We start from the raw sequence: 55,405 nt of genomic DNA on the forward strand, positions 1-55,405 counted from the left end.
GCGGGCAACCTGATCGGTTTGCTTTACGGCGACCACCGCGCGGACCAGCCGATCCGTGTGATGGCCCATATGGACGAGCTGTCGATGCTGGTCAAACGGATCGAGCCCGACGGGACCCTGCACATGACGCCGCTGGGCACGATGTATCCGGGCAACTTCGGTCTCGGGCCGGTCGCGCTGCTCGGCGACCAGCGCACCGTGTGCGGCGTGCTGACCCTCGGCTCCGAGCACACCACCAAGGAGAGTCAGCGGATCTGGGAGACCAAACCGGACCAGGGGGACCTGGCGCTCGACTGGCTCCATGTCTACGTCTTCACCGGCCACACTCCCGAGGAACTGGCCGACGCCGGTGTCAGAGCGGGCACGCGGGCGTGCGTCCACCAAAGCAAGCGCACGCTGATCGACGTCGGCCCGGACTATCTTGGGTGCTACTTCATGGACGACCGCGCGGCGGTCACCGCACTGCTCGACGTGGCGAGCCGGCTGGCTTCCGGCGACGGGCGCCCGGCACGCGACACCTACCTGGTCTTCACGACCGCCGAGGAAGTCGGTGGTGTCGGCGGCTCGTACGCCAGCCGCGCGCTGCCCGGCGACCTGACCATCGCGCTGGAGGTCGGTCCGGCCGAAGCGGAGTACGGGACCTCGTGCAGCGGCGGCCCGATCGTCGCCTACAGCGACGCCGAGACGATCTACGACAAGGCGGTCGCCGATGCGCTCATCGCCGCCGCCACCGAGCTCGGCCTTTCGGCGCAGCCTGCGGTCCTGGGTGCGTTCGAATCCGACGCTTCGCACGCCAAGGCCAGCGGGCTCACTCCGCGGGCCGGGCTGCTGTGCCTGCCCACGCTCAGCACGCACGGCTACGAAGTCATTGCCCGCCAAGCGATTCCGGATATGGCCGCGGTGCTCGTCGAACTTTTGCGTCGCGGCGTCTGAACACCGTCAGCCGTCGAGTTCGCCGGCGATACCGCGCTCGATGGCGACGCGGGCCCGCTCTGGCAGCACCATCAGGCCCTCGAGTTCGCGGCGGGCGAGTTCGTAGCCGCGTTCGCGTTCCTGCGGGGTGGCCGCGGTGTCGGTCGCGACGCGCAACATGCTCTGGGCCCGCGCTATGCGCTGCTGATCCTGCGCCGAGAAGTCGCTGCGCCGACGACGGACCGCCTCGGTCTCGGCGGCCTCGAACGCGGTGACGTAGTCGGTGACGGCGTCGACGTACTCCCGCGCCGCTTCGGCGTCGTCGACCAGATCCTCGGCCTTGTCCGGACGCAACAGGTCCGCACGCAACTTGGTCCGATGGAACCGCTCGGTCAGCGGGTCGCGCATGTCGGTCATCAACGGGTAGTCGAGCAGCTTCGCGACGTCCAGCTCGTACTCGAGCCATCGGGTGTCGGTGCGGTCGTGCGCCTTGACCGCCCGCGCGATCGCCTGCCACTGCATTGCCGTTCCGGACGAGGGCTGCGGTGCGGGGTCGGCGAGTTGCTCGCGGCCGGCGTCCTGGCGTGCGCGCGCCGCCGTCAGCGCCCGCCACCCCCCGTACAGCACGCCGGCGAGCGGAACCAGCACGATCAGCAGCTCGAGCAGACGGATGATCAAGCCCATACCGACACCATGTAGCCAGGATGCCACCGATGCATCAACCTGACGGGGGCCGCCGCGCAGCGGAGCTCGGCTCGGGACCATTGGAGCTAGTGCCCGCCTAGCAGCGAAACATTCGTTGTCAGCGAATTATTCGCTGATAGGTGGGCACTCGCGCATACTCCACCCCGCGAGGCTCAGTCCGCGCCGGGTTCCGGTACGGACGCCATCAGCAGTGCCCGGGGCCGTACGCCCGCGCGATGTCGGGTGAGTCCAGCCAGCCCGAGTACGTCGGCCGCTGCGGCCATCCCTCGGGCGAATCCTGCCACTCCTCCTGGCGGCCCCACGGCAGAAGGTCGATGAGCGCGAACGAGTGGCTGAGCTGTTCGGTGCCGCGGCCGTTGGTGTGCCAGGTCCGGTAAACGGTGTCACCTTCTCGCAGGAACACGTTGACCGCGAAACCTTCGCCGGGTGGCGCGTCGACGTCGGCGCCGAACGAACTCTCCGACGACGAGTACCAATCCATCCGGTTGCCGACCTTGGTGCGGTAGGCCAGCACCTCGTCAATCGGGCCGTTGGTGACGATGACGAAGCGGGCGTCGTAGTTGTCGAGGAACTCCAACCGGGTGAACTGCGAGGTGAACCCGGTGCAGCCGCCACACTGCCACTCTGCGCCGTCGGTCCACATGTGGTTGTAGACGATCAGCTGGGAGCGCCCCTCGAACACGTCGGCCAGTCGGACGGGCCCGTGCTCACCGATCAGCGTGTAGTCGGGCATGCGGACCATGGGCAGGCGTCTGCGCTGGGCGGCGATCGCGTCCAGTTCTCGTGTCGCCGCCTTTTCGCGGCGGCGCAGGTCGTCGAGGGCGGCGCGCCATGTCGCCTGGTCGACGACGGGCGGTAGGGCGGCCGGTTGAGTCGGGACGGACATCGTTCCTCCTGCGGTGGTGTGCTCTCGCAGGATATGACCGACTCAGCGGCCGAAAGTCATCGTCAGCTCTTCTTGGATCCGCCGGATTTCTTCCCGCCGCCGGAACTCTTGCCGCCCTTCTTCGACGCACCGGGCGTGTTGGCGATGGCTGCCGCGCGGGACTTGCTCATGCCCTTCTCGCGCAGACCCTCGTACTGTTTGTCGTTCTTGACGCTGGAACCGTGATCCTTGGCCATCGTGGCCTCCTTCGTCTCGCGGATGAGAGATACCCGTTCTGGGCCGGACAACACTCCTGCCATCGCATGTCCGGTGAGTTGACAGGCGCAGACCCGACCGATAGACGGAGGAGCATGTCGCAGCACACCAACGATGTCTGGGAGACGCTGGCGACCGCGCGGGCGATCCGCCGGTTCACCGACGAGCCCGTCGACGCGGCGATACTTGACCGCTGCCTAGAGGCCGCGACCTGGGCTCCAAACGGCGCCAACGCGCAGTTGTGGCGGTTCGTCGTGCTCGACTCCCCCGAACAGCGGGCCGTCGTCGCGCAAGCCGCACGGGCGGCGCTGCGGTCCATCGAGTCGATCTACGGTATGAGCCGGCCTGCCGACGACGATCACAGCCGGGCGGCCCGAAACAACCGCGCAACCTACGAACTTCACGACCGCGCCGGCGAGCTGACCTCGGTGCTGTTCACCGCGTTCCGCAACGAGTTCTCGTCCGAGTTCCTGCAGGGCGGGTCGATCTTCCCTGCGATGCAGAACTTCTACCTCGCCGCTCGCGCGCAGGGCCTCGGGGCGTGCTTCACCAGCTGGGCGTCCTACGACGGCGAGAAGTTGATCCGCGCGGCGGTCGGCGTGCCCGACGAGTGGGCGCTGGCCGGGCACATCGTCGTGGGCTGGCCCCGCGGCAGGCACGGCCCGGTACGTCGGCGGCCCGTCTCCGAGGTCGTGTTCCGGAACCACTGGGACGCCGGCCGCAGCGACATCATCTACGGCGCCGGCGCCCGCAAGCGCTAAGCGCAGCCCCCGCACGCACCGGGCGCAACCCCCGCGAGCGACCGTGTCTGCACCGCGACACGCCGCGCGCAGCTGACATTCCGAGGTCACTCGTGCTGCCTGAGAGACCTCAGACCGCCACCGCCAACCGGGCCGCGGGATGCAACCACTCTGCGACATTGCGGACATAATCCTTGAACGCATCCAGCCGCGACGGATCGTCCTTGATCTGGGAGCCGGGCCGCTCGGTCACGAACGACGGTGCGCCGCAGTCGATATCCCAGTTGTAGTCGGCGAAGTGATGGAACGTGGACTGGGCGACGGCCCGACCCATCGGACTACCGTCCGGAGCGTGCTCACCGTCGACCAGAACCGCCAGGTTGAACACCCTGCCGGTCGTCGCACTCCGCCCCGTCGCGAGCACTGTGGCGTTCGGCACGCCGTCCGCAGAGACCAGCCCTTCATGCGGATGCGCGGGAAACCACTCGATCCGCCCGCTGGCGGTGCGCTCGGTGCGAAGCAGCTCATGCACCGGTTCGGACGCCAACACCCGCTGGTAGTCCCCGTTGGCGCCCGAGTGGTAGTTGGGCCACGAGATGGCAGGGGTGTCCCGATCGTCGCACATCGTCTCCGGATCTATTGTCGCGTCGTGAAACTCGTTGACGAGTCCCAGTGAGCCGAGCCGGTTGAGACAACAGCCGAGGTCCTGGTGGTCACGCGCGGTCAGCACACCACCGCCTGTGGAACGGAACCGCATGATCGCCGAAGCATCGGCCGCGGTCAGCCCGTTTCCGACGTCGACGGCCATCAACCACAGTTGGTCATAGCCGAGCTGGTCGAGATGGCTGAGCACCGGATCGTCGTCGCCGTCGACCCGGTTGCGTGCGACCACCTCGTGGCCTGCGGCGCGCAGTTCGTCGGCCAGCATCGAGAACCTGGAGATGTCCCAGTCCTGCGGGTGAGCGCAGATCGTCGTCTGCAACAAAATTCTGGACATCGAAAGTCACTCCTTCACAGTGGAATCGGCGGGCACCCGCAGGTGCCTGCGCGCTGCGAGTTCTGCTTCGTCGACCAGCACCAGCATCGGCTGATCGGGAACGCAGAGCATCGTCACGGTGAAGCGACAGCGCATGTCGTCGCGGTTGTTGGCATCCGAGTAGTGGATGACGTCGCCGCCGGGTTCCCAGAACGCCTCACCGGCCCGGATCACCCGCGGCGGTTGGCCTTCCAGCTCGAACAGCATCTCGCCTTCGAGCATGTACCCGAACGCGGGACCTCCAGGGTGGCGATGTGGTGGGGCGCCGGGGCTTCCAGGTGGGTAGTCGACGACGACGGTCATCGCGTGCGCGTCCGCGGGGATGAACGGCGGTTGCGCCTCCTGCACAACGGTCAGAGCGCTCTCCCACGAGTTGTCCTGCTTCTCGGTCATTGTCGTTCTCCTCCAGTCGTTTAGTTCAGGTGGACGAGCCGCCACCGTCGACGTGCAATACCGAGCCGGTGATGAAGCTCGCGCGTGGTGAGGCCAAAAACAGCACCGCCTCGGCGATCTCCCGCGGCTTCGCCGTGCGCCCCAGCGGTAGCGCGCGGCCGAGCTCCTCGTTGGTCTCACCCCATTCGGCCTCGACGCCTTCCGTTTTCGTAGGGCCGGGGGCGACGCTGTTGACACGGACGCCGCCGGGCCCGAATTCGGCGGCCCACGTACGGGTCAGCGACTCGACTGCCGCCTTGGACGCGCTGTACACACCCGCTCCCGGCACACCTTTGGACGCGACCATCGTCGTGACATTGACGATCGAACCGTGTCCGCGCTGCAGCATCCCGGGCACCAGGCCCGCCGCCAGGAAGTACGAACCGCGCACGTTGGTGTCGAACGTCCGCTCGAACGCGCCGAGCTGCTGGTCGACGGTCGCCGCGGCCGGGAAAGCGGCGGCGTTGTTGACCAGGATGTCGACGTCGCCGGCCTGCTCGAGCAGCGACGTGACCGAATCCATATCCGCGAGGTCGGCCTGGACGAAGCGCACGTTGCCCTCGATGCCCGATGCGGCCCGCTTCCCCCGTTCACGGTCTCTGCCGGTGACGATCACCGCGGCTCCCTCGCGCGCGAACAGCCGCGCACACGCGAGCCCGATCCCGGCCGTGCCGCCGGTGATCAACGCGTTCTTGTAAGCCAGTTCCATTGCTGTTCTCCGATCAGGCGATGCAGGCTTCGGGGGTTTCCGCACGGTCGTGCGCGAGGTGGGCCAGCGCGATGCGCATCCGCTGCCTGGCACGCGAGATCCGCGACATCACGGTGCCCATCGGGATGTCGAGAATCTTCGCCGTCTCCGCGTAGGTGTATCCCTCGACGTCGGCGTAGTACAGGACCTCGCGGAAGCCCTCCGGCATCGCGGCCATCGCGGCTTTGACGTCGCCGTGGGGCAGGGCGTCGAGCACCTCGACCTCGGCCGAGCGCAGGCCGCCGGGTTGGTGTGCGGCGCAATCGAACAACTCGCCTTCGGTCATGTTGTCGGCCGGAACTTCGGTCACGCGACGTTGTTTGCAGCGGTGAGCGCTGACCCAGCGGTTGTAGAGGATGCGGAACAGCCACGCCTTGAGGTTGCTGCCCTCCCGGAAGGACTCGAACCCGCTGTACGCGTGCAGGAGCGCGTCCTGCAGCAGATCCTCGGCGTCCGCGTCGTTGCGGGCCAGCCGGCGCGCTCCCCGCCCCAGCACCTCGAACAGGGGTTGGACGTCGCGGGCGAACCGCGCGGCGAGCTCTGGGTCCGGCGCGGTGGGAGGGGACGTGATGGTCATGTTCCGATCTCCTCGAGTCGCGGGTGTCACGACTCACGTTCGTCGCTGCCCAGCTAAAGGGGACCCTTGATAACCCGTAGTCCTCGTCCGTAGTGCGTAGTGCGTAGCGGCGACCGGTGCCGGTCAGTCGCTGACGAAGCTGACCGTCTCCTCGAGCGGAGCGCGCCCCGTGCGGATGTAGCTCTCGCCGGGATCCTGGTAGCCGATCGACATACCGCAGAACAGCATGAGCTCGTCGGGCGGTTGCACGACGTCCGCGACGGTCTCGCGGACCTGGGACCAGGCCATCTGCGGGCAGCTGTGCAGACCCTCGGCCCGCAGCAGCAGCATCACAGTCTGCAGGTACATCCCCACATCCGCCCATTGCGGGCGACCGAGGTCCCGGTCGATGTAGCAGAACAGGGCCGCGGGGGCGCCGAAGCAATCCCAGTTCGCGATCGCAGCCCGCTGCCGAGCCTCCCAGTCCTCACGTTCTATGCCCAGCGCGCTGTAGCGCTCCCTGCCGAACTCCGATCGGCGCTCGACGTACGGCGATTTCAGCTCGCGCGGATACAGCTGGTACTCCCGCTCATCCCACGGTTCTCCCGCGGCCACCCGCTCGGTGGCGAGCTTCTTCAGCCGCTCGAGCGGTTCGCCGGTCACGACGTAGATCCGCCACGGCTGCAGATTGGACCCCGACGGCGCCCACCTGGCGGCGTCGAGCACCCGCTGGAGCACCTCCACGGGGACGGGTTCGTCGGTGAACCCCCGCACTGCCCGTCTGCTCTTGACTGCGTCGTAGACGTCCATATCTCCTCCGCTTTTGGAGACCACGGCTTTCGTGATCACGCCTTTCGGCTGTGCTTTCAGCCTCGTCCGACCCGCCGTCCGGCGAACCCTTGAACGCCCGTGGTCGCCGGGGTCTACGAACTCCGCGGATGAATAGTCGTCGGCCATCCGTTGCTGTTGATATGACCGTTGCAGGGCGACAGATCGCGACCTCAGTCCTGGTGATCGGAACCGGTGGTGCGGGTTTGCGTGCCGCAATCGAGTTGGCGGAGCAAGGTCGAGACGTTCTCCTCGTCGGCAAGCGCCCCGTGGGCGACGCCCACACCACGTTGGCCGCCGGAGGCATCAACGCGGCGTTGGGCACCATGGACCCCGAGGACAGCTGGCAGCAGCACGCGGCAGACACCCTGACCGAGAGCTATCTGCTCGCCGATCCGGCCACCGTGCAGATCGTCACCGAGGGTGCCGCCGAGTCGATTCGGCACCTCGAGCGTTTCGGCATGACGTTCGCCCGCGAGCAGGACGGCCGGATCTCCCAGCGGTTCTTCGGTGCACACACGTTCCGCCGCACCGCGTTCGCCGGTGACTACACTGGGCTGGAACTGCAACGCACACTCGTCAAAAGGGCGACGCAGCTTGCGATTCCGATCCTCGACTCCGCCTACATCACCCGCCTCCTCGTCCGGGACAACACGGTCTTCGGTGCATACGGCTTCGACCTTCGAGACGGCACCCGCTACACCATCCACTGTGACGCGGTCATCCTCGCCGCAGGCGGTCACACCCGGATCTGGCGCCGCACCTCATCGCGGCGGGACGAGAACACGGGGGACTCTTTCCGGTTAGCGCTCGAAGCCGGTGGGCGGATCCGCGACCCCGAACTCGTTCAGTTCCATCCGTCCGGTCTGATCGAACCCGAGGACTCGGCTGGAACACTGGTGTCGGAGGCCGCCCGCGGAGAGGGCGGAATTCTGCGCAACGACATCGGTGAGCGCTTTATGAAGCGCTACGACCCGGACCGCATGGAGCTGTCCACCCGCGACCGGGTCGCGCTCGCCGCCTACACCGAGATCAAGCAGGGACGCGGTACGCCCCGCGGCGGGGTGTGGCTGGATGTCTCACATCTGCCGCGGACACAGATCATGGAGCGACTCCCGCGGGTCTACCAGACTCTGATGGATCTGCAGTTGCTCGACATCACCACCACACCCATCGAAATCGCCCCGACGGCACACTATTCGATGGGCGGAGTGTGGGTTCGCCCCGAAGACCACAGCACCGACGTCGCGGGGTTGTACGCCATCGGTGAGGCCTCGAGCGGCCTGCACGGAGCCAACCGCCTCGGCGGCAACTCGCTGATCGAACTTCTGGTCTACGGCCGGATCGTCGGACGGGCCGCCGCCGCCTACTCTTTGGGGCTGGACGCCCAGATCCGCTCCAAGGCAGCGACTTCCGCGGCTCGTGACGAGGTCGACGAGGTGCTGTACCGCAACGGCAGGGAGAACGTCCGGTCCCTGCAGCGCGCCCTGCGCAACGCGATGACCGAGCATGCCGGCGTGGTGCGCGACGAACCCGGGCTGCGCACAGGTCTGACCGAACTCGACGACATCGAGCGACGGCTATCCGACGTCGGCGTACACCCCGACATCGCGGGATTCCAAGACCTCGCCCACGCCTTCGACCTCAAGGCGAGCGTCATCGCCGCGCGCGCCACGCTCGAGACCGCACTGGAACGCCGCGAGACCCGCGGCTGCCACAACCGCAGCGACTACCCGGATTTGGACGATCGACTCACCGTCAACCTCGTGTGGTCCGGTCCCGGACAGATCGAACACGAAGCGATCGCAGGCATACCCGCCGAGATCGCCAGCAGAATGCGCGCGGTGTCGGCGGACGGCAAGCTGGTCGAGTGATCAGCTCGCCCACGACACGGAGCGAAGCTGCCTGCGCGAAGTGATACCGAGCTTGACGAACACCTTTCGCAGATGCCACTCGACGGTGTGCGTGCTGATGAACAGCTGGGCGCCGATCTCCTGATTCGTCAGACCGTCGGCGGCGAGCCGGGCGATCTGGGCCTCCTGAGCGGTCAGCTCAGCGCCGCCAGGACTCGACTGCTGTTTGCGCACCTTCTCCCCGGTGGCCACCAATTCACGGCGCGCACGTTCGGCGAAGGCCCGCGCACCGATCCGCGTGAATGTCTCGTGGGCTTCGGTGAGTTCGCGGCGCGCGTCGGTCCGCCGGTTGGCCCGGCGCAGCCATTCGCCGTAGAGCAGCCGGGCCCGCGCGACGTGTACGACGATGCCTGCGCGGTCCAGACGTTCGATGGCCTCGGCGAACAGCCGGTCCGCTTCGTCGTCGTCGGCCAAAAGGGCCTGCGCGTTGGCCACCGCGCCCAGTCCCCAGTCGGTGCCGCTGGCGCCCGCCCGCTCCTCGAGCCGGCCAAGCGCCCACCTGGCCGCGTCGTCGGCCCCGGCGCGCGTCGCCGCCTCGACGAGTTCGAATAGACACCACCCGTGGATTCCGAAGTCGTCGTAGTCACATGCCTCCTGCGCCGCTGCGAGCGCCTCCTCGTAGCGGCCAAGGCCGTTGTACAACAACGCGGTCGCATAGCCGGTCAACCCGAGCACACGGCCTTCGCCCCTGGCGATCCCCTCGGCGGCGGCGCCTTCGAGCAGCGGGACCGCCTGCTCGACGTCACCGCGCCATGCCATCAGCAACAGCCAGTGATACCGCACCGCGGAGTTGTGGTCGGTCGCCGCGGTGATCGACTCTGCCTCCTCGAGAAGCTGTTCGGCGGTGCCCAATTCACCGGCCAAGGTATGAACTCCGGCCCGGTAGATGAGGGCTCGCGGCAACCCGGCGAGTGCCCCGGACGAACGCGCGTAGCGCACCGCGGTGGCCGACAACTTGCGCAGGATCTGTTCGTCCCACAGTTCGTGGGCCGAAGACTCCTGCAGGATCGGGAATCCGGGAACCTTCAGCCAGCGCCCGACCGCGGCCTCGTCTGACTCTGCTTGATCGCACATCGCGTCCAACCCCGCCCGCAACGCGGCCCAGCCCTGTCCGACCCCACCGGTGATCCGTTCGGCCACCCCCTTGAGCAGATGGTCGATCGCGCGCGGCAGCTCCGAGACGTCCTGCAGCGCAACTCGTGCATCCTCGGCGGCACGTACCAGCGCACCGGGCTCACCGAGGCGGCCCGCGTACATCAACGCCGCGATCCCTTCGAGATAGCTCTCTCGAGACGAGTAGCCGTCGACACCATGGAGGCGGCGGGCAGCATCGAGAAGTGGTGGCGCGGTTTCCGAGAGTCGCGGTGCACCGGCTTCACCGGCGCGGCTTCGGACGAAGTCCATCTGCGCCCGCAGCCGCGCTACCTGAGCCCGCTGCAGGTCGGTCAGCGGGCCGAGTTCGGCGATCGCCAGGAGTTCGTGCGCCGCTCCCGACGCCGCGGCATCCCGTTTGGCGTAAGCGGCCGCCAGCGCTCTGGCCCCGTGCAGCAGCGGGTCGGAGGTCAACGCGGTGGCCCGCTCCAGAAACGTTGCCGCCGCTGCCATTCCGCCCCTGCTCTGCGCGCGGGCAGCGGAGTCCTCCAACTCGGCGGCAATCGCCTCGTCGGGGCCGGCCGCGGCGTTGGCCGCATGCCACGCCCGACGGTCCGGATCGACCGAAGGGTCGGTGACGTCGGCGAGCGCGCGGTGGACGGCGCGGCGGTCCGCCAGCTCGGCGGCACGGTAGGCGGCCGAGCGGATCAACGGGTGGTGGAACCGCATCCGCGGGCCGAACTCGATGAGACCGTCGGCCTCCGCGGGTGCGAGATCGTCGACCGGGATACCCAATTGCGCTGCGGCGCCGAGAAACAACGCGGCATCGCCGATCGGTTCGGCGGCGGCGATGAGCAATAGCTGCCGGGTAGGCGGCGGCAGCGACTCGATGCGGCGGATGAAGCCCTGTTCGACCGCTGCCGCCGACGAGCGTTTACCCGAGATCCAGAAACCGCCGGACAGTTCGGTCGCCGACACGCTGCGCGGCACCTCGAGGATGGCCAGCGGAATGCCGCGGGTCTCCGCGACGATGCGGTCGCGTACTCGTGGGTCGATACCGCCGAACATGACCGACTCCAACAGTTCTCGCGCATCGGTGTCGGACAGCCCGCGGATCGGCAGCTCGGGCAGGCCGGCCAGCAGCTCAGGCTGGTCCCGCACCGCGAACACCAACGCAACGGGTTCGGCGAGCAGCCGGCGCGCGATGAAGCCGAGCGTCTGCACCGAAACCTGGTCCAGCCATTGCGCATCGTCGACGACGCAGAGCACGGGCTGTTCGTCGGCCGCGGCGGCCAGCACGCTCAACACAGCGAGGCCGACGAGGAACCGGTCCGGTGTCTCCCCGATGCCGCGGCCGAACGCGACGTTGAGGGCTTCGCGCTGCGGTTCGGGAATGGCGTCGAGATGCGTCATCAGCGGAGCGCACAGCTGCTGCAGGCCGGCGAACGCGAGTTCCATATCGGACTCCACGCCGGCGACGTGCACGATCTGGAATTCCGATGCGGTTTGGCAGACGTAGTCGAGCAGGGCCGTCTTACCGACACCCGCCTCGCCGCGCAGGACAAGCACCTGGCAGCTGCCCGATCGCACGGTCGCGACGAGGTTCTTCAGCGTCTCGCATTCGTGGGTACGGCCACGGAGGGCTTGTGCTCCACCCTGGCCAGACATAGACACCACCGCGCTCTGGGTGGACCCGCGACGGTCGCCGGCTTACCCGATCTGATCTTGGATCGTACGAGGCGCGCCCCGACGGGTCCACACCGGCGATTTGTGCACATCCGGGAGCGGTCAGCGCTCCCGTACGTGCACAAACCGCCGCCGGGGTGGGGGTCAGGCGGTGGCGGCGGCCGCCAGAATCCAGTCCTCGAAGCGCGTGCCGAACAACGTCGCGCGCTCACCGGGCACGAGGGTGCGTTCGGCCAGGTCGATACCCCAGTATTTCGCCGAGGGGTCGGCGATGACCTGACGGGTGTCGCCGCGGGCGGTCAGCGCGGTCCGGATCAGATCGGGCAGCAGGAACTCCACCGGTCCACCGATCTCGACGATGCGGTTCACCGGCTCGTTCACCGCGGCGATCGCGAGGCCCTCGGCGACGTCGGCGGCGGCCATCGGCTGGAAGTACACCGGTGGCATCCGCACCGTGTCGCCCTCGGTCGCCGAGTCGGCGAGCGTCTGCAGAAACTCGAAGAACTGCGTGGCGTGCACGATGGTGAACGGGATCGGCCCGTCGCTGATCAGCCGTTCCTGGTCGAGTTTGGCCTGGAAGTAGCCGCTCTGCGGGGCCATCTCCTCGGTGCCCACCACCGACAGCGCGACGTGGTGGCCGACGTCTGCGGCTTCTTCGGCCTCGAGCAGGTTCGTCGTCGCGGTCCGGAAGAACTCTTGGGCCGAGTCATCGAGCTGCGGCGAGTTCGACACGTCGACAACCACGTCGGCGCCTTCGAGCACATCGCGCAGGCCCTCGCCGGTGAACGTGTTGACGCCGGTCGACGGCGCCGCGGCCACCGTGTCGTGGCCCTGCCGGTCCAGTATCTGCACCAGTTTCGAACCGATGAGGCCGGTTCCGCCGATGACGACGATCTTCATGATGAGCCTTCCGTTTGTTCGACAGCTTCCTGTCCGCCAGAACGGATGACGGCTCGCGAACTCATCCCCTGTCCCCGAGACCCGCCCCGCGAGCGACCGCGTCTGTACGCAACACGCCGCGCACATCCGGCATTGCGCGGTCGCTCGCGGCAGTTGAGGGACCCGTTAGGGCAGTTGAGGGGCCCATCAGGGCGGTTGAGGGGCCCATCAGGGCAGTTGAGGGGCCCATCAGGGCGGTTGAGGGGCCCGTCAGAACGCGTAGCGCACCCGGCACGCCGGCAGTTTGGCGGCGATCAGGTCGGTCAGCTCGGTGACCCAGCGGCCCTTCCACGGCGACTTGTACCGCACATTCCACTGCCCGCTCTGGCTGCGCTTGACCTGTTGAAGATCTGGGCGCCACAGCAGGTCCTCCCCTTTGGGATGCCAGCCGAGGTTGACGTCGTGCAGACCCTCGTTGTGGGTCAGGAAGATGATCTCGGCGGCCAACTGCCGCTTGGTGCGATCCGACGTGCCGTCGGCGACCTGTTCGAGTAACTCCGCCCAGTCTGCGAGCCAATTCTCGTGGACGACAACGGGACTGAAGTTCAAGTGGACTTCGTAGCCGGCGTCGACGAAATCGTCGATCGCGGCGATCCGCTCGGCGATCTTCGACGTGCGCACGTCGAGCACCCGCGACGTCTCGGCCGGCATCAAGCTGAACCGCACGCGGGTTCCGCCGCGCGGGTCGTAGTCGAGCAGATCGCGGTTGACGAGTTTGGTCGCGAAGCTGGCTTTGGCGTTGGGAATTCGCGCGAACAATTCGACGAGATCGCGCACGTTGTCGGAGACCATCGCGTCCACCGAACAGTCGCTGTTCTCGCCGATGTCGTAGACCCAGTCGACGGGATCGCATTGGTTCGGTTGCGGCTTCACACCTTGCCGCGCGGCGTGACGTTCGAGGTATCGGGTGATTTTCTCGATGTTGGTGAACACCGTGATCGGGTTGGCGTAGCCCTTACGGCGCGGGACGTAGCAGTACGAGCACGCCATCGCGCAGCCGTTCGCGGTGGACGGTGCGATCCAGTCGCTGGACCGCTCGTTGCGGCGCGCACTCAGGCTCTTCTTCTCGCCCAGCACCAGGACTTCCCGCTTGTTGCGGACCCAGTCCTCGACGTTGCCCTCGTTTCCGTACAGACCCGGTATCGCCTGATGTGACAGCACCTCGATGCGCTCGGCGTCGGGGTAGCGCTCGAGCACCTGACGCGCGCGGGGGAACCGTTCGATGTCGGGCTCGTGGTAGATCCGCTTGATGTCGAGCAGCCGGTCGGCGAGGGCGGCCGGTGTGCGTCGCTGCACGACGTTGGAGTTCACCGTCGAGGTCATGGTTCGTTCAACGAACGACGGACACACTCCGATGCAGTTGATCTTGTTGACGGGCAATGATGTTCGTCACCTCCCGAGAGATGGCCCGCGATGTCGCGCGCAATCGGCGAGGCCTGCATCCGGAAGGACCGAAGCGGCCCGATCAGCGGCTCGTCGTATCCGGCGAACCACAGCCCCGGCGCGGCACACGGAAGCCCGTTGACCTTCGGCCGACCCGCCTCGTCCAGCACGCCGTGGTGGCCGACCAGCGGTTCCAGTCCTCGCCGATAACCGGTCGCGGCGATCACCACGTCGGCAGACAGTGTGCTGCCGTCCGAGAGCACCACGCTGTCGCCATCGAACGAGTCCACTGCTGCGACGATCTCGATGCGCCCGGCTTTGACATGCGGGACGAGCTCGTCGCCGATCGTCGGAATCTGCTCGTCGGTCAACAGCGCCGTGTAGATGCCGCTGCGGGGTGCGGGCAGGCCCTGGCGGTCAAGGTCTCCGAACCACACCCTGCGCATCAATGCGGCCGCCTGATCCAGCACCGGCACCGGCAGGCGCTCGAACGCGGCGCTGAACGCGTCGACCGGAATTCCTGCGGCCGACCGCGGGACGAGATGCGGGGGCGTGCGAACCGCCATCCACACGCGGCGGGCCATCCCGTCGCTGAGCTGCAACGCGATGTCGGTCGCCGAGTTCCCCGCGCCCGCCACCAGGACGTCGCGGCCGGCGTACGGCGTGGCATTGCGGTAGTGCTCGGAGTGCAGCACCTCACCGGTGAACCCCTCGATTCCCGGCCACTCGGGCAGCGCAGGCGTGTGGTAGTTGCCGGTCGCGACGACGACGGCAGCCGAGGTGATCGGCGCACCGTCGGTATCCAGCCGCCAACCGTGCGGCTCGCGGTCGACCCGAACCACGGTGCGGCCCAGAGCCAATCGAATGCGCTGTCGACGTACGTAATCGTCGAAGTAGTCGACCATGTCGTCTCGGGTCGGCCAGCGCCCGTAGCGCAGAGGGATCCGCTGCCCGGGCAGATGCGACCACCACCCGCAGGTGTTGAGCCGGAACCCGTCGTAGCGGTTGCGCCACGCCGATGCGACGGCGTCGGCGCGATCCACCACGAGCGCATCGACATCGCACTCGTGGCGGAGCTGACGTGCGATCGCCAGCCCGCAGGGACCCGCCCCGACGATGACGACGGACTCGTCGTGCTCGGCCATCTAGGGCAGGTGTCTTTTGGTCAGCAAGCCCTTGGTGAGGTCGCGTTGGAACTGTTCGATCAGCGACCGGCGCCGCAGGGGCGGGCTCTCGGCGTGCGCCTCCTGAGCCACTCCGCCGATGACGTCGGCGAGCGCGTCGACCGCATTCCACCGTGGCGCCCACTCCAGTTCGGCCTGGGCGCGCCCGCAGTCCAGCAGCGGAACGCTGAACGCCATGTCGATCCAGCCCCGATCGATGGGCTGCAGCCGCGCCCGCCAGCTGACATCGACCAGAGCCCCGAGCACCCCCGACGGCACGTGGACCGGTTTGGCGTTCAGCACCTCGGCGACCTGCTCGCGGCCCACCGGGGGTTCGGCCGCCAGGTTGAACGGTCCGCTGGCACCACGTCCGACCACCCTGGCCAGCCCGTCGGCGACATCGTCTGCGTGGACCAGCGGGATGCACAAGCGGCGGTCGAGCGGCAGCACGGGAAGGAGCGGAACCGCGAGCATCGGCACGTAGCCGGGCAGCGCGTAACGCATCAGGCCGCTGGCCGCGGCGCGCTGCACGATGAAGCCGGGGCGCATCCGCGCGATCGGGACGCCCGCCTCGCCGTTCTGGCGTTCGTAGTCGTCGAGCAGCGCTTCCACGTCCGACTTGTCGCGGCTGTAGGGCGAAGTCCGGATGCCGGTGGTCGGCCATGACTCGTCGACGTACTGGCCGTAGCGGCCCGGCGCGTACGCGCCCACCGACGACTGGTGCACAAGCCGGCCGACCCGCGCGTCATGGGCGGCCTCGAGGACGGCCGTGGTGCCGCCGACGCCGACGCGGTTCAGGTATTCGGTGTTGCGGGTCGGCTGAAAACCCCACGCGAGGTGGATGACGGCGTCGGCGCCGTCGAAGACCCCGCGCAACTGGGTCGCCGCATCCGGGTCGGCGAGGTCGAGATTGAGCCAGCGAATGCGCCCGTAGACGCCGGTCGGCTCGGGCGGCCTTCGCACCACGCCGACGATGTCGTGTCCGGTGTCGCTCTCTGTCAGCCGCCGCAGCAGCGCGGTCCCGACGTTGCCGGAGGCTCCGGTGATGACGATGCGCATGCCGAAAGACTTCCCGCAACGCGCCCTATCAACACGAGCTATACGGCCGCGGCGGTCTCACCCTCGAGTTGGCGAGCGCGGGCGTCGTTGAGGAACCTGCCGACCTCGACCGCCAGCCGTCGCGCATGAGACGAGTCAACGAGGTCGAATGCGTGACCGGCACGCCGAATCTCGCTGTACTCCACCGGGTTTCGTGACACCGCGCTCAGCTTGTCGGCGAATACGCGGGCCTCACCGACCGGGATGATGGTGTCCTGCTCCCCGTGGATGAGGAAGAACGGCGGCGCGTCCGCGTGGATGCGGGCCAGCGGTGAGGCGGCCTCGAACACGTCGGGGTGCTTGGACTGCGAGCGGCCTACGACAACTCGTTCCAGGAAGTTCTGGAAGTTCTTACGGGTGGGGGTCGACCGGTCCTGCCAGTCGTAGCGCCCGTAGATCCCGACCACCGCGTCGACGGTGGTGTCGGCGTCGTCGGTGAGCTCGCCGCGGAACCTCGGGTCGCCGGGGGTGAGGGCCGCCAGGGAGGCCAGGTGTCCGCCCGCGGAGCAGCCCGCGACCGCGACGAAGTTTCGGTCGCCGCCGTACTTGTCGACGTTGGCCCGGGCCCACGCGATCGCGGCGTTGACGTCGGCGATATGACGGGGCCAGCGGTGCACCGGGGACACCCGGTAGTCCATGGTCAGACAGACCCAGCCCTGCTTGACCAGGTGGTGCAACATCGTGTGGCCCTGCATGACGCGGGAGCCATGCACCCACGCGCCGCCGGGGACGAACAGCAGCACCGGCGCATCGGGCGGCAGGTCGGGCAGCCGCCACACGTCGAGCAGCTGCGCGGGATGGTCGCCGTAGCGCACCGAGCTGCGATAAAGGCACCGCTGGCGCTGAGCGCGGAAACGCAGATAGGGCGGCGTGCGCTTCCCGCGCGAAGGCGTGATGGCCTCACCGGGCACATCGGCGGGCGCGGCCTCTGCGGCGTCGGGGCTCAGTCGGCGCGAGGCCATGCCGCGGAGCGCTGCCGGTGCGTAGTGGTGGCCGTACATCATCATCGCGGTCAGGCCGGCAAACGGCTCGAGGTGCTTGCCGACCACGGGCAGCGACGCGTACATCCGCGTCGAGGCCATGACGAGATCGAACGGATGCAGCGAGCGGTAAAGAGACATGGTCAGCCGGCCATCGCCAGGTCGGGCTCGCCCGCCCGGCCGCTGCAGGGCTTGCAAACGACCTCTTCGAGGCTGAAATGCCCGCACGTGGGGCAGATGAACTCGAGCATGCGTTACGCCTTTCGAGACTTGTGTCATGCCGACTTTCTGCAGCGCGCCTCACATACCCCGGCCTTGGGGCGCCAAAACCCGCCGTTATCGATCTGATGCGTCAGTACTGTGGCCTCCGTGAAGTACTTGGAGGTCGAGGGAGTGGGCCGGGTAAGCCGCATTGGGCTTGGGACCTGGCAGTTCGGGTCTCGGGAGTGGGGCTACGGCGACAGTTACGCCGCCGGTCCGGCGCGAGAAATCGTGCAGCGTTCGCTGGCGCTGGGCGTCACGTTGTTCGACACGGCCGAGATCTATGGTTTCGGCAAGAGCGAACGGATCCTCGGCGAGGCGCTGGGCGACCAGCGCGCCGACGTGGCGGTGGCCAGCAAGGTCTTCCCGGTCGCCCCGTTCCCAGCGGTGGTCAAGCAGCGCGCGCACGCCAGCGCGCGGCGGCTGGGGCTGCAGAAGATCCCGCTGTATCAGATCCACCAGTCCAACCCGGTGGTACCCGATTCGGTGATCATGCCGGGGATGCGCGACCTGATCGACGACGGCGTGATCGGCGCGGCGGGCGTGTCGAACTACTCGCTGTCGCGCTGGCAGCGGGCCGACACCGCGCTCGGACGACCGGTGATCAGCAATCAGGTGCACTTCTCGCTGGCCCATCCCCAGGCGCTCGAACGTCTGGTGCCGTTCGCCGAGCGGGAGAACCGCATCGTGATCGCTTACAGTCCGCTGGCCCAGGGCCTGCTCGGCGGCAAGTACGGCCCCGACAACCGGCCCGGCGGCGTGCGCGCGACGAACCCGCTGTTCGGTACCGAGAACCTGCGGCGGGCCGAACCGCTGCTGCAGACGCTGCGCGACGTCGCCGCCGATGTCGGCGCGAAACCCGCGCAGGTGGCGCTGGCGTGGCTGATCCACCTGCCCAACGTCGTTGCGATCCCCGGCGCGTCCAGCGTCGAACAACTCGAGTTCAACGTGGCAGCCGCCGACATCGAGCTCAGCACCGATGCGCAGGAGGCGCTCACCGCCGCCGCCCGCGCTTTCCGTCCGGTGTCCGCGGCTCGCTCCCTGGCGGACACGGTGCGTGAGAAGCTCGGCGCCCGCTAACCTTTCAGCTTCCCGTCGAGGTACTCGCTGCGGCAGGCACCGCGGGCCAGCTTGCCGCTGGTCGTGCGCGGAATGACACCGGCAGCGACGAACCGGATGTCGGCGACCGGGATCCCGTGCCGCGCAAGCACATCGGCGCGGATCGCGTCGATCTCCGGTGCGGGGTCGTTGCGAGCGGTTCCTGTCGCGCGTTCGGCGACGATCACGAGGCCTGCACCGTGGGGCGCGGGCACGGTGAACGCGGTGACATGTCCGGCTCGTGCCATCGCCGAGGCGCCTTCGGCGGTCGACTCGATGTCCTGCGGATAGTGGTGTCTGCCGTCGATGACGATTAGATCGGCGCGCCGTCCGGTGACGAACAACTCACCGTCGAGGTAGACGCCGAGATCGCCGGTACGCAACCAGTTCGCTTCCTCGGCAACGCCTTCCGCGTGGCTGGTGGGCGTGATCCGGGACCCGAGCCGGGCGCCGAAGGCGTGGCGCGACTCGTCGGGTCGACCCCAGTAGCCGCGCCCGAGGTTGTCGCCGTGCAGCCAGATCTCACCGACACTTCCGTCGGGGAGTTCGGCGCCGGTGTCGGGATCGACGATGACGGCCCACTGGCTGCGCGCCACCTTTCCGCAGGACACGTGGGCCACCGCATGGGGCGAATCGCCGGCGACGGGCACCGCACGGCCCGCCCTGAGCTGCGCGCGGTCGAGGTGCACCGCGGTGGCGCGGGCGTCGGGTTCGATGGTCGCGACGAACAGTGTGGCCTCGGCGATTCCGTAGGACGGCCGGAATGCGTTCGGCGGCAAGCCGTATGGCGTGAACGCGTCGTTGAAGGCGGTGATCGCGTCGATGCTGACGGGCTCCGAGCCGATGATGAGCACCGCCTTGCTCAGGTCCAGGGCGTCACCTTCTGCGGGTTGGCCGCGTTGTGCGGCGTATTCGTAAGCGAAATTCGGTGCCGCCGTGACCACGCGGCCTTCGCGCGACCCGTCCGACAGCGCCCTGAGCCAGCGTTGCGGGCGACGGATGAACGCGGTGGGCGACATCAGCGTCGAATGTCCGCCGTACACGGCGGGAAACCCGATCATCGAAAGGCCCATGTCGTGGAACAGCGGTAACCAGCTGACACCGTGCACTTTTCGGTCGAGGAGGTCGATGGACAGGATCATCTGGATCAGGTTCGTGCCGACCGCGCGGTGCGTGATCTCGACGCCGACCGGGGGTCGCGTCGCACCCGAGGTGTACTGCAGATGGGATACGGCGTCGAGCGGCAGCTCCACCGGCTCGAATTCGACTGTCGCGCTGATTTCGTCGAGAACGACGACGCGCGGAGTCGGGACGCCGTCGAGGCCGGACAGGAAGCTGCGCACGTTCGCGGCCGCGACCGCTGTAGTCACCACGACCGACGGTTCGCAGTCGCGCAGTGCGGTCTCCAGTCGTTGTGCGTGGCCCTGTAGCTCGGGCGCGAACAGCGGGACCGCGATCGCGCCCGCTTTGATCGCACCGAAGAAGGCGACGACGTAGTCGAGTCCCTGCGGCGCAAGTATCGCGACGCGGTCACCCCTCCGGGTCACGCGTTGCAGGCTCGCGGCGACCGCTCGCAGGCGGACGCCGAGTTGTTTCCAGGTGAGCTCGACGACCCGCCCGTCTCCGGTGTGGTCGAGGTAGCGGTAAGCAGGCGCGTCGCCGACATTGGCGATGTTGCGGTCGATCAGCGAGATCAGGTTCACCCCGGCGGGCACCGCGATCTGGCCGTCGGCGTCCAGGCAGTCCTCGATCCGCAGCAACCCGTCGTGCGGTACGGGACGGGACGTCATGGGAGCAGTCTAGGTACCGGCTGCGCTGACTCCTGGTACGGCTGTACCAGAGGGGTTACTGCTCCAACGTCAGCACTGTGATGTCCGGCGGGGCTCCGATACGCACCGGCGGACCCCAGTAGCCGGCGCCGCGGGTCACGTACAACTGGGTGTCCTCGACGGTCGACAGGCCCGCGAGCGCGGGTTGCACGGCGCGCACGACGTAGTGGAACGGCCACATCTGCCCGCCGTGGGTGTGCCCGGACAGCTGCAGGTCGACCCCGCGCGCGGCGGCCTCCTCGACGAGCACCGGCTGGTGCGCAAGCAGCACCGTCGGCCCGGCGGACGAAACCCCCGCGAGGGCGCGGTCGAAATCCGGTCCGTCCGAAACTCTCTCACCGGCAAGGTCGTTGACCCCCGCCAGGTTGAGGACCGCACCGCCACGGCGGATCGGGGTGTTTTCGTTGCGCAGCGGTTGAATGCCCAACCGCTCCATCTCGCGTAGCCATTCCAGTGTGTCGCCGACGAAGTACTCGTGGTTCCCGGTGACGAAGAAAGAACCCTCGCGGGCGGTCAGATCGCCCAATGGCGCTGCGGCCGGGCCGAGTTCGGCGACGGAGCCGTCGACGACGTCACCGACGATCGCGACGAGGTCGGGGGCGGTCTCGTTGATCATCTCGACGATCTGCGCGGTGTGTGCCCTGCCTGCCAGGGGTCCGAGGTGGATGTCGGACACCACCGCAACGCGAAACCCGCGAAACGCCGGGTCCAGGTTGCGCAGCCGCACCGGCACCCGCAGCACGTCGGGCGGCCCCACCGCGGTGGCCGTGCCGACGCCGACCAGGCCCACCGACGCGGCACCCGCGGCCACGGCGCTCGCGCGGGCCAGGAACAACCGGCGGCTCAACCCTTTCGGATCCTCGGGTGTCGCCGCCGGCGCCTCGCGGACCCACCCTCGCAGCACCAGCCGTACGGGTTCGAGCACCAGCAACATCAGCAGCAGGTATGCGGCCAGCCCGAACCACACATAGCCAGGCCAGGCGTACCACCCCGCATCGACCGGACCGGTCAGCCGGGGCAGGAACAGCGCCGCGAGAAGCAGCCCCGCCAACCCGGCGAAGCCGACGCTCAGTATCCAGCGGACCCTGCCCGGCCGGGTGGTGTCCTTGATCAGGCGCTTCCACAAATAGGCGTGCATCAGCGCGAGCACCGTGCCCAGGATGACGATGAACATGGCGCCTTTCAGTGGTTTCGGTGCGCTACCGATCGATTGGCGACTGGTAGCGCACCGAAATCGCAGGTGTTACAGCGAGACCGTTCCGTAGTCGCCGACGTGCTCAATCAGCGTGCGGAGCTGGTCGTCGGTGGTACCGAACGTGTTGTCGATGGCCGTGAGCCGCGCCGCGTAGTGGCCGACGGGATACTCCGCGGTCATCCCGATACCGCCGTGCAGCTGGATCGCCTCCTGCGCGATATGCCGGCCCGAGCGCCCGATCTGGAACTTGGCCCGTGCGGCGATCACCGGGTCGAACCTGCCGTCGGCGATCGTCATCGCGGCGTAGTAGTTCATGCTGCGCGCGAGTTCGAGCGAGACGTACATGTCGGCCGCACGTTGCGTCAGCGTCTGGAACTTGCTCAGCGGAACGCCGAATTGCTTTCGGCTGGTGAGGTACTCGGTGGTGAGCCGCAGCGCCTCCTCCATCGCTCCGACCGCCTCCGAGCACAGTGCCGACTGATAGCGGATGACCGTTCGCGCCACGTGTTCGATCGCATCCCCGCCCCCGCCAAGAGGTTCGGCGGGTGTGGAGTCGAACTCGAGCTGTGCACCACCGCGGCCGTCGAACGTCCGATACGGCGTCCGATTCACCGCCGCGCCATTGACGACGAACAGCCCCACGCCGCCGCCGGGCAGCGCCGCGGTCACGACGATCGTGTCGGCGGTGTCGCCGGCCAGCACCGGATTCTTGCGCCCGGTGAGCGTCCAGGTATCGCCGCTCTGTTCGGCGCGCGTGGCGGGTTCGGCCGACGGCAGCCGCGCGCCGGGCTCCGCATGCGCGAAGGCCAGCAACGTCTCGCCGGTCGCCACGGCTTCGAGAATCCCCTTCTGCTGGTCGCTGCCCACCTCGGCGATCAGGGCGCCGGGGACCATCGCGGCCTGCGCGACCGGTTCGGGCGCGAGCCGCCTGCCGACCTCGGTCAGCACCACCATCACCTCGATCTGGCCGGCCTCCGTCGGGTCGAAACCGAGCCCGAGGATGCCCACCTCGGCCAGTTGGCCCCACACCTCACGGCTCCAGCCGGGTTCGCCTTCGGGCCGGACGCTTTCGCGGCCCGCCAGCACGTCGCGGGTGACGTCGCGCAGTAGTTGCTGTTCCTCGGTCAGATCGAAATCCACGGCAGGCTCACAATCCCAGGATGGTCGAAGCGATGATGTTGCGTTGAACCTCGTTGGTACCGCCGTAGATCGACGTCTTCCGATAGTTCAAGTAGCGGGGCGCGGCGTCCTGCGCCCAGGTCGGCACGTCGATATCACCGGCGTCGAACGGCAGTGCCTCCGGCCCGGCCACCTCGACGAACAGCTCGGTGGCGGCCTGCTGCAGCTGGCTGCCGCGCAGCTTGAGGATCGACGACGCGGGGTTGGGCTTACCGTCGGCCTCGGATCCGCTGACCCGCATCTGCGTGAGCTCCAGCGCGAGCAGCCCGGTTTCGATCTCGGCCACCCGCGCCGCGAACAGCGGGTCCTCGAGCAGCGGTGTGCCGTTGACCTCGAGCTTGGCGGCGTGTTCCTTCACCTGTGCCATCCACAGTTTGGTCAGCCCGATGCGGGCGATGCCGGTGCGCTCGTTGCCGAGCAGGAATTTGGCGTAGGTCCAGCCCTGGTTCTCCTCGCCGACGAGTTGGTCGGCCGGGATTCGCACGTCCTCGAAGAAGACCTCGTTGACCTCGTAGCTGCCGTCGATCAGCTCGATCGGGCGCAGTGTGATGCCCGGCGTCGACATCTCGGCCAACAGGAAGGAGATACCGGCCTGGCGCTTGGGCGCGTTCGGGTCGGTGCGCGCCAGCAGGAAGATCCAGTCGGCGTACTGGCCGAGCGTCGTCCACGTCTTCTGGCCGTTGACGACGTAGGTGTCCCCGTCGCGCACGGCCGTGGTCCGCAGCGACGCGAGGTCGGAGCCGGCCTCCGGTTCGGAGAAGCCCTGACACCACCAGATGTCGATGTTGGCCGTAGGCGGCAGGAACCGTTCCTTCATGGCCTGCGAGCCGAACTGGGCGATCACCGGGCCCACCATCTTGGTGTTGAACGCCAGCGGTTCGGGGACGCCGGCTAGCTGCATCTCGTCGAGCCAGATCTGTCGCTGCAGCGGCGTCCAGTCCTTACCGCCCCACTCGACCGGCCAGTTTGGTACGGCCAGGCCGTTGGCGTGCAGGATCCGCTGGCTGGTGACCATGTCCTCGGGGAACTTCGAGTGCCCGGTCTTGCCCCGCTCGCGGATGTCCTCGGGAATCTCGGAGGTGTAGAACCGTCGCAGCTCCTCGCGGAATGCCGCGTCCTCGTCACTCAACGCCAACTTCACGGTCTACCCCGTTCCTCTCGTGCGGTTGCCGGCCGGGTACCCGCCTTCGGCCCGGCTTGCCCATCTATGTGGCTCCATCCGCATTGTGCTCGTCCTACTTCCATGCGAAGACCGGTTGCTCGAGTTCGTCGACCGGATCGTGACGGCCCTCCAGGCACAGCCAACGCAACTGCAGGAGCACGGCGCCGGTCGGCGCGTGGATCAGGTCGTTGCCCAGCGGGACCTGCACGACGGGTCGTGGGCTCTCCGGAATCTCGATGAACCGCGGGGAGTCGGGGCGCTGCAGCTGATGCAGGCCGACCCGGTACACCGCGACGACCTCCTCTGGCGCAGGCCGCGGGTCGAGCCGTCCCCCGCCCCAGATCACCACCGGGGTGATGACGTATCCCGACCGCGTCGGGTAGTCGTCGAGCAGACCCAACACCGTCGAATCCGGCAGCCTGACACCGACCTCCTCGTCGAGCTCGCGCAACGCCGCGTCGACCACGGTCTCGCCCGGGTCCAGCCGGCCGCCCGGCAACGCCCACTGCGCGGCGTGCGACGTCAACCTGGATGCCCTGCGGCACAGGAAGAAAGCGGCGCCACCGGAGACGTCGACCATCCGGCCGTCGAGCCGGGCATCGGGCATGCCTCGCCCGTCGTTCCAGCCTTCGACGTCGACAGGGTCCACCCTGTCCTCGCCGACCTCGGAGTCGACGAGCACGACGGCGACCGCGGCGTGGCGTTTCGTCGGATCGCTCACGGCGCGACGGTCGTGTCCCGACAGGTTCGCTTCGATCCGCTCGCGCAGCGACTCGTCGTAGGTGATCGTCACCGCTCGACCATAGTTTCGCGGGGTTTCGTCGGCACCGTCCGGGGCAACTCCCTCCAGACCACAGCCCATACGGAAGGGATCGACATGGCACTCGACGATGACGACATGACCACCTCGGGCGCAGGCGGCGAGGGGACCGCTGACGGCGGTTCCAACCCTGAAGGACACGACGGCGGCGCCGACGGCACAGCGGGTGGCGAGGGTGTCGCCGACGGCGGCTCCAACCCCGAAGGACACGACGGCGGCGCCGACGGCACAGCCGGTGGCGAGGGTGTCGCCGACGGCGGCTCCAACCCCGAAGGACACGACGGCGGCGCCGACGGAACCGCGTGACCCCTGACCGATGATGCTTCGGCGCTGCGCTGCGGTTGACGCCCGACGGTTCGCCAACGAGTACTGGGGCCGTCAACCGTTGCTCACCCGGGCCGACGCGTTGCCCCGCGACTTCAGCGATCTGCTCTCGCCCGAGACGGTCGACGAACTGATCGCCGAGCGCGGGGTTCGCGCGCCGTTCATCCGGCTGGCCAAAGAGGGCGACGTCCTGCCCAAGGACTGCTATCTGGGGCCTGCCGGCTTCGGCGCGGAGATTGCCGACCAGATCGACTCGGCCAAGCTGCTGAGCCAGTTCGCCTCGGGCGCAACGATAGTGCTGCAGGGCCTGCACCGGCTGTGGCCTCCGCTCATCGACTTCGTCCGGCAGGCGGTCGACGAGTTCGGCCATCCGGTGCAGGCCAACGCCTACATCACCCCGCCGGTGAACCGGGGCTTTGATCCGCACTACGACGTACACGACGTCTTCGTTCTGCAGGTGTCGGGGCAGAAGCGCTGGATTGTGCACGAGCCGGTGTACGAGCACCCGCTGCCGTCGCAGCCGTGGACGGGGCATCGCGCGGCGATCGATAAACGGGTGGCGCGAGACGCGCCGGTCATCGACACGGTGCTCGAGGAGGGCGACGCCCTCTATCTGCCGCGCGGGTGGGTGCATTCGGCGCAGGCGTTGCAGATGACGTCGATCCACCTCACCATCGGGATCTCCCCGGTGACGGCGGCCGACGTGGCGCGCGCCGTCGTCGACCAGTTGGCCGCCGACGCGGCCTTCCGTGGGTCTCTGCCCATGGGTGCCGCCGATGCGGATGAGACGATGGCGACGGTGTCGAAGGTCATGGCGGAAATGGTCGGGTCGCTGCGAGACGATGCGGCGACCCTGAGCGCGGGCGCTGCCGCGCACTTGGCAAGGCGTCACGCCGACCGGACCCGTCCCGTGGCCGTGCGGCCGCTGGCCGCCCTTGCGGCATCCGAGCGAGCCGCGCAGACGGCCGTCCGGTGGCGACATGGGCTGAGCGCAACCGTCGGCCAGTCCGGTGACCGGATCGTGCTGCGCCTGCCGGACCGGACCATCACGTTCCCGCAGATCTGTGGCGCCGCCGTTCGTGCCCTGCACGAGGGAACCGTCGTCGACGCGGCGAGTACGCCCGGCCTGGACGCCGCCGACGCGGCGGTCCTGATCCGGCGGTTGCTGCGGGAGGGTGTCCTCGTTCCCATGAGCAGCGCCGTTCCCGTGCAACGGAACTCGCCGGCAGACGCCGGATGACGGTCGCCAAGAGGATCCCGTGCAGCGATCAATCGCTGGCCCGCGACGACCCGATGTACGGCACTGCATCGGCGGGCTCGTCGTGGCTGCTGTTCGAGTTGAGCGGCGCCTGGGGCCCATCGGCGTTCCTGCAGTCACCGGCCTGCATTGACCCGCAACTCGGCCGCGCGATCGTGCGTCGGGCCGAGAAGGCGGGTATGCGCATCGCCGCGATCCGCAAGCACGGCCGTCGACCCGACACACCGCGGTGGCGTTGGTTTGTGGCGCACTGCGGCGTCGGCGAGGAGGCACTGCACCACGGAGAGGTCGACGACCCTCGTGACCTTCTCGAGCTCGCGCTGGACGGCAGCGACGGGAGCGTGACGACCGATCCGCTGGTCGCGATCTGCTCGCACGGCAAGCACGACCAATGCTGTGCGGTGCGCGGCCGCAGCGCATGCCGCGCGATCGCTGCGGAGTACCCGGAATTCACCTGGGAGTGTTCTCATCTCGGCGGTGACCGGTTCGCCGCGACCATGCTCATCCTGCCGGAAGGGCTGTGCTACGGCAGGGTGGACTCCGCGGACGCCGCTGGGCTGGTACGCCTGTACCTCGAGGGCCGGTTGGACAACCGGTTCCTGCGCGGACGCACATCGCTTCCACACGCCGTGCAGGCGGCCCAGTACTTCGCCCGCGAGCGCTACGGCGACGACCGTATCGACGCGCTGCACCCGTTGCACGTCGAACGTGGTGAGCACCTCATTCAGGTTTTGCTCGACGGTGAGGCCGGTCCCATCGAGGTGATCCTGCACGAGGAGTTGTCCGAACCCCTTCTGTCGCAATGCCATGCTCGGGTGGAAGGTCAGGTACGCGTATTCACGCTCGGCTCCATGGGACCCCACGAGGTCTAGTCCGCCGCTGGACGGGATGGAATAGTTCGACGGTGCGACCGGGCGGTGAGGTTCAGGCGGCGGCCCGGCCGAAATACAGTTCCTGGGTCGCCAGGCAGACCAGCTGGCCCGCCCGGTTGTACATCGTCGATGTGGTCAGCCCGCGACCGGCGACGCCGCTGGGCGAGAACTGGTCGGACAGCACCCAATCCGACATGTCGACCGGCCGGTGGAACCACAGCGCGTGGTCGATCAGCGCGTTGAACGTCCCGATCGGAGTGGCGCCGCGCATGGCGAGCGCCGTCTCGACCATCGTCGTGCCCGACAGGTAGGCCAGCAGGCAGCTGTGCAGCACCTCGTCGTCGGCCACCGGCTCGCCCGGCCGCCACCACATCCGCATCCGCGGCGATGGTTTGCCGAGCTCGAGCGCCAAGCGGGGTGGCGCATCGATGTAGCGCAGGTCGAACGGCTGCGGGCGCACCCAGAAGCCGTTGTGCTCGTCGGCGAAGGCCGCCAGTTGCTGCTGCACCGGTGCAAGCGAATCCGGTTCCGGCACATCGGGAATCGGCCGGTGATAGTCGAGTGAATCGACGGGCGCGCTCAGCGACACCAGCGCCTCGAGCAGAATCTGGTCGTCCTGGACCGCGGTGACCTGACGCGTCGACAGCGTTCCGCCGTCGCGTGCCACGTCAACGTGCAGGTCGACCGGATAGCGGGCATCGCCTGCGCGCACGTAGTAGACGTGCGCGCTGTGCGGCGTGCGGCCGGGAGCCGTCCTGCTGGCCGCCATCAGGGCCTGGCCGGCGATGTGTCCGCCCACGATGTGGTGTGCCGGGTTGTCGAGTTGCGTCGCGACGAAGTGCCGGTCGCCCCGTCGGTCCACTTCGAGCGTGGTGATGATGTCGGCGAGGGTCGGCGCGCGGTAAGTCACCCCCGGCATCATGCCAGTGCGATTTCGGTGCGGTTCGTTGCGCTCAGCGCGACAAACTGCACCCAAATCACAGCTCGGCGAGGATCACCGCCACGAACTCGTCGACGTCGGCCTCGGTGGTGTCCCACGCCGTCATCCAGCGCACCTCGCCGCGTGAGCGGTCCCAGTCGTAAAACCGCACCCGCTGGCGGACACGGTCGGCCGCATCGGTCGGCAGCGACGCGAAGATCGCGTTCGCCGGGCTCTCCTGGGTGAATACGAGCCCGGTCGGCGGTCCCTCGGCGATGTGGGCCTCGAGGGCAGAGCGCAGCCGCGCCGTCATGGCGTTCGCGTGCGCGGCGCTGCGCAGGCCGAGGTCGTTCTCGAAAAGCGTCAGCAGCTGCACCGAAGTGAAGCGCATTTTGCTGGCCAGCTGCATCGTCAGCTTCCGCAGATACTTCAGCCCGCTCGCACGGGCCTTATCGAGCACGACCACCGCCTCGGCGCCGAGCAGGCCGTTCTTGGTGCCGCCCAAGCTGAGGACGTCGACCCCCGCGTCCGTGGTGAACGCCCGAAACGGCACACCGAGCGCCGCTGCCGCATTCCACAGCCGCGCCCCGTCCATGTGCACCGCCATCCCATTGGCGTGCGCGAAGTCCACCACCGCCCGAACCTCGTCTGGCGTGTACACGGTCCCCATCTCGGTCGTCTGGGTGATGCTCACCGCAAGCGGCTGGGCCCGATGCTCGTCACCCCAACCCCAGGCCTCGCGGGCGACGAGTTCGGGGGTCAGCTTGCCGTCGGTGGTGGGCACCGTCAGCAGCTTGATCCCGGTCATGCGCTCGGGTGCGCCGGCTTCGTCGGTGTGGATGTGAGCGGTCGACGCGGTGACAACGGCGCCCCAGCGCGGCAGAACACTGGTCAGCGCAACCACATTCGCGCCGGTGCCGTTGAAGACCGGATAAATCTCGGCGCCCGCGCCGAAGTGCTCGCCGATCACCTCCTGCAACCGCGCGGTATACGCGTCCTGCCCATATGCGGGTTGGTGGCCGCCGTTGGCGGCGGCCAGCGCGGCGAGCACCTCCGGATGCACGCCGGCGTTGTTGTCGCTGGCGAAGCCTCGCCGATGGAGGTCGTGAAGTGTCCCGACGGTCACGCGCTCATCCTTCCATCGGGCGGTCGGGTGCGGCGGCCTCGATTTCGTCGCGAATACATGTATGTGCTATGCATACTTAGTGGCGCCGTCACGATACGACCAACTCGACGACCTGCTGACCCGCATCGCGGTCGCGCGGCAGCGGCCGGGTTGGCGGGATCGTCTTCTCGACGGCGCAGGCCCCGTGACCACCGCGTCGACCCTGCGGGTGCTGCGCGCGGTCGAGCAGTGCCAGCAGCTTTCCGGCGGCGCCTCCATCCGCGACATCGCCGATTTCCTTGCCGTCGACCACTCCACCGCGAGCCGGTCGGTGGCCGCCGTCGTCGCCGCAGGCCTGGTGGCCAAGACGTTCGCCGCCGACGATCAGCGCCGCTGCATGCTCGTGCTGACCGAAGCCGGGCACGAGGCCTCGCAGACGGTGACCGACCGCAGGCGCGAACTGGTCGCCGAGATGATCGAGGACTGGCCCGACGCCAGCGTCGACACCCTGGTCGATCTTCTCGACCGGTTGGCCGAACGGTTCGAAGGGGCGTCGGCCCGATGACCGCCGAAGCCACGGCCCCACCGCAGGAACGCGGTGCGCTCGGGTTGATGTTCGATCCGGTGTTCGGTGCGTTGTTCTGGGGAAAGATCTTCTCGGTCGTGGCGGTCTGGACGCACGGCATCGTCGCCGCGATCGTGATGTTCGACGCGACGCGATCGGCCCTCATGGTGGGGTTGGTCGGCGTCGTCCAGTTCGCGCCCCAGCTGATCCTCAGCCCCATGAGCGGCAAGTGGGCCGACACCGGCAACCCCGCGCGGCAGATCCTGCTCGGCCGGGTGTTGTGTGTGGCCGGTTCCGGATTCACGGCGGTGTGGTTGTTCGCCGACCCCGCAGGAGACGACATCTCCGATGCCGTTCCCGTGCTCCTGGGCACGCTCCTGGTCGGGTTCGGCTTCGTGGTGGGCGGGCCCGCGATGCAGTCGATCGTGCCGAACCTCATCCGCGACGGTGAACTGTCGACGGCCATGGCGCTCAACAGCTTCCCCATGACCATCGGGCGCATCGTCGGCCCCGCGGCGGGCGCGTACATCGCCGCGCATCTAGGGGCCGGAGCCGCGTTCGCGGTCAGCGCGGTTCTGCATCTCGTGTTCGCGTTCTTCCTGCTCGCCGTGCGGTTCCCCGCACCGCCGATGCGGCTCGCCGACACCGATTACCGCGTGCGCGTGGCGCTGCGATACGTGTGGCGGGATCGCCCGCTGTTTCTGGCGCTGCTCGCGGTGACCACCGTCGGGCTGGCGTCCGACTCGTCGATCACGCTGACCCCCTCGTTGGCCGACGAACTGGGCGGCGGCGCCAGCCTGGTCGGAACGCTGTCCGCGGTGTTCGGCGTCGGCGCGGCGGTCGGCATGGCGACCTTGGCGTTGCTGCGCGGCCGGATCGCGTCGCAGAACGTGTCGGCGATCGGGCTGGCAGGGCTCGGGTTCGGGTGTGCGGTGCTCGCAGCCGCGCCGGTGACCGCGGTGGCCATCGCGGGGTTCGTCCTTGCCGGACTGGGTTTCGGTTGGGCGATGACCGGGCTGAGTACCGTCGTGCAGGAGCGGGCGCCCGAGCCGTTGCGGGGGCGCATCATGGCGCTCTGGCTGGTCGGCTTCCTCGGTTCACGTCCCATCGCCGCGGCCGTGCTCGGCGGCGCGGCCGACGTGTTCAACGTGCAGGTGGCCTTCGCGGTGGCGATGGTGTTCTGCGCGACGGCCGCCCTGTGGTGCCGCCCGGCCAAACTGGCCGGCCCGCTGCCATCACACGTTTAGCGTTGCGCCTCAGGAACTTTCGGCGGCCTTGCGCGCCCGTTCCGTCATGGAGGCCACCACTCCACCGTCGTTGAGGATGTCGGTGCCGGTGAGGTAGCCCGCCTTGGGACTGACGCAGAACGCGAACAGCTCGGCCATCTCCTGCGGTGTGCCCCACCGCGGGACGGCGGCGTCGGTGACCATCGCGCCAGCGCCTGCCTGCTCCTCCAGCCTGCCCATCTCGGTGTCGACGGATCCCGGGGAGACCGAGACGATGCGCAGGCCCTTGCCGTTGAACCGTTCGGCCTGTGACGAGCTGTACCAGCGGACGAAACTCTTGCTGATCGCGTAGGCGATGCCCGAACGCCCTTCCGGCCCGGCGATGTCGCATGCGGCCAGCATGTCGGCCATGAACGCGTCCTGATCGGCCATCGCCTGCGGGAACTTGTCTTTGGGGATCATCTCCTCGGGCAGCATGTGCGCGGCCATGGATGCGACGTTCACGATCGCGGCGCCCTCGGAGGCCGCCTCGAAGAACACCTCGTTGACGTTGACCGTGCCGATCGCGTTGGTGCGCATCACATATTCGGCGTCACCCATGCTGGGGCTCACGCCCGCGGTGTGAACCACCGAGGCGATGGTTCCCACGCCGGTCGCCGTCTCGAAGAGCCGATCGACCGCCGCCCGGTCGGTGACATCACAGTGCACGGCGGTGACGGTGATGCCCGCGTCGGCCAACTCCGCGGCCGCGGTGTCGAGCCGGTCCTTCCTGACGTCGCACAGGACCAGGGCATCGTCATGTCCGAGGATGCGGGCCGTCGACTGGCCCATGCCACCGGCGCCACCGGTGATGATCGACACTCGACTCATAGCGGGAACGCTATACCGAAAGCGCGACGGGATGCCCGACGGGTGGCGCGTCCGTTAGACGCCTACCGCGCGCTCCAGATCCTTCAGCGACGTCTCGAGGTGGCCGAGCAGCCGCTGAAGCGACGGCACGCTCCCCCGGTCGCCGACCAACCCGAAGTCGAGGTTGTCGGCGTTGTTGGCCAACGTGATGTTGAGCGCCTGCCCGTCGAGCGGAATCGAGAACGGGTAGTTGCCGTCGAGTCGGGCGCCGTTCCAGTACATCGGCTGCCTGGCGCCGGGCACGTTGGAGATCACGATGTTGAACGGCGGTGGCGACGTGGAGACGAAGCCCGGCAGCAATCCGAGCGCCAGCCCGCCCACCAACAACGCCGACAAAGCCAACTGCTGAACCCGCGGCAGTTCGGAGAAGACTTTCTTGTTGTCGCGCATCGACGTGGCGATCGCTTCCAGCCGGTGCACGGGATCCTCGAGATCGGTGGCGAGATTGCAAAGGATTGCGCCCACCAGGTTCCCACCGCCCTCGGCGTCCTTCTCGGTGCGCAGATTCACCGGAACCATCGCGACCAGCGGCGTGTCCGGCAACGCGCGTTCGTCGGCCAGATACTCCCGCAGCGCCCCCGCACACATGGCCAGCACGACGTCGTTGACGGTCACGCCCGCAGCGCTTTTGACCTTCTGGATGCGCTCCAACGCCCACGACTGGGCCGCGACGCGCCGGGCCCCGCCGATGCGGACGTTGAGCATCGTCTTCGGTGCGCGGAACGGAAGGGTGAGCTCCTGCTCGATGAGGGCGGCTCGCGCCAGCGACAGCGTGGTCGGTGCGAGACCGGCGACCGAGCTCGCGGCCTCGCTCACCGTCTGCAGCAGTGACGGACCGGATTTCGGGCCCGACCGGCGCCGTGGCGGCAAGCTCCACGGTGCCTGAATCGACGTGTCACCCGGATCGGTGGAAAGCGTCCGCTGCACCAGCTTCATTGCCGATACGCCGTCGATAAGCGAGTGGTGAAACTTCGTGTAAACCGCGAAGCGTCCGTCGGCCAGCCCCTCGATCAGGTGCGCCTCCCACAACGGGCGGTGGCGGTCGAGCAGCGTGCCGTGCAATCTCGAGACCAGCTCGAGTAGCTCACGCACCCGGCCCGGCGCCGGGAGCGCCGAGCGGCGCAGATGGTATTCGAGATCGATGTCCTTGTCGGAGGACCACACCAGGTTCGTGAGCCCGCCGAAGAACGCCGGATGTTTGCGGAAGGTCGGCTGCACATCGGTCTGCTCCACAAGGGTGTCGTAAAGGTCCCGCAGGAAGTCGGGGCCGGCCCCGTCCGGTGGCACGTACAGCGTCAGACCGCCGACATGCATTGGGTGTTCCCGGGATTCGCCGAGCAGAAAGATCAGGTCCGTGGGTGATATCGGTTGCATACGGCCTCCGGCTTCGATGCTTGAGAATGCTCAAGGCTTGTCTGTACATCCCCCACGCGGTCATCGCACAAACGTGTATTGCGGCCGGTGACCAGGACGCTGCTTCAGCCTCCCACTCACGGGACGACCGCGCCAGGTCATCCGACGGCGGACGACGAAGGTGGCGCGGAATGCCCCTCGGGCCCGACGTGCGTCATCAACCGGACGATCTCTTTGCGGTCGGCTTCCGACGGCATACCCATGTCCGGTGTGTAGCCGTACACCTCGTGCAGCGGCGTGGAATCGGTGCGGGTGTCGAGGATGTCGACGTCTTCGGTGGTGATCAATCCGGGATGTTCGACGCCGCACGCCTCGGCCACCTTGACCAGGTCGCGGCGCAGCGTCCTGACGTAGTTGGCGACCCGCTCGGCCTTGACGTCGGGCACCAGGCCACGGGCCAACCATGCGTTCTGGGTCGCGACTCCGGTCGGACAGGTGTCGGTGTGGCATTTCAGCGCCTGGATGCACCCGATCGCGAGCATCGCCTCGCGCGCGACGTAGACCAGATCGCAGCCGAGCGCGAAGCCGACGATGGCGTTGTCCGGCAGGCCGAGCTTGCCCGCGCCGATGAAGACCACATCCTCGTGCAGGCCCCGCTCGGCGAAGATCCGGTACGTCCGCGCGAAGCCGAGTTGGAAGGGCAGCGACACGGTGTCGGTGAAGATCAGCGGTGCCGCGCCGGTGCCACCCTCGCCGCCATCGATGGATATGAAGTCGACGCCGCGGCCGGTGTCTCGCATGAGATCGGCCAGATCGCACCAGAACTCGAGATCACCGACGGCCGACTTGATCCCCACCGGCAGGCCCGTCTCGGCGGCCAGCAGTTCCACCCAGTCCAGAAGGCTGTCGACGTCGGAGAACTCTGCGTGCCGCGATGGGCTCACGCAGTCGCGACCCTCGGGGATTCCACGAGCGGCGGCGATCTCGGCGGAGACCTTCGGTGCGGGCAGCAGCCCTCCCAGAGTCGGCTTGGCCCCTTGGCTGAGTTTGATCTCCAGCGCCCGCACCGGCGCACGCGCCACCACGTCTTTGAGCTTGGCCAGATCGAAGCGACCGTCGCCGTCCCGGCACCCGAAGTAGGCGGTGCCGATCTGGAAGATCAGTTCCCCGCCGTGGCGGTGGTAGCGCGAGATGCCGCCCTCGCCGGTGTTGTGGAGACAGTCGGCCAGTGCGGCCCCCTTGTTGAGCGCCTCGACGGCATTGGCCGACAGCGATCCGAAGCTCATCGCGGAGATGTTGACCACCGAGTTCGGCCGGAACGCGCCGGGTCGGTCGCGGGCCGCCCCGATCACCTTGGCGCACGGCACCTGTATCTCGCGGCTGGTGCCCGGTGACGACGGTGGGACGGTCTTGGCGAACGTGCGATGTTTGATCACCGGATAGCCGGAGGTGTACTCCAGGTCGTTGTCGGTGCCGAAGCCGAAGTAGTTGTTCTGTTTCTTGGCCGACGCGTACACCCACCGTCGCTGGTCCCGGGTGAAGGGCCGTTCCTCGTCGTTGGCCGCGACGATGTACTGCCGCAACTCCGGGCCGATGGCTTCGAGTAAGTACCTCGCATGCCCGACGACGGGAAAGTTTCGCAGGAGTGCGTGCCTGCGCTGAAACAGATCACGCACGGCCACGGCGCCCATCGTCGAGGCGGCCGCGGCGGCGAGACCACGTACGGTGCGGCCCATGAGGTCAGGGTTTCCGGACAGCCACGGACCGAAACCCGCCCGTCACCGCGCGTGACGCAGGATCAGGAGTTCGCCGGTCAGCGTTCCGTTTTCGAGTAGCCGCCCGATGTCGCCGCTCTGCTCTTCGGCCAGCCGCCACGCCCGCTTGCGGCCGTGCCGTTCGGACAGCGTGGTCTCCACCTTCTCGGCGCGTTCGGTCCACACCGCTGGAATGTCGGGCAGATCGGCGGTGCACAGCCGTTCCTCCACGACGAAGGACGCTTGGCCGATGAGCTCGTCGAGACGCTCCGGTGTGGGGAAGTGATTGTCCGGAAGTCGATCGCCAGGGATTGCGCGATGCGCCACGAACGCCAGCAGCCCGACGCTCCCGCCGGGTCGCACCGTGCGGCGTAACTCGTTGAGAAGCGTGAGCTGATCCGGTGTGGTGCACAGGACGCCCAGCGACCACGCCGCGTCGAATCGCGAGTCGGCGATCGGCAGCGCAGAGCCGAGCCCACAGAGCACCGGGTGGTCGAACAACCTGCTCGCCGCCCGGCATGCCCCGGTTTCGGGCTCGACGAGCACCGGTCGCACCGAGCGCGCCTGCGCCGCGTACGCGGCCGGGCCGCCGACACCCGCGCCGCAGTCCAGCAGCGTGTCGCCCGCCGCCAGCCCCATCCGCTCGATCAGCCAATCCAGTGCGGCCGGGCTTCCGCTTCCCCGGCACGCCGCGGGGATGTGGTAATCCGGTCCCAGATCCGCGGCCACCTGCGCCGTCCATTCTGCGACCGTGTCGAACTCGGCCTCCATCGCCTCACTCACGCTGCCACCTCCTGGATGCGGCGCCCCACCTCGGCCTTGATCTCGGCGCCGACGCGGGCACCGGATGCCGACGCCAGCCCGGAGACGTTCACGCCTTCGACGCCGTCGATCGACAGCAACGCTTCCGCCTCGGCGACCGCCGCCTCGATTCCCGCCGCCACCGGGTCTGCGGCGCCCAGGACGTATTCGGTCACCGACGGGTCTAGCTCGAGCCCGGGCAGCCCCTGCAGGACGGCCGCGGACACGCTGTCGGTGAACACCGCGACCGCCGCGATCACCGGGATGGACAGGCCCGCGGCGCGGGCGGACTGCATGAAGTCGGCGATCATGGCCGGGAACGGCACGTGGTTGAGAACCGCCAAACTGGCTCCGGCGCGCTGCTTTTCCACGAGACGGGCGGGCCGTCCATGTACCGGCGGCGCCGTCGGCGTCTCGGGTACCGCGGCGACCATGCCGATCGACGCCGCAAGCTCGACCAGGCGCGGCCCGTCCAGGTCGAAGGTCTGCGTCACGTCGGGGCGGACGTCATAGCCCCGACCGTCACCCGTCACGCACAACGCAGTGTCGACGCCGATACTGAGTAACCCCCGCAGTTCCTGCTCGAGAACCACCCGGTTGCGGTCGCGGCACGACAGCGTGATCCACGGCGCCACACCGGCGTCGAGCAGCAGGCTGCCCATCAGCGTGGGCGGGAAGTCCGGTTTGTTCTGATGCTCACCGACCAGAACGGCGTCACACGACGGTGCAAGAAGACCGGCGGTTGCCGCGACGTCCTGCGCATCGAATGCGGCGTTGCTGAAGTCGGTGAGCACGGGGTGGATTGACCGGCCGGGGTTGGTGTCGCGGCCCCGACCACGGCACCACGTCGGCGAATGTGCACGGACCCGCGCGCATCTCGCACTGGCCGTCGGGGCGCACACCACCACACGGACCGAACTCCATCCGTTTGGGACAGCCCAGCTCTGGTGGCGATGTCACGTGTCTCCCCTTCGACGCTGAGCTCAGATACCCACCGCGTGCCCGTGGCAATCGCCACGGTGGTGCGCGCCGGTTTGAGAACCGACAGGTCGGGGCATCAACCCGCCGTGCTGACCGCAGTGTGGTACGGCCTGGCCGCATCCAGCTCCCTCGTCATCGGCTCGCTGGTGGGAGCGAGATGGAGCCCGCCGAAACGGGTGACGGGTGTGCTGCTCGCCTTCGCGAGCGGGGCGCTGATCTCGGCATTGGCGTTCGAACTGTTCGAAGAGGCCTACCACATGGGCGGTGCGGTGCGTTCGGGCCTCGGCCTGCTCGCAGGTGCGGCCACGTTCGTCGCCGTCGACACCGCGTTGGACAGATACATCAGCGGGAAATCCGGGCCCGACACCCGGGAAGTCGCCACCTCGGGAGCGCGCGGCGGGGTCGGGTTCGCGTTGTTGGCCGCGGTGACGTTGGACGGTGTGCCGGAGAACCTCGCGCTCGGTGTCTCGCTCGTGGGCGGTGTGTCGCTGTCGCTGCTGGTGGCGATCTTCTTCTCGAACCTGCCGGAGTCCCTCGTCGGCGCGGTCGCGATGCGCGAGTCGGGAACCAGCGCCCGCGCCGTCGTTCTGACGTGGTCGCTGTGCGCGTTGTTGCTGGCCGTCGCCGTGGTGCTGGGTCGTACGGTCGCGTCGGGATTGGACGACACCCTGCTGGCGGTCGCGTTGTCCTTCGCAGGCGGCGCGGTCCTGGCGTCACTCGCCGACACCCTCATGCCGGAGGCGTTCGAACACGGCCGCCCGCTCAACGCGTTTGCAACCGCCGGCGGGTTCTTCCTGTCGTTCGTGCTCGCCGGCTGACGTGCCCCTCACACCGCCCGCAACCCGTACAGGTACGTGGTGAGGTACTCGTCGATGACTGGACGACGGATCTTCTGAGCCTCGGGCATCGTGATGAGCAATGCGTAGAGGCCGACCAGGAACGAGATTCCGTTCAGCATCACATCGACGTCGCCGGGAATCTCACCGCGGTCTTGTGCGCGGCGCAGTTCCTCGACGACGGCGACGATGACCGGATGTACGGTCCATTCCTCGGACGGGGCTCGAGTGGTGGAGAAGTGCAGCGCCAGAAAGTCTTTGAACAAGCGTGCGCCTAACCTGCGTTCGAGCGCCTCGAGCACGGTGACCGCTTTCGCCAGGGTCGCCCGCACATCGTGAGGCCGTCGGTAGTACCGCGCCAGCTCCGCGGCCATGCGCTCCTGTTCGCGTCGTTCCAACTCGAGGAGGACGTGTTCCTTGGTCGGGAAGTGGAAGAAAAAGGTGCCGTGAGCGACGCCGGCCGCCGAGACGATGGCACCGATGTCAGCAGCCGCGATACCCCCGCGCTTGAACTCGGCGATCGCTGCACCGAGCAGCCGCTCACGCGTCTGGAGCCCCTTCCTGCCGCGCTCGGTCTTCTCCGGTTTGAGCACTGACATCCGTTCCGTTCCCTTGGGCTCCGCTTGTGAAGACTCTACAAGCGCCGCCGGAAGTAAGCTGACTCAAATCAGATTTCAGGGTTCCAATCCGGATCGGGAACCGATACGGTCCTGCAAGAACAACGGCTGAAGAACAACGCTTTTGGCTGGCAACTCGCGACGGGCAGTGGTGTACCCCGCCTCATCCGAGCTGCAAAAAGTTGACTCGAGTCACGTGGAGGGTGCGGTGCAGATCCTCGAAGAGGTGCAGGACCTGCCGAAGGCGGGCAATATCAGAGCTCAGTGGGTGAGCCTGTGGACCGGGCCGGCGGTCGGGGCCGTACTGATGCTGGCGCTGCTGGCGTTTCCCGGTTTCTGGCCACCACTGTCACCGCTGCTGTCCGCCGACCAGGTGGCGACGTTCTACGCCGACAACACCGCGTGGATCCGCTTCAGCCAGGTCACGTTCAACCTGTGCGGGATCATGATCCTGCCGTTCTTCATGGTGATCGTCGTGCAGATGAAACGGATGAAGACGCAGAGCCACGTCTTCGCCTACTGCTATCTCACCGCGGTCGTCAGCGGCGCAACGATTTTCGCCTTGTCGAACATTTTCTTCCTGGTCGCGGCGTTCCGCCCCGACCGCAACCCCGATGTCGTACTGGTGCTCAACGATCTCGCATGGATTGTGTTCATCGCCCCGGTCGGCATGGTCGTCACGCAGTTCGTGCTGCTGGCCGTAGCCGTCTACTTCGACGACGGGCCCGACCCCGTCTTTCCACGCTGGGTCGGGCATTACTCATTGGCGACCGGCGTAGCGATGGTGCCCGCGGCCGGTGCGGCCGTGTTCCACACCGGCCCACTGGCCTGGGACGGGCTGCTGTCCTTCTGGGTTCGCAACGGGGCCTTCGCGTTGTTCGTCGTCGTGATGTTCTTCGTACTGCGTCGTGCAGTGCTCAGACAAGCGCACGACGAAGGTGTCGCGCGGTGAGCACGCTGCTCACGCGCCGGTTCACCCAGGAATCCGATGGACCTCCCGGCGGGAAACCCGATGTGCGGCTGGTCTGTTGGTTCTTCCCGGCCTGGTATGCGGTCTTCGGCGTCATCATCTGCGTACTGGCCAGGGTGACGCCGCCGCCGCGTCCCGACGTCACCGCCGCCGACAAGGTCGCGTTCTTCGCCGAGAACGGTCTGACAATCCGGGTCGGCTTCTGCGTACTGCTGATCCTGCTCGGCGGGGCGGCCGTCACCAACGGCCTGGTGGCGTACTTCATCCTGCGCATGTCCGTCGGCTCCGTGTTCGCGTACGGCTACATCGGCGGCATGGGTGTCGGGGCACTACCGGGGTTTCTTCTCGTCGCGGTGTGCTTTCTCACCGCCACCTTCCGAGTCGACCGCGACCCGGAGCTCGTCAGCATGCTCTACGACCTGGGCATGTTGTCCTACAACGGCTCGCTGGGGTGTTTCTCTGCGGCCTACCTGGTGTTCGCGCTGGCGATCCTCTACGACAAGCACGACATCTTCCCGAAATGGTTTGCCTACGTGACCATCTGGCAGATCGTCACCGAGGTCATCGCCACCCAGATGTTCGTGGCCTACTCGGGTCCGTTCGCCTGGAACGGTTCACTAGCGTTCTGGTGGTCGGTCGTCGTCTTCAGTCTCTGGCTGGGGGCGCTGATCGTCCTGCTCAAGCGGGCCACCAACCGCGAGCCGGTCGACGCTCCTGCCCTGGATTGAGGATTGCACTGTGACACAGTCTGATTCGAGGGAGCTGACAACTCCGGCCGGCGACGCGCCGACGACCACCGCGCCCCCGTCAGCCGGCCATCTGTCCGGAGACATTCACATGTGGGTGATGGTGCTCGGCGACCTGGTCATCTTCGCGGGATACTTCGTCATCTTCATGGTCTACCGAGCCATGAACCCCGACGAGTTTCTCGCCGCCCAGCAGCACCTCGACATCAACATCGGGGTGCTCAACACCGTGATCCTGTTGACCAGTTCGTGGTTCATCGCCCGAAGCGTGCTGGCCGCCCGAGGCGGTTCCCACCGCCGGGCGATCAGGTTGGTCTACGCGGGCGGCTTCTGCGGTCTGCTGTTCATCGGTTTCAAGGGCTACGAATGGGCCAGCAAGATCGCGGCGGGCCACACCAACTCCGAGATGTTCTATTCCTTTTACTACGTGCTGACCGGTGTGCACCTGGTGCATGTGCTGATCGGCCTGATCGTGCTCGGGGTCATCGTGCGCGAACTGAACAACCCCGGCAGGCGCAGGACGTCGATGGTCGAGTCGGGCGCCGTCTACTGGCACATGGTCGACCTGCTCTGGGTGATCATCTTCGGACTGCTCTACGTGATGAGGTGACGGTGACCAGCACATCGAAGACTCGACGCCACCACACCGCCACCAGCACCATGGCGTGGACCTGGGTGGTCCTCACCGCGATCACGGTCGGCGCATGGTGGCTGGCGCCGGCCCACTTCACCGACACCGTGTACGCCAGCACCTCGATCACCGCGCTGGTCCTGGCACTCACCTTCGTCAAGGCACGGTTGATCATTCGCAACTTCATGGAGGTCAAGACCGGACCGCGCTGGCTCAAACGGTCCACCGACGCCTGGCTGGGCCTGCTTCTGGTGACGGTGTTCGTGATCTACCTCATCTGACTTGGAGCCTTTGCGCACCGGGTACGTTCGTTGTGGTGGATGACGCAGAGGACCAGAAAGCCGACGACATCGCCCTCACCGGGGTCTCGGAGACCGCGCTGCTGACGCTGAACGGAAGGGCGCACCAGGCCCGTCATCCGAACGCGATCATCGACGATCCGATGGCGATCCGCCTCGTCGACGCGATCGACTTCGACTTCGACAAGTTCGGCCGCAAAGGCCAGGAGATGGGCCTGCGCTCGCTGGCGTTCGACCGGGCGGCGAGCCACTACCTCTCGGAGCATCCGCGCGCCACCGTCGTCGCGCTGGCCGAGGGCCTGCAGACCAGCTTCTGGCGTCTGAACACCCTCCTGCCGCACGCCGAATTTCGTTGGCTGACAGTCGATTTACCACCGGTCATCGACTTGCGCGAGCACCTGCTACCCGCATCGCCGCGGATCACCACGCTGGCGCAGTCGGCGCTCGACTACTCGTGGATGGACAAGGTCGACGACAGCAACGGCGTCTTCATCACCGCGGAGGGGTTGCTGATGTACCTGCAACCCGACGAGGCCATGGGGCTGATCGCCGCGTGTGCGGCCCGCTTCCCGGGCGGCCAGATGGTCTTCGACCTTCCGCCGGTCCTGGTGAAGAAGCTCGCCCCGAAGGGGATGCGGTCATCGCGCCGGTACCGCGTTCCGCCGATGCCCTTCAGCCTGTCGGCGGCGCAGTTGGCCGCGCTCCCGGACACCATCCCGGGGATCCGCGCCGTGCACGATCTGCCGATGCCGTCGGGGCGGGGCTGGTTCTTCGAGAAGGCGTTTCCGGCCTTCTGGCGGTTCAAGCCGACCCGTAACTTCCGTGGCGCGTACACCTTGCTCGAGTTCGGCTGACCGCGATCTCGCGCTGCCGAACAATCTCTTGACGTCGAAAACGGCCTCTGACGTGTGGTTCAGCGCATTTTCGATGTGATTTGATTGTTACCGAGGTTTGTCACTTTCGTCACTCGGGTAACTTTGATAACAGACCGGTCACATGGCCGGCGATCACACCGAAGAAAGAGACGAATGGGAATCCACCATGAACACCGTCCTGTACTTCAGCACCAGCGGCACCGTTTATGAGACCCGCGCGTACACCACCGCGGATATCGACCAGCTCGTAGAGGATCAGGGGCTGCAATCCCTGACCAGCGCCGACCGGCAGTTCGACTTCTGGTTCAGCCCTTCGACGCAGCGCTGCCAGCGACGCCCCAACCGAAAGGCCACCGAGCTGCTGCTGGCGACCAGCACGTTCACCGCAAAGACCGTTCCCCTGCTGCGGGGAGGCGTCGTCGTGGCCACCCATGACGAGGACGGCGAGCTCGACGGGCTCAGCTGGCAGCAACTCGACCTCCTGGTTCACCGCAGGCGCGCGCTGACGAAGCGCGACGAGCGAGCGCTGCTCAGGCGGATCGCGCGCGACGAGCGCAAGCAGCAACCGAAAGTTCCCAACCTGGCGCCCGTCTCCGTCGGGTGCGCCAGGCCACGCTCGGCCGTGCACTGACCCGTCGGGCTCAGCCGCTCCGCTGCGGAGACGCGTACCCCCACAACCAGTCGGTGTACTTGTGATCCGATGCGTCGCGGGTCCGAAACAACTCGTTGCGGGCGATGCGGCCGACCCCGTCGAGATGCCACAGCTCACCCCACATCCGGCACGTCTCGACGATCCTGTTGCAGCGCGGTACCCGTTCGGTGTTGACGCTCTTGAGGATCTGTGGCCAAGCCGCATTTCCCCCGCCCGATGCGAAGTCGGCGGCGGCGAAGTCCGCGATGCACTTGGCGTCCTCGATCGCCATCACCGCACCAGACGCGAGGTACTGCAGCGGTGGATGCGCGGCATCGCCGAGCAACATCATCCGGCCGTTTACCCAGTTCTCGATCGGATCGCGGTCGTACATCGGCCACCACCGGTCGGTCCACATGTATTCGAGTCGGCTGCGCACCTTCTCGTGGCAGTGCGCATAGGCGGGGACGAGTTCGACTGGGCCACCCCAGTTCTCGACGCCTTTGGAAAAGCCCGGCGACTTGAAGACGGCCACTTGGTTGAGCATCGTGCCTCGACGAAGTGGGTATTGGATGAAGTGGCAGTCCGGGCCGATGTATCCGATGACGTCCTCGATGTCCTCGTCGAGTCCGGCATCCTCGTACGGGATCGCGCCCCGGTATGCCGCGTATCCGGACGACACCGGCTCGTCGTCGACGATCTTGCGGCGCAGCCGGGACTTGATGCCGTCGAGCGCCAGCGCGACATCGGCCTCATGCGTGCGACCGTCGTCGGTCATGACGTACGCCCGGTCGACCTCGGTCACCACGTCGGTCACTGTGATCCCGGTGTGCAGGTCGGCACCGGCGGCCGTCGCCGCGCGAATCAGGCTGGCGTGCAGATCGCTTCGATGGGTGACGAAATACGGGCCGCCATACCGGGCCCGGAATTCGTCGCCGAGCTCGAGCCGCGTGAGCTCCTCGGCGGTGACCGCATCGCGGAACACGATGTTGCGCGGCAACACACCGTCGGCCAGCACCTCGTCGAGCAGACCCCACGATGCCAGGATCCTCGCACCGTGCGGCCCGACCTGCAGGCCGGCGCCCACCTCGCCGAATTCGCGGGCCCGCTCGAACAGCGTGACCTGCGCGCCTTGCCGCGCGAGCGCGAGCGCGGTTGCGGCACCGCCGATTCCACCGCCGGCGATGACGACATGGGTTCCGTCGAGCTTGGACATGGGTTCTCCTCAACTCCTCGTGTGGTTTCGAGTGGCGATCAACAGCAGCGCCGCGACCAGCGCGCTCGCGCCGAACAGGATGAAGTTCGAACCCGCACCCAGCCCGGCGGCCAGCAGCCAACCCCCGAGCTGCGGCGCGGCGACGGCGCCGACCCGACCGACGCCCAACGTCCAACCGAGCGCGGTGCCGCGTAGTTGATCCGGGTAGTGGGAGGCGACGGCGGCGATGATCAGGCACTGTGTGCCGTGAGTTCCGACCCCCGCCAGCACGAAGATCGCATACATCGCGGGCAGGGGCGGCCCGGCGAGAAGCCCCAGCAACGCCACACCCGCCAAGAGGGCCGCCGCGATACTCGTGGGCATCGTGCCGAACCGCACACCGCCCCAGGCGGTGATGAACGATCCCGCGACCGCGCCGAGATTGAGGGCGAGCGCGAACGTCAGCGCGCCGCCCAGTTGCGTGCCTCCGCTGGCCATCAGCTTCGGCAGCCAGGTGCCCAACCCGTACCACGCCAACAGTGTGGCGACGGTGGCCAAGGCGAACAGCACGCTGATCGTGCGGAACTGTGGGCCGAGCACCGCGCCGAAACCCTGCCCTCGGTTGTGTGCCGGATGCCCGAGCGGGCGGTCGGGCAGCGTCTTGGCCGCGACCGGCACCAGCACGAGAAGGGGCAGCAGCGCGAAGGCGAACATCGGCTCCCAGCCCCAGTTGGGGATCACGGGTATCCCGACCACCGCGGCGATCGACCCGCCGATCGGAACGCCCGACATCATCATCGTGGCGATCGCGGCGCGCCATTTCGGCGCCGTCAGGTCGGCTGCGAGGGCGTTGGCCGTGGGGACCAGACCTCCGAGACCGAGGCCCGCGATCAGGCGCAGGACCCCGAAGGTCACCGGCCCGGGAGCCAGCGCGCACAGCGCGGTGAAGACTGAAAGCACCACCGCGCAACCGATTACGGCGCGCTTGTGGCCGATTGCGTCGGAGACCCGACCGGCCAGCACAGCGCCGATCATCATGCCGAGGAACGCCAAGCTGCCGAGCGTGCCCGCCGCCGCGGCGCTGATACCCCAGTCGGCCTGCAGGCTGGGGATCACGTTGCCGTAGACGATCAGGTCGTAGCCGTCGAACACGACGAACAGCCAGCACACCGCGACTGCGATGACCGAGGTGCGGTTCAGCCGAACCACCGGTGTCGGTGCGGTGCCGATAACAGCCATGCGTCAACAGTGATGGCGGCCACAGCCGCCCAGCAATATAGTTCTTCTGTGCAGAAAAAGCCGGGTCCGGCGCTCGAACCGCCGAGCTACCTACTGGAGTCGGTGGACAACGCTCTGCGCCTAGTGCAGATGCTGCGCGACGTGGGGGCGATCCGGCTGAAGGAGGCCGCACAGGAATTGGCGATCGCGCCGTCAACCGCCCATCGACTGCTGGCGATGCTGGTCTACCGCGGCTTCGCGGTTCAGGACGAACGACGGTTGTACCACCCGGGGCCGGCCATGGGCGCCGGGCCTGCGCAGCGCGGCTGGACCCGGGAGTTCACCGATGTCTGCACGCCGCACCTGGAGACGCTGTCGCTGGTCTGCGGCGAGACGGTCAACCTGGTGATCCGGGTTGGCACGCAGGTCCGGTTCCTGACGTCGGCGGAATCCACGGCGATGCTGCGTGTCGGCGACCGCAAGGGCCAGGTGTTGCCGGCCGAACGCACGGCGGGTGGACGGGCGCTGCTCGCCGAACTCGACGATGCGCTCATCGCCCGCCTCTACACCGGCCTCGCGCCCGACGAACTCGCAAAGTTCGCGACCGAGCTGGCAGGTATCCGCGCGGCGGGCTTCGCACTCAACGTCGAGCAGACCGAAGAGGGCGTCGCCGCCTTCGGCGCCGCGGTGCACAACCGGTCGGGCCGGGCCATCGGCGCGATCAGCGTCGCGGTGCCCATCATCCGCTACAAGCGGCACACCCACGGAGGCCTGGTGAAGCAGTTGCGCCGAGCCGTTCATGAGATCGAAGTGGACCTCGGCGACCGTTTCGACGGGGTCGACGCCTGACGCGTAAGCCGGCCCGGGATTCTGCACAACAGAATTAGGTGTCGGTTGTGGCGTGGACCGCCTTAGCGTCGCAGCATGACCACCATCACACCCCTCCGTGAAGTCGATGAGTTGGCCCGGCTGTACACGGAATTCGATCGAGCCAACCTCAACCCGCTGTGGACCCAACTGGACTCGCTGATGCCGGTCGCGCCCACCTCGCGCGCCGTTCCGTTCGTCTGGAGATGGTCGACGCTGTATCCGCTGGCCCAGCGCGCCGGTCAGCTGATCCCCGTGGGCCGCGGCGGCGAACGGCGCGCCATCGCACTGGCCAACCCCGGCCTGGGCGGCGTCCCCTACGCGACCCCGACGCTGTGGGCGGCGATCCAGTATCTCGGCGCGAGAGAAACCGCTCCCGAGCACAGGCACAGCCAGAATGCATTCCGGTTCGTGATCGAGGGCGAAGGCGTGTGGACCGTCGTCAACGGCGACCCCGTGGCGATGCGGCGCGGTGACTTCCTGCTCACCCCGGGCTGGGCGTTCCACGGCCACCACAACGAAACCGACGAGCCGATGGCGTGGATCGACGGCTTGGACATCCCATTCGTGCACTACACCGACACCGGATTCTTCGAATTCGGCGCCGACGGGGTCACCGACGAATCCACCCCCGATATCTCCCGTTCCGAACGGCTGTGGGCCCACCCGGGGCTGCGACCGCTGGTCGGGCTCGACGCGCGGACCAGCTCGCCAATCGCCGCGTATCGGTGGGAGCACACCGACGCCGCGTTGTGCGAGCAGCTGGCGCTCGAAGACGAAGGTTTCGCCGCCACAGTCGAACCCGGCCACGCCGCGGTGCGCTACACGAACCCCACCACCGGCGGCGATGTGCTACCCACGATCCGCGCCGAGTTCCACCGACTACGTGCCGACGCGCTGACCCGGACGCGACGTGAGGTCAGGTCGACGGTGTACCAGGTGTTCGACGGGGAAGGGAAGTTCCGGCTCGGCGACTCCGTTCACCCCGTCGCCAAGGGCGATCTGATCGTCGTGCCCTCATGGGTCGACTGGTCGGTGTGCGCCGAGACCCAACTCGACCTGTTCAGCTTCTCCGACGCTCCGATCATGGAGCGGCTCGGATTCAACCGCACCCTCACTCACCAAGGAGCCTGACATGAGACTCGCCACCCTGCGCATGGCCGGCGGCACCGCCGCCGTCCGCGTCGACAGCGTCGACACCGCCACCGTGATCCCCGGCTACACCGACCTTTCCGCACTACTCGCCGACACCGACTGGCGGCTCATCGCCGAGCGCGCAGCCGGTGACGAGGTCGACCTGGCGGGCGCCGACTATGCACCGGTGGTTCCGCGGCCCGGCAAAATCGTCTGTGTCGGACTGAACTACGCCACTCACATCAAGGAGATGGGCCGCGAACTGCCGCAGCATCCGACGCTGTTCGCAAAGTTCGCCGACGCGCTCACCGGACCCTACGACGACGTGATCGTTCCCGAATATGCCGCAGGACAGTTGGATTGGGAAGCCGAGCTCGCATTCGTCATCGGCAAGCCGGCCTACCAGGTGCCCGAAGCGCAGGCAGCCGACTACATCGCCGGTTACTCGGTGATCAACGACTACACCATGCGCGACTTCCAGTACCGCACACTGCAGTGGGACCAAGGCAAGAACTTCGAGAAGACCAGTGGATTCGGACCGCACCTGGTGACCGACTACACGCTCGGCACCACCATCGAGGCCCGCCTCGACGGCGAAGTCGTGCAGCACGCCAGCACCGACGACCTGGTGTTCACACCCGAGGCACTCGTCGACTACATCAGCCACATCGTCACCCTGCAGCCCGGTGACGTCGTGATCACCGGAACCACCGGCGGTGTCGGGCACGCACGCAAGCCGGCCCGCTACATCGGCAACGGGCAAACCGTCGAGATCAACATCGAGGGCATCGGTTCGGTCAAGAACAAGACGATCGTGAAGTGACACATGAGCTTTCACGACCTCGCATTGCCGGATCGACTGCTGATCGCGCGGCGTGGGACATCGTACTTCGCTCGGCATCTCGCTGATCTGAGCGACGCAGCGCTTGACGGCGACACCCTGTTGGACGGCTGGACCCGCCGTCACCTGGTGGCACACGTCGGCTACAACGCCGCCGCACTGTGTCGTCTGCTGGATTGGGCGGTCACGGGCATCGAGACTCCGATGTACGAATCCAGCGAGCAGCGCAGCCGGGAAATCAAGGAAGGCGCCACACTCAGCGCCGCGGCACTGCGAAACCTGTTCGATCACACCGTCGCCCGGCTCGACAAGCAATGGCGGACGCTGCCGTCCGCCGCGTGGTTGGCCCAGGTCCGAACCGCACAGGGCCGTACCGTCCCGGTGTCCGAAACCGCCTGGATGCGCACGCGCGAGGTCTGGATTCACGCCGTCGACATGGACAACGGTGGGCGTTTCGGCGACCTGCCCGATGTCGTGCTGGAATCGTTGTTGTCCGACATCGTGGCGATGTGGCGGAAGAAGAATCTCGGCGGCGGTCTGGTGCTCGAGGTGACCGGCAGCGTGCCCGTCGTCATCGGCGATGGTCTGCCTCGGCACACGATCAGCGGCCCGCTGGCGTCGGTGGTCCGGTGGGCGGCCGGACGTGGCGCGGTCGGACTCGACGGTGACGCACCCGACCCCCCGCCCTGGCTCTGACACGGGGTGGTTCACCGTATCGGCGCCGTGCGACATACGGTCAGACCGTGAACTTCGAGGAATACCGCCGTCACGACGCCACCGGGTTGGCCAGGCTCGTCGCCGACAAAGAGGTGACCGCCGCGGAGTTGCTGGACCTGGCCAGGAACCGTGCGGCCGCGGTGAACCCGCGGATCAACGCGATCGTGCGTGACGTCCCGGCCTCGCCTGCGGATGCGTCGTCAGGCCCGTTCTCGGGAGTTCCGTTCCTGATCAAGGACCTCGCCCAGGACTACGCCGGGCTGCCGACGTCGCGGGGATCGCGCGCCCTGATGTCGAAACCGGTGGCCGAGCACTCAGAGATCGTGCGGCGGTGGCAGGACGCCGGATTGGTCATCTTCGGTAAGACCAACACCCCCGAGTTCGGGGCGAAGGGGATCACCGAACCGGACGCGTGGGGCCCTGCGCGCAATCCGTGGGACCTGACCCGGACGCCGGGCGGCTCGTCGGGCGGCTCGGCTGCCGCGGTCGCGGCAGGGATCGTGCCGTGCGCCGGGGCGAACGACGGCGGCGGTTCTATTCGGATACCCGCGGCGTGCTGTGGACTGGTCGGCCTCAAACCGGGCCGCGGGCTGACGCCGTCGGGACCGGCGACGGGTGAGTCCATGCACGGCGCGGCCGTACAGGGCGTGGTGTCGCGGACCGTGCGGGACACGGCGGCGATGCTCGACGTCATTCGGGGGGGCGAACCGTGGGGCCCGTACGTGCCCGGTGTTCCGTCCTCGACATTCGCGTCCTGTGTGGGAGCCGATCCCGGCACCCTTCGTATCGGCGTGCGGGTCCCGTCGGCGATCAACCCGTCCCCGCATCCGGAAGCCGCCGCCGCGGTCGAGGCGACCGTACGCTCGCTGACCGAGCTCGGCCATCACGTCGAGGAACTTCCTAGCGCCCCCTTCGACGACGCGGCCCTGGCGCGCGACTTCCTGCTCACGTGGTTCGTCTACACGGCGTGGGAACTCGATGAGGCCAAACGCATCTCGGGTGCCGGCGACGATTCGTTCGAACGCGACACCCTCATCCTCGCCGCGCTCGGCAGGACCACGAGCGGCGTCGACTACGTGGACGCCGTGCAGCGGCGTCACGAACACACCCGCAGGCTCACCACGTTCTTCGAGTCGTACGACCTGTTGTTGACACCCGGGCTGGCGACCCCGCCGCCGACTATCGGCGAGTTCGACCTGCCGGTCGTGCTGCAGCGCGCCGCCGACGTGCTGATCAAGACGCGCACGGCAAAGGTGTTGCGCTTCACCAAGATCGTCGACGACATGGTGGACAAGAATCTCGGCTGGGTGCCCTACACCCAGCTCGCCAATCTGACGGGCCGCCCGGCGATTTCGCTACCGCTGCACTGGACGGCGAACGGGCTGCCCCTGGGGGTCCAGTTCGTCGCACCGCTGGCGGGCGAGTCGCTGCTGATCCGGTTGGCCGCCCAGCTGGAGCAGGCGAAGCCCTGGTCCGATCGCGCGGCCCCGATCTAGCGGCCCGAGCGCCGTTGGCGCAGCTTCGCCGCTTGCATGATGAGGTGGTTGCGCTCCGCGAGATTCTGTGCTTTTGCCGCGGCCTCGGCGTAAAGCTCTGCAGCCGTGGCAAATTCCCCGGCCCGCTCGTGGAGGTATGCGGCCGAGGCGGTGTAGCGCGGAAGCGCCGGATCGAGCTCGGACAGCGCCGCAAGCCCCGCTTGTGCTCCGCCGGCCTCGCCGACCGCGACGGCACGATTGAGTCGCACCACCGGGCTGTCCGTGAGGCCTACCAACTCGTCGTACCACTCGACGATCTGCACCCAGTCGGTTTCCTCGGCGGTCTGCGCGTCGGCGTGCAGTGCGGCGATCGCGGCCTGCGCCTGGTACTCCCCCAGGCGGTCCCTGACCAACGCGGCCTGCAGCAGGCCCACGCCCTCGGTGATCAGGTCGCGCCGCCACAGCCGCCGGTCCTGTTCGGCGAGCGGCACGAGGCTGCCGTCGGCGCGTGTGCGGGCCGGGCGCCGCGCATGGTGCAGCAGGAACAGCGCGAGCAGGCCCGCGACCTCGGGATCGTCGGTGGCGGAAGCGAGTTGGCGGGCGAGCCGGATCGACTCGGCGGCGAGGTCGACTTCACCGGTGTAGCCCTCGTTGAACACCAGGTACAGCACGCGCAGAACGGTGTGGAGGTCGCCGGGACGGTCGAGGCGGACGTCGCTGACGGTGCGTTTGGCCCTGCTGATCCGTTGTGCCATGGTCGATTCCGGCACGAGGTAGGCCCTGGCGATCTGGCGGGTCGTGAGGCCACCCACAGCCCTCAGAGTCAGCGCGACGGCCGACGCGGTGGTGAGGCTGGGATGCGCGCACAGGAAATACAGCTGCAGCGTGTCGTCGACCGGCGCGGCCGGACCCGGCGCCGGTTCGCCGGCAACCTGCCGCTCGCGGCGGTGCCTGGCGACGTCGGATCGGGTGAGGTCGACGAACCGGCGCCAAGCGGTGGTGATCAGCCACCCCTTCGGGTCGTCCGGGCGCCGGCCCGGCCAGGTGTCGAGCGCGCGCAGAAGCGCCTCCTGAACGGCGTCCTCGGCGGTCGCGAAATCCGCCCCACGGCGGACGAGTGTTGCCAGCACCGCGGGGATCAGGTCCCGCAGCTGGGCCTCGTCCACCGCGTCGGGCATCACTCGGTGACCGTCGGCGGTGCGGTCAGAAAAGGCTGGACCTCCAGCCATTCGTGGATCGGGCGACCGCCCGCGCCCGGCGCCGCCGACAGTTCTCCGGCCAGTTCGACGGCGCGTTCGTAGGAGTCGACGTCGATGACCATCCATCCGGCGACCAGATCCTTGGTTTCGGCGAACGGGCCGTCGACCACGGGCGGTTTGCCCTCACCGTCGGAGCGCACCCATGCCCCCTCCGGGGCCAGGGCCGCATGGGTGACGAACTCGCCGGTGTCCTCCAGGCGTGCCGCGAAGTCGTTCATATACCGAATGTGCGCCTCGATCTCCTCGGGCGTCCACCGGTCCATAGGCAGGTCGTTGACGCTGGCCGGCGCGCCCCGGTAGTGCTTGAGCAGCAGATACTTGGCCATGACTTCGTCCTCCGTTCTTCGGGTCGCGACCCTAGTTGGTCGCTCACCTGTGGGACGGATCCGTCGGGCATTTCTCGACATCGTCATCCATCCGCACTACGTCACCTGGCTATCGTGCAGCCATGAGCCTCGTGACCTACGAGTTGGACGATCACATCGCCACCATCACCTTCAACCGTCCCGAAGCGCGCAACGCGATCAACGGCGAGATGCGGCGCGACCTGAACGCGGCCTGGGAGCGGTTCCGCGACGACGAGGACGCGTGGGTCGGGATCCTCACCGCGAACGGCGACGTGTTCTGTGCCGGCGGTGACCTCAAGGACGGCGAGGGTTCGGTCGGCACCTTCGGGGGCACGTTCTGGGAGAAGCCGACGATCAACTCGTTCGAGAGCGGCATGGAACTGTTCAAGCCGACGATCGCGGCGGTCAACGGCCCGTGCATCGGCTACGGTCTGACCGGCGTCCTGTTCTGTGACTTCGTGATCGCCTCCACCACAGCGACTTTCGCGTTCCCTGAGGTGTCCCTCGGGGTGCCGACGATCGTCGGCGCGATCCGGCTGCCCGAACGCGTCCGGTGGGCCGACGCCATGGAGTTGTTGTTGACCGGTAAGCCGATCGACGCCCAGCGTGCCAAGGAGACCGGCCTGGTGTGGCGACTGGTCGAACCCGGCGACCTGCGGGCCGCTGCGCGGTCGTGGGCGCGCACGCTCACCGAGGCGGCGCCGCTGGCGCAGCGCGCCACCAAGGAGGTGGCCTGGCGCACGGCCAACATGGGCTGGATCGAGTCGGTCCGGTTCGGCGAGACGATGCGCAAGGTGGCCGCGGCAACCGAGGATGTGCACGAGGGCATCAAGGCGTGGCGGGAGAAGCGCCCACCGCGTTGGCGCGGTCGCTGACGGGCTTTCCGGTCACGCCGTCGTGGGTTCTGACTCCGCCTCCTGTCGCTCATCCTGTAGACGGTCCTTGCTGCGCAGCAGACGAAGCAGCGTCACGAGCAGCAGACCGCCCACCACGTTGCCGACGACCGTGTAGGCGAACCACGTCGCCCAGTCGCCGTAGCCGAACGGGGCGCCGGCGATGAGCGCACCGAAGATCAGCAACGAGTCCAGGATCGAATGGAACATCTGCAGCCCGGCCAACAGGAAGCCGCCTGCGACCGCCGCGGCGATCTTGCCGAACGTCGACTCGGTGCCGTGCTGCATGCGCGTCATCAGCGTGATGACCATGCCGCCCAGCAGTGACAGTGCGACCGTCTCCGCTGAGATCGGGGCGGTGGCGAAGTGGGTGCCCGACTCGATCGTCTGCGCATGAAGTTTCGGGAAGCCCGTCATGATCAGCCACATGATCGCCCAGCCCCCAACGAGATTGGCGATCAGCGTTCCGATCCACAATTTCAGCAGCTGCCCGACGCTGGCGCGTTTGGCCACGACCGTGGTAACGGGCACCAGGAACCCCTCGGTGAACAGCTCGCTGCGGCCGAGCAGCAGGGCGAGGAATCCGATCGAGAACGCGATGCCGGCGAGCAGGTGGTTGTGGGTGGCGGCCAACACCGACAGGTAGGCCAGGACGCCCACCGCGACCTCGGTCCCGCCGAAGAAGCCGGTGACCAGCACTTCGCGCCATGCCCGGTGCAGGCGTTGGGTGCCCTCGTCGACCATCCGCTGAAAGGCGCCCTCTAACTCGTCCTCGATCGGACTGTCCGAATCGCCCACCTGCCGTCGCTGCGTCTCATTCTCACCCATGTGCGGGTCCTTCCCGATTCGATGACGGTCAGGGGTACCCGTCCCCCGCCGCCCCGAAGCCTCCGCGGATTACCCGGGCCTCGGCGCATCGTTGTCGGCCGGCCACAACGGAGGACGCCAGTATTGTCGTTTCTCGGCAAAGCTCGCAGGTCAGATGGGGTGCACGATGGGGGTAGGACGCAGCCCCCATAGTGAGAGGAGATGACGGTGCGCAGCCCGCATGGCGACGATCACCCCCGGCCGGCTGTCCGGTTGGGTGACGACCAAGAGTGGGCCACCTTCACCCTCCGCATGCCCCGGTGGTCGACGCTGGCGCGGTTGAGGGGCGACAATCCGCTGGTCCGCTCCGTGGATCGGATCGAGGCGCTGATCATGACCTTGGTCGTCGCCCTGTCCGTTCTCGCCGTGCCGATCGCCGGCGCCGTCGGAACCGCGCTGTTCGACTCCAAGCGCGCGGCTCCCCATGCCGCGATGGAAGCGGTCACGGCCGGCGCACTCGTCCTGCTCGCGGTCCTCGGAACGGCCGCAGCCGTTCTCCTGATCACCCGCGCGGTGTGCAACCGCGCCCGCTCCGCCAGGTGGCAGCGCGGCCTCGACAGCCTGATCGACGGTCGGGGCCAGGCTCGTATGCAGTAGCTGACCGGGAGTGTGGCGACCGCCCTCGCATGTCCCAACGGGAAACCCGCCGGTGTCGCGATTCGTGATTTACACCGGGCCTTTCGGGCCCAACCATGGACCCAGCTAGCCACGAGAGGCGGTTGGGATGACGATCAGTGTGGCCGAGCGCGCGGAACTGCGTTCGGCGGTCCGCGAGCTGCTGGGTGACAGGTGCACCGAGGACCACGTGCGCGGGGTGATGGCCTCTGACGACGGCTTCGACCGCGACCTGTGGCGCCAGCTCGCCGAGCAGGGCTTGCTCGGCATGCTCGTCGACGACGAACTCGGCGGTCTGGGCTTCGGCCCACTCGAGCTCGAGGCCGTCGCCGAGGAGACGGGCGCCGCACTTCTGCCCGCACCGTTCATCTCCAGCGCGGTGTTGACGGTCGCGCTCATCTCGGCCGCAGGCTCTGACGAGGACAAGCGCCGACTCCTGCCCGGACTCGCCGCCGGCGCGGCGATCGGCACGGTCGCGGTCACCGGGCAGTCCGGCACTTGGACCGCCGAGGGCGTCGACGTCGAAGCCGGCGCCGACGGCACCCTCACCGGCGCCGCGCACTACGTCACCTGGGGTCAGGCGGCCGATGTCCTGCTCGTGGTCGCGCGCACCAGCGACGGCGTCGGCGTCTTCGAGGTGGCCCCGGACGCCACCGGTTTCACCCGCACCGCGGTGACGGTTTTCGACCCGACCGTGCGGCTGTCGACGTTCACCTTCGCGGCTACACCCGCGCGGCGGCTCGGTACCGCGGGATGGGACGCCGTACAGGAGGCCCTGGATTACGCCGTGATCGCGTCGGCCGGTGAGCAGGTGGGCGGCTCCCGCCGGCTCTTTGACATCACCGTCGACTACCTCAAGACGCGCGTCCAGTTCGGCCGCCAGATCGGCAGCTTCCAGGCGCTCAAGCACATGGCCGCCGACCTCCTCATCGAGGTCGAGAACGCGACGTCGGCCGCCCAGCACGCCGCCGCCGAGAAGGCCGCGCGACGTGAAACCTCCGACGGTGCAGTCGCATTGGCGGGTTTCGCCTGCGCGGAGGCCTACGAGACCGTCGCCATGAACGCGATCCAGATGCACGGAGGCATCGGTTTCACCTGGGAGCACCCCGCCCACCTGTTCCTGCGCAGGGCGCGCACCGGCCTGCAGTTGTTCGGCGGCCCGCGCCTGCATCGCGAGCGCTACCTCGTCTCGAAAGGTGCCTGACATGACCAGCCCCCTGCCCACCGCCGACGAGCTGCGCGCCGAGGTCCGGGAGTGGTTGCGCGACAACTGGACTCCACTTCCCAAATCCGACGACCCGTGGGCGTCGTCACCCGAGCGGATCGCCTGGCTGGAGAAGGTGCTCGACGCCGGTTACGCCGTGCCCACCTATCCCACCGAGTGGTTCGGCCGCGCATATCCGAGTGAC

56 protein-coding genes and 1 pseudogene (2 of these 57 running past the window's edge) are annotated in these 55,405 nt (G+C 67.9%); 25 read left to right on the plus strand and 32 right to left on the minus strand.

What is annotated here, in order from left to right:
* A protein-coding gene (locus CEX87_RS17270) for a M42 family metallopeptidase (RefSeq protein WP_064395889.1) crosses the window boundary here: on the plus strand, nt 1-933 show its 3' portion. Its footprint begins 138 nt before the window's first position; only the last 933 of its 1,071 coding nucleotides appear in the window; its start codon lies beyond the left edge, outside the window; it ends in the stop codon at nt 931-933.
* A 6-nt stretch (nt 934-939) separates the two neighbouring features.
* On the opposite strand, the gene CEX87_RS17275 is transcribed toward CEX87_RS17270, so the two are convergent.
* The 3 genes from CEX87_RS17275 to CEX87_RS27395 all read right to left on the minus strand — a co-directional run bounded on the left by CEX87_RS17275 (nt 940) and on the right by CEX87_RS27395 (nt 2,739).
* Nucleotides 940-1,596 (minus strand): hypothetical protein, encoded by a 657-nt coding sequence (locus CEX87_RS17275; RefSeq protein ID WP_094288239.1) that lies wholly within the window; start codon nt 1,594-1,596, stop codon nt 940-942.
* 205 nt (nt 1,597-1,801) lie between these two features.
* Nucleotides 1,802-2,503 carry a DUF899 domain-containing protein gene (locus tag CEX87_RS17280; RefSeq protein ID WP_064395885.1) on the minus strand — a complete coding sequence of 234 codons (702 nt, stop codon included), beginning with the start codon at nt 2,501-2,503 and terminating at the stop codon, nt 1,802-1,804.
* Nucleotides 2,504-2,565: 62 nt separating this feature from the next.
* Nucleotides 2,566-2,739 (minus strand): DUF7218 family protein, encoded by a 174-nt coding sequence (locus CEX87_RS27395; protein WP_198957246.1) that lies wholly within the window; start codon nt 2,737-2,739, stop codon nt 2,566-2,568.
* Between the two features lie 114 nt (nt 2,740-2,853).
* Here CEX87_RS27395 and CEX87_RS17290 point away from each other — a divergent pair, with 114 nt between their 5' ends.
* Nucleotides 2,854-3,519 (plus strand): nitroreductase family protein, encoded by a 666-nt coding sequence (locus CEX87_RS17290; protein WP_094288243.1) that lies wholly within the window; start codon nt 2,854-2,856, stop codon nt 3,517-3,519.
* 109 nt (nt 3,520-3,628) lie between these two features.
* Here CEX87_RS17290 and CEX87_RS17295 read toward each other — a convergent pair whose 3' ends face one another.
* The 5 genes from CEX87_RS17295 to CEX87_RS17315 form a co-directional block, all read right to left on the minus strand.
* The gene (locus CEX87_RS17295) at nt 3,629-4,495 is read right to left on the minus strand and encodes a hypothetical protein (protein ID WP_064417824.1); all 867 of its coding nucleotides are present in this window, start codon (nt 4,493-4,495) and stop codon (nt 3,629-3,631) included.
* Nucleotides 4,496-4,501: 6 nt separating this feature from the next.
* A complete protein-coding gene (locus CEX87_RS17300; protein ID WP_064396129.1) occupies nt 4,502-4,927 on the minus strand; it encodes a cupin domain-containing protein in 426 nt (141 codons plus the stop codon).
* 25 nt (nt 4,928-4,952) lie between these two features.
* The gene (locus CEX87_RS17305) at nt 4,953-5,675 is read right to left on the minus strand and encodes an SDR family NAD(P)-dependent oxidoreductase (RefSeq protein ID WP_064396131.1); all 723 of its coding nucleotides are present in this window, start codon (nt 5,673-5,675) and stop codon (nt 4,953-4,955) included.
* Between the two features lie 13 nt (nt 5,676-5,688).
* Nucleotides 5,689-6,291: a sigma-70 family RNA polymerase sigma factor gene (locus tag CEX87_RS17310; RefSeq protein ID WP_064396133.1), complete on the minus strand. Its 603-nt coding sequence runs from the start codon at nt 6,289-6,291 to the stop codon at nt 5,689-5,691.
* Between the two features lie 123 nt (nt 6,292-6,414).
* Nucleotides 6,415-7,080: a nitroreductase gene (locus CEX87_RS17315; protein WP_064417823.1), complete on the minus strand. Its 666-nt coding sequence runs from the start codon at nt 7,078-7,080 to the stop codon at nt 6,415-6,417.
* Nucleotides 7,081-7,241: 161 nt separating this feature from the next.
* On the opposite strand from CEX87_RS17315, the gene CEX87_RS17320 reads away from it, so the two are divergent.
* The gene (locus CEX87_RS17320) at nt 7,242-8,972 is read left to right on the plus strand and encodes an FAD-dependent oxidoreductase (protein ID WP_064417822.1); all 1,731 of its coding nucleotides are present in this window, start codon (nt 7,242-7,244) and stop codon (nt 8,970-8,972) included.
* Here the strand turns inward: CEX87_RS17320 and CEX87_RS17325 are convergent, their stop codons facing one another.
* From CEX87_RS17325 to CEX87_RS17350, 6 genes are all read right to left on the minus strand, one after another.
* The gene (locus tag CEX87_RS17325; protein ID WP_094288245.1) at nt 8,973-11,771 is read right to left on the minus strand and encodes a helix-turn-helix transcriptional regulator; all 2,799 of its coding nucleotides are present in this window, start codon (nt 11,769-11,771) and stop codon (nt 8,973-8,975) included.
* Between the two features lie 162 nt (nt 11,772-11,933).
* The gene (locus CEX87_RS17330) at nt 11,934-12,689 is read right to left on the minus strand and encodes an SDR family oxidoreductase (protein WP_094288247.1); all 756 of its coding nucleotides are present in this window, start codon (nt 12,687-12,689) and stop codon (nt 11,934-11,936) included.
* A 249-nt stretch (nt 12,690-12,938) separates the two neighbouring features.
* Nucleotides 12,939-14,051: a spore photoproduct lyase family protein gene (locus tag CEX87_RS17335; RefSeq protein ID WP_094288249.1), complete on the minus strand. Its 1,113-nt coding sequence runs from the start codon at nt 14,049-14,051 to the stop codon at nt 12,939-12,941.
* Nucleotides 14,048-15,256 carry a flavin-containing monooxygenase gene (locus CEX87_RS17340; protein WP_094288251.1) on the minus strand — a complete coding sequence of 403 codons (1,209 nt, stop codon included), beginning with the start codon at nt 15,254-15,256 and terminating at the stop codon, nt 14,048-14,050. The genes CEX87_RS17335 and CEX87_RS17340 overlap by 4 nt, the downstream gene beginning before the upstream one ends.
* Nucleotides 15,257-16,333 carry an NAD-dependent epimerase/dehydratase family protein gene (locus tag CEX87_RS17345; protein WP_094288253.1) on the minus strand — a complete coding sequence of 359 codons (1,077 nt, stop codon included), beginning with the start codon at nt 16,331-16,333 and terminating at the stop codon, nt 15,257-15,259.
* A gap of 38 nt (nt 16,334-16,371) precedes the next feature.
* On the minus strand, nt 16,372-17,493 hold the full coding sequence (locus tag CEX87_RS17350; protein ID WP_094288255.1) for an alpha/beta hydrolase: 1,122 nt from the start codon (nt 17,491-17,493) through the stop codon (nt 16,372-16,374).
* A gap of 228 nt (nt 17,494-17,721) precedes the next feature.
* Between CEX87_RS17350 and CEX87_RS17355 the strand changes: the two genes are divergently transcribed.
* Nucleotides 17,722-18,693, plus strand: coding sequence for an aldo/keto reductase (locus CEX87_RS17355; RefSeq protein ID WP_064396229.1), 972 nt, complete (start codon nt 17,722-17,724; stop codon nt 18,691-18,693).
* Here CEX87_RS17355 and CEX87_RS17360 read toward each other — a convergent pair.
* From CEX87_RS17360 to CEX87_RS17380, 5 genes are all read right to left on the minus strand, one after another.
* Nucleotides 18,690-20,501 (minus strand): fatty acyl-AMP ligase, encoded by a 1,812-nt coding sequence (locus CEX87_RS17360; protein ID WP_094288257.1) that lies wholly within the window; start codon nt 20,499-20,501, stop codon nt 18,690-18,692. The genes CEX87_RS17355 and CEX87_RS17360 overlap by 4 nt on opposite strands.
* A 55-nt stretch (nt 20,502-20,556) precedes the next feature.
* Nucleotides 20,557-21,714 carry a metallophosphoesterase gene (locus tag CEX87_RS17365; RefSeq protein WP_094288259.1) on the minus strand — a complete coding sequence of 386 codons (1,158 nt, stop codon included), beginning with the start codon at nt 21,712-21,714 and terminating at the stop codon, nt 20,557-20,559.
* 69 nt (nt 21,715-21,783) lie between these two features.
* Nucleotides 21,784-22,875 (minus strand): acyl-CoA dehydrogenase family protein, encoded by a 1,092-nt coding sequence (locus CEX87_RS17370; RefSeq protein WP_064428033.1) that lies wholly within the window; start codon nt 22,873-22,875, stop codon nt 21,784-21,786.
* A 7-nt stretch (nt 22,876-22,882) separates the two neighbouring features.
* Nucleotides 22,883-24,055, minus strand: coding sequence for an acyl-CoA dehydrogenase family protein (locus CEX87_RS17375; protein WP_094288261.1), 1,173 nt, complete (start codon nt 24,053-24,055; stop codon nt 22,883-22,885).
* A 94-nt stretch (nt 24,056-24,149) separates the two neighbouring features.
* Entirely contained in the window at nt 24,150-24,869 is a 720-nt protein-coding gene (locus tag CEX87_RS17380; protein WP_064417815.1) for an NUDIX hydrolase, read from the minus strand.
* Nucleotides 24,870-24,953: 84 nt separating this feature from the next.
* On the opposite strand from CEX87_RS17380, the gene CEX87_RS17385 reads away from it, so the two are divergent.
* The 3 genes from CEX87_RS17385 to CEX87_RS17395 are packed head-to-tail and all read left to right on the plus strand — an operon-like array spanning nt 24,954 to nt 27,350.
* The gene (locus CEX87_RS17385; protein WP_064396157.1) at nt 24,954-25,202 is read left to right on the plus strand and encodes a hypothetical protein; all 249 of its coding nucleotides are present in this window, start codon (nt 24,954-24,956) and stop codon (nt 25,200-25,202) included.
* Between the two features lie 13 nt (nt 25,203-25,215).
* Complete coding sequence (locus CEX87_RS17390; protein ID WP_094288311.1) at nt 25,216-26,460, plus strand: cupin domain-containing protein; 1,245 nt, start codon at nt 25,216-25,218, stop codon at nt 26,458-26,460.
* Nucleotides 26,457-27,350, plus strand: coding sequence for a sucrase ferredoxin (locus tag CEX87_RS17395; RefSeq protein ID WP_064428031.1), 894 nt, complete (start codon nt 26,457-26,459; stop codon nt 27,348-27,350). The genes CEX87_RS17390 and CEX87_RS17395 overlap by 4 nt, the downstream gene beginning before the upstream one ends.
* 52 nt (nt 27,351-27,402) lie before the next feature.
* On the opposite strand, the gene CEX87_RS17400 is transcribed toward CEX87_RS17395, so the two are convergent.
* A complete protein-coding gene (locus tag CEX87_RS17400; protein WP_233151423.1) occupies nt 27,403-28,269 on the minus strand; it encodes an acyl-CoA thioesterase in 867 nt (288 codons plus the stop codon).
* 58 nt (nt 28,270-28,327) lie between these two features.
* On the minus strand, nt 28,328-29,395 hold the full coding sequence (locus tag CEX87_RS17405) for a threonine aldolase family protein (RefSeq protein WP_094288263.1): 1,068 nt from the start codon (nt 29,393-29,395) through the stop codon (nt 28,328-28,330).
* 61 nt (nt 29,396-29,456) lie between these two features.
* On the opposite strand from CEX87_RS17405, the gene CEX87_RS17410 reads away from it, so the two are divergent.
* Both CEX87_RS17410 and CEX87_RS17415 read left to right on the plus strand, forming a co-directional pair.
* A complete protein-coding gene (locus CEX87_RS17410) occupies nt 29,457-29,939 on the plus strand; it encodes a MarR family winged helix-turn-helix transcriptional regulator (RefSeq protein WP_064417810.1) in 483 nt (160 codons plus the stop codon).
* On the plus strand, nt 29,936-31,186 hold the full coding sequence (locus CEX87_RS17415; RefSeq protein WP_064424821.1) for an MFS transporter: 1,251 nt from the start codon (nt 29,936-29,938) through the stop codon (nt 31,184-31,186). The genes CEX87_RS17410 and CEX87_RS17415 overlap by 4 nt, the downstream gene beginning before the upstream one ends.
* Before the next feature lie 9 nt (nt 31,187-31,195).
* On the opposite strand, the gene CEX87_RS17420 is transcribed toward CEX87_RS17415, so the two are convergent.
* The 5 genes and pseudogenes from CEX87_RS17420 to CEX87_RS17440 all read right to left on the minus strand — a co-directional run bounded on the left by CEX87_RS17420 (nt 31,196) and on the right by CEX87_RS17440 (nt 36,906).
* Nucleotides 31,196-32,035, minus strand: coding sequence for an SDR family oxidoreductase (locus CEX87_RS17420; RefSeq protein WP_094288265.1), 840 nt, complete (start codon nt 32,033-32,035; stop codon nt 31,196-31,198).
* Between the two features lie 54 nt (nt 32,036-32,089).
* Nucleotides 32,090-33,448: a WS/DGAT/MGAT family O-acyltransferase gene (locus tag CEX87_RS17425; protein ID WP_094288267.1), complete on the minus strand. Its 1,359-nt coding sequence runs from the start codon at nt 33,446-33,448 to the stop codon at nt 32,090-32,092.
* A gap of 137 nt (nt 33,449-33,585) precedes the next feature.
* Complete coding sequence (locus CEX87_RS17430; protein ID WP_094288269.1) at nt 33,586-35,163, minus strand: FMN-binding glutamate synthase family protein; 1,578 nt, start codon at nt 35,161-35,163, stop codon at nt 33,586-33,588.
* A 42-nt stretch (nt 35,164-35,205) separates the two neighbouring features.
* A complete protein-coding gene (locus CEX87_RS17435; protein WP_233151424.1) occupies nt 35,206-35,964 on the minus strand; it encodes a class I SAM-dependent methyltransferase in 759 nt (252 codons plus the stop codon).
* Nucleotides 35,961-36,906 (minus strand): annotated as a pseudogene (locus CEX87_RS17440) (methylenetetrahydrofolate reductase). The gene CEX87_RS17435 and the pseudogene CEX87_RS17440 overlap by 4 nt, the downstream one beginning before the upstream one ends.
* An 80-nt stretch (nt 36,907-36,986) precedes the next feature.
* Between CEX87_RS17440 and CEX87_RS17450 the strand changes: the two are divergent.
* The gene (locus CEX87_RS17450) at nt 36,987-37,781 is read left to right on the plus strand and encodes a ZIP family metal transporter (protein ID WP_233151425.1); all 795 of its coding nucleotides are present in this window, start codon (nt 36,987-36,989) and stop codon (nt 37,779-37,781) included.
* Nucleotides 37,782-37,789: 8 nt separating this feature from the next.
* Here the strand turns inward: CEX87_RS17450 and CEX87_RS17455 are convergent, their stop codons facing one another.
* Nucleotides 37,790-38,398 carry a TetR/AcrR family transcriptional regulator gene (locus CEX87_RS17455; RefSeq protein ID WP_094288275.1) on the minus strand — a complete coding sequence of 203 codons (609 nt, stop codon included), beginning with the start codon at nt 38,396-38,398 and terminating at the stop codon, nt 37,790-37,792.
* 226 nt (nt 38,399-38,624) lie between these two features.
* On the opposite strand from CEX87_RS17455, the gene CEX87_RS17460 reads away from it, so the two are divergent.
* The 6 genes from CEX87_RS17460 to CEX87_RS17485 all read left to right on the plus strand — a co-directional run bounded on the left by CEX87_RS17460 (nt 38,625) and on the right by CEX87_RS17485 (nt 42,568).
* Nucleotides 38,625-39,368, plus strand: a complete 744-nt coding sequence (locus CEX87_RS17460) for a hypothetical protein (RefSeq protein ID WP_064396239.1) — start codon at nt 38,625-38,627, stop codon at nt 39,366-39,368.
* Nucleotides 39,365-40,114 carry a hypothetical protein gene (locus tag CEX87_RS17465; RefSeq protein WP_064396179.1) on the plus strand — a complete coding sequence of 250 codons (750 nt, stop codon included), beginning with the start codon at nt 39,365-39,367 and terminating at the stop codon, nt 40,112-40,114. Before CEX87_RS17460 ends, CEX87_RS17465 begins: the two co-directional genes overlap by 4 nt.
* Before the next feature lie 109 nt (nt 40,115-40,223).
* Entirely contained in the window at nt 40,224-40,742 is a 519-nt protein-coding gene (locus CEX87_RS17470) for a cytochrome c oxidase subunit 3 (RefSeq protein WP_082693633.1), read from the plus strand.
* A gap of 50 nt (nt 40,743-40,792) precedes the next feature.
* Nucleotides 40,793-41,044, plus strand: a complete 252-nt coding sequence (locus tag CEX87_RS17475; protein ID WP_064396243.1) for a cytochrome C oxidase subunit IV family protein — start codon at nt 40,793-40,795, stop codon at nt 41,042-41,044.
* A gap of 32 nt (nt 41,045-41,076) precedes the next feature.
* The gene (locus CEX87_RS17480; protein WP_082694205.1) at nt 41,077-41,916 is read left to right on the plus strand and encodes a class I SAM-dependent methyltransferase; all 840 of its coding nucleotides are present in this window, start codon (nt 41,077-41,079) and stop codon (nt 41,914-41,916) included.
* 187 nt (nt 41,917-42,103) lie between these two features.
* Nucleotides 42,104-42,568: a hypothetical protein gene (locus CEX87_RS17485; RefSeq protein WP_094288315.1), complete on the plus strand. Its 465-nt coding sequence runs from the start codon at nt 42,104-42,106 to the stop codon at nt 42,566-42,568.
* Nucleotides 42,569-42,578: 10 nt separating this feature from the next.
* Here the strand turns inward: CEX87_RS17485 and CEX87_RS17490 are convergent, their stop codons facing one another.
* Both CEX87_RS17490 and CEX87_RS17495 read right to left on the minus strand, forming a co-directional pair.
* A complete protein-coding gene (locus CEX87_RS17490; protein ID WP_094288277.1) occupies nt 42,579-43,784 on the minus strand; it encodes an FAD-dependent oxidoreductase in 1,206 nt (401 codons plus the stop codon).
* Between the two features lie 9 nt (nt 43,785-43,793).
* Nucleotides 43,794-45,002 carry an MFS transporter gene (locus CEX87_RS17495; protein ID WP_094288279.1) on the minus strand — a complete coding sequence of 403 codons (1,209 nt, stop codon included), beginning with the start codon at nt 45,000-45,002 and terminating at the stop codon, nt 43,794-43,796.
* Nucleotides 45,003-45,050: 48 nt separating this feature from the next.
* Between CEX87_RS17495 and CEX87_RS17500 the strand changes: the two genes are divergently transcribed.
* The 5 genes from CEX87_RS17500 to CEX87_RS17520 all read left to right on the plus strand — a co-directional run bounded on the left by CEX87_RS17500 (nt 45,051) and on the right by CEX87_RS17520 (nt 50,036).
* Nucleotides 45,051-45,830: an IclR family transcriptional regulator gene (locus CEX87_RS17500; RefSeq protein WP_064417801.1), complete on the plus strand. Its 780-nt coding sequence runs from the start codon at nt 45,051-45,053 to the stop codon at nt 45,828-45,830.
* 75 nt (nt 45,831-45,905) lie between these two features.
* Nucleotides 45,906-46,982, plus strand: a complete 1,077-nt coding sequence (locus CEX87_RS17505) for a cupin domain-containing protein (RefSeq protein WP_064396187.1) — start codon at nt 45,906-45,908, stop codon at nt 46,980-46,982.
* 1 nt (nt 46,983) lies between these two features.
* Complete coding sequence (locus CEX87_RS17510; protein WP_064417800.1) at nt 46,984-47,805, plus strand: fumarylacetoacetate hydrolase family protein; 822 nt, start codon at nt 46,984-46,986, stop codon at nt 47,803-47,805.
* 3 nt (nt 47,806-47,808) lie between these two features.
* Nucleotides 47,809-48,519 carry a maleylpyruvate isomerase family mycothiol-dependent enzyme gene (locus tag CEX87_RS17515; RefSeq protein ID WP_064396192.1) on the plus strand — a complete coding sequence of 237 codons (711 nt, stop codon included), beginning with the start codon at nt 47,809-47,811 and terminating at the stop codon, nt 48,517-48,519.
* Between the two features lie 47 nt (nt 48,520-48,566).
* Nucleotides 48,567-50,036 (plus strand): amidase, encoded by a 1,470-nt coding sequence (locus CEX87_RS17520; RefSeq protein ID WP_094288281.1) that lies wholly within the window; start codon nt 48,567-48,569, stop codon nt 50,034-50,036.
* Here the strand turns inward: CEX87_RS17520 and CEX87_RS17525 are convergent.
* The gene (locus CEX87_RS17525; RefSeq protein WP_198957247.1) at nt 50,033-51,193 is read right to left on the minus strand and encodes an RNA polymerase sigma factor; all 1,161 of its coding nucleotides are present in this window, start codon (nt 51,191-51,193) and stop codon (nt 50,033-50,035) included. The genes CEX87_RS17520 and CEX87_RS17525 overlap by 4 nt on opposite strands.
* Entirely contained in the window at nt 51,193-51,600 is a 408-nt protein-coding gene (locus tag CEX87_RS17530) for a YciI family protein (RefSeq protein ID WP_064417796.1), read from the minus strand. The genes CEX87_RS17525 and CEX87_RS17530 overlap by 1 nt, the downstream gene beginning before the upstream one ends.
* Before the next feature lie 122 nt (nt 51,601-51,722).
* Between CEX87_RS17530 and CEX87_RS17535 the strand changes: the two genes are divergently transcribed.
* Entirely contained in the window at nt 51,723-52,496 is a 774-nt protein-coding gene (locus tag CEX87_RS17535; protein WP_064417795.1) for an enoyl-CoA hydratase/isomerase family protein, read from the plus strand.
* A gap of 12 nt (nt 52,497-52,508) precedes the next feature.
* Here the strand turns inward: CEX87_RS17535 and CEX87_RS17540 are convergent, their stop codons facing one another.
* The gene (locus tag CEX87_RS17540; protein WP_064417794.1) at nt 52,509-53,342 is read right to left on the minus strand and encodes a formate/nitrite transporter family protein; all 834 of its coding nucleotides are present in this window, start codon (nt 53,340-53,342) and stop codon (nt 52,509-52,511) included.
* Between the two features lie 207 nt (nt 53,343-53,549).
* Between CEX87_RS17540 and CEX87_RS17545 the strand changes: the two genes are divergently transcribed.
* From CEX87_RS17545 to CEX87_RS17555, 3 genes are all read left to right on the plus strand, one after another.
* A complete protein-coding gene (locus CEX87_RS17545; RefSeq protein WP_233151426.1) occupies nt 53,550-53,978 on the plus strand; it encodes a hypothetical protein in 429 nt (142 codons plus the stop codon).
* A 127-nt stretch (nt 53,979-54,105) separates the two neighbouring features.
* A complete protein-coding gene (locus CEX87_RS17550) occupies nt 54,106-55,200 on the plus strand; it encodes an acyl-CoA dehydrogenase family protein (RefSeq protein WP_066810945.1) in 1,095 nt (364 codons plus the stop codon).
* Between the two features lies 1 nt (nt 55,201).
* Nucleotides 55,202-55,405: the 5' end (the start) of an acyl-CoA dehydrogenase family protein gene (locus tag CEX87_RS17555; RefSeq protein WP_064417791.1), read on the plus strand. It continues 987 nt past the right edge of the window; the window shows 204 of its 1,191 coding nt (coding positions 1-204); its start codon is at nt 55,202-55,204; its stop codon lies off the right edge, out of view.

It is taken from the genome of Mycobacterium lehmannii (assembly GCF_002245535.1).
GTDB lineage: Bacteria > Actinomycetota > Actinomycetes > Mycobacteriales > Mycobacteriaceae > Mycobacterium > Mycobacterium lehmannii.

What these genes read in the sequence shown, in the direction of transcription:
- CEX87_RS17275 (WP_094288239.1), bottom strand. Translation starts at nt 1,596, where the DNA reads ATGGGCTTGATCATCCGTCTGCTCGAGCTGCTGATCGTGCTGGTTCCG.
- CEX87_RS17280 (WP_064395885.1), bottom strand. Translation starts at nt 2,503, where the DNA reads ATGTCCGTCCCGACTCAACCGGCCGCCCTACCGCCCGTCGTCGACCAG.
- CEX87_RS27395 (WP_198957246.1), bottom strand. Translation starts at nt 2,739, where the DNA reads ATGGCCAAGGATCACGGTTCCAGCGTCAAGAACGACAAACAGTACGAG.
- CEX87_RS17290 (WP_094288243.1), top strand. Translation starts at nt 2,854, where the DNA reads ATGTCGCAGCACACCAACGATGTCTGGGAGACGCTGGCGACCGCGCGG.
- CEX87_RS17295 (WP_064417824.1), bottom strand. Translation starts at nt 4,495, where the DNA reads ATGTCCAGAATTTTGTTGCAGACGACGATCTGCGCTCACCCGCAGGAC.
- CEX87_RS17300 (WP_064396129.1), bottom strand. Translation starts at nt 4,927, where the DNA reads ATGACCGAGAAGCAGGACAACTCGTGGGAGAGCGCTCTGACCGTTGTG.
- CEX87_RS17305 (WP_064396131.1), bottom strand. Translation starts at nt 5,675, where the DNA reads ATGGAACTGGCTTACAAGAACGCGTTGATCACCGGCGGCACGGCCGGG.
- CEX87_RS17310 (WP_064396133.1), bottom strand. Translation starts at nt 6,291, where the DNA reads ATGACCATCACGTCCCCTCCCACCGCGCCGGACCCAGAGCTCGCCGCG.
- CEX87_RS17315 (WP_064417823.1), bottom strand. Translation starts at nt 7,080, where the DNA reads ATGGACGTCTACGACGCAGTCAAGAGCAGACGGGCAGTGCGGGGGTTC.
- CEX87_RS17320 (WP_064417822.1), top strand. Translation starts at nt 7,242, where the DNA reads ATGACCGTTGCAGGGCGACAGATCGCGACCTCAGTCCTGGTGATCGGA.
- CEX87_RS17325 (WP_094288245.1), bottom strand. Translation starts at nt 11,771, where the DNA reads ATGTCTGGCCAGGGTGGAGCACAAGCCCTCCGTGGCCGTACCCACGAA.
- CEX87_RS17330 (WP_094288247.1), bottom strand. Translation starts at nt 12,689, where the DNA reads ATGAAGATCGTCGTCATCGGCGGAACCGGCCTCATCGGTTCGAAACTG.
- CEX87_RS17335 (WP_094288249.1), bottom strand. Translation starts at nt 14,051, where the DNA reads ATGACCTCGACGGTGAACTCCAACGTCGTGCAGCGACGCACACCGGCC.
- CEX87_RS17340 (WP_094288251.1), bottom strand. Translation starts at nt 15,256, where the DNA reads ATGGCCGAGCACGACGAGTCCGTCGTCATCGTCGGGGCGGGTCCCTGC.
- CEX87_RS17345 (WP_094288253.1), bottom strand. Translation starts at nt 16,333, where the DNA reads ATGCGCATCGTCATCACCGGAGCCTCCGGCAACGTCGGGACCGCGCTG.
- CEX87_RS17350 (WP_094288255.1), bottom strand. Translation starts at nt 17,493, where the DNA reads ATGTCTCTTTACCGCTCGCTGCATCCGTTCGATCTCGTCATGGCCTCG.
- CEX87_RS17360 (WP_094288257.1), bottom strand. Translation starts at nt 20,501, where the DNA reads ATGACGTCCCGTCCCGTACCGCACGACGGGTTGCTGCGGATCGAGGAC.
- CEX87_RS17365 (WP_094288259.1), bottom strand. Translation starts at nt 21,714, where the DNA reads ATGTTCATCGTCATCCTGGGCACGGTGCTCGCGCTGATGCACGCCTAT.
- CEX87_RS17385 (WP_064396157.1), top strand. Translation starts at nt 24,954, where the DNA reads ATGGCACTCGACGATGACGACATGACCACCTCGGGCGCAGGCGGCGAG.
- CEX87_RS17390 (WP_094288311.1), top strand. Translation starts at nt 25,216, where the DNA reads ATGCTTCGGCGCTGCGCTGCGGTTGACGCCCGACGGTTCGCCAACGAG.
- CEX87_RS17395 (WP_064428031.1), top strand. Translation starts at nt 26,457, where the DNA reads ATGACGGTCGCCAAGAGGATCCCGTGCAGCGATCAATCGCTGGCCCGC.
- CEX87_RS17400 (WP_233151423.1), bottom strand. Translation starts at nt 28,269, where the DNA reads ATGCCGGGGGTGACTTACCGCGCGCCGACCCTCGCCGACATCATCACC.
- CEX87_RS17410 (WP_064417810.1), top strand. Translation starts at nt 29,457, where the DNA reads ATGTGCTATGCATACTTAGTGGCGCCGTCACGATACGACCAACTCGAC.
- CEX87_RS17415 (WP_064424821.1), top strand. Translation starts at nt 29,936, where the DNA reads ATGACCGCCGAAGCCACGGCCCCACCGCAGGAACGCGGTGCGCTCGGG.
- CEX87_RS17420 (WP_094288265.1), bottom strand. Translation starts at nt 32,035, where the DNA reads ATGAGTCGAGTGTCGATCATCACCGGTGGCGCCGGTGGCATGGGCCAG.
- CEX87_RS17425 (WP_094288267.1), bottom strand. Translation starts at nt 33,448, where the DNA reads ATGCAACCGATATCACCCACGGACCTGATCTTTCTGCTCGGCGAATCC.
- CEX87_RS17430 (WP_094288269.1), bottom strand. Translation starts at nt 35,163, where the DNA reads ATGGGCCGCACCGTACGTGGTCTCGCCGCCGCGGCCGCCTCGACGATG.
- CEX87_RS17455 (WP_094288275.1), bottom strand. Translation starts at nt 38,398, where the DNA reads ATGTCAGTGCTCAAACCGGAGAAGACCGAGCGCGGCAGGAAGGGGCTC.
- CEX87_RS17470 (WP_082693633.1), top strand. Translation starts at nt 40,224, where the DNA reads ATGTGGGTGATGGTGCTCGGCGACCTGGTCATCTTCGCGGGATACTTC.
- CEX87_RS17475 (WP_064396243.1), top strand. Translation starts at nt 40,793, where the DNA reads ATGGCGTGGACCTGGGTGGTCCTCACCGCGATCACGGTCGGCGCATGG.
- CEX87_RS17485 (WP_094288315.1), top strand. Translation starts at nt 42,104, where the DNA reads ATGAACACCGTCCTGTACTTCAGCACCAGCGGCACCGTTTATGAGACC.
- CEX87_RS17490 (WP_094288277.1), bottom strand. Translation starts at nt 43,784, where the DNA reads ATGTCCAAGCTCGACGGAACCCATGTCGTCATCGCCGGCGGTGGAATC.
- CEX87_RS17495 (WP_094288279.1), bottom strand. Translation starts at nt 45,002, where the DNA reads ATGGCTGTTATCGGCACCGCACCGACACCGGTGGTTCGGCTGAACCGC.
- CEX87_RS17505 (WP_064396187.1), top strand. Translation starts at nt 45,906, where the DNA reads ATGACCACCATCACACCCCTCCGTGAAGTCGATGAGTTGGCCCGGCTG.
- CEX87_RS17510 (WP_064417800.1), top strand. Translation starts at nt 46,984, where the DNA reads ATGAGACTCGCCACCCTGCGCATGGCCGGCGGCACCGCCGCCGTCCGC.
- CEX87_RS17515 (WP_064396192.1), top strand. Translation starts at nt 47,809, where the DNA reads ATGAGCTTTCACGACCTCGCATTGCCGGATCGACTGCTGATCGCGCGG.
- CEX87_RS17525 (WP_198957247.1), bottom strand. Translation starts at nt 51,193, where the DNA reads ATGCCCGACGCGGTGGACGAGGCCCAGCTGCGGGACCTGATCCCCGCG.
- CEX87_RS17530 (WP_064417796.1), bottom strand. Translation starts at nt 51,600, where the DNA reads ATGGCCAAGTATCTGCTGCTCAAGCACTACCGGGGCGCGCCGGCCAGC.
- CEX87_RS17535 (WP_064417795.1), top strand. Translation starts at nt 51,723, where the DNA reads ATGAGCCTCGTGACCTACGAGTTGGACGATCACATCGCCACCATCACC.
- CEX87_RS17540 (WP_064417794.1), bottom strand. Translation starts at nt 53,342, where the DNA reads ATGGGTGAGAATGAGACGCAGCGACGGCAGGTGGGCGATTCGGACAGT.
- CEX87_RS17550 (WP_066810945.1), top strand. Translation starts at nt 54,106, where the DNA reads ATGACGATCAGTGTGGCCGAGCGCGCGGAACTGCGTTCGGCGGTCCGC.